Origin of the sequence: Anoxybacteroides voinovskiense, from assembly GCF_014196205.1 — a bacterium.
Classification (GTDB): Bacteria; Bacillota; Bacilli; order Bacillales; family Anoxybacillaceae; genus Anoxybacteroides; species Anoxybacteroides voinovskiense.
Window position 1 is genome coordinate 1 of record NZ_JACIDE010000022.1, and the last position, 45,786, is coordinate 45,786.

Here is a 45,786-nt window from a genome sequence, read left to right on the forward strand (position 1 = left end):
ATCCTTCATTCGTCTAGTGACGATAGCGGAGAGGACACACCCGTTCCCATCCCGAACACGGAAGTTAAGCTCTCCAGCGCCGATGGTAGTTGGGGTTAGCGCCCCTGCAAGAGTAGGACGTTGCTAGGCAGAAAGCATACCTTATAGGTATGCTTTTTTATTTTCCCTCATTTCAGCCTCCATTGTTGTTCCCCTTTGTACTCCTAAAGTTGAATTTTTTGTCTGTCATAAAAGGGTTTTTCTCCGTTGCTATCGAACAAATTAATAATTAAGTACGTTTATGTTTCATTCTTAGAAAAAAGGCAATAATACAGGTAGTTTGTTGCATTTTTTTTTCATTTGCTATATAGTAAAATTAAGGTCAAATATAGTCAAAGTCAACTACCTACACGGTAAGGAGGGGTAGGGTGCGAAATATTTCGGATATTATTGAACAGTACTTAAAACAAGTGTTGAACATGAGTGACCAAGAAATTGTAGAAATTAAACGGAGTGAAATTGCGGATAAGTTCCAATGCGTTCCGTCGCAAATCAATTATGTGATTAACACTCGTTTTACGTTAGAGCGAGGATATATCGTAGAAAGCAAACGCGGCGGTGGTGGGTATATTCGAATTATGAAAGTAAAAACAAAAAATGAAGGGCAGCTCATCGACCAATTATTATCACTTATCGATCACCGTATTAGTCAATCTAGTGCAGAAGGCATTATTCACCGTTTAGTAGAAGAAAAAGTCATTTCGCAACGTGAAGCAAATATTATGTTAAGCGTGATCGATCGTTCTGTTTTATATATTGATTTACCGCATCGTGACGAACTAAGAGCACGAATGTTAAAAGCGATGCTGCTCTCGTTAAAATATAAATAAAAGAAAGAGGTGAATCATTTGATATGTCAAGAATGTAAACAACGGCCGGCTACGATGCATTTCACGAAAATCATTAACGGGGAAAAAACAGAAATTCATCTTTGTGAACATTGTGCGCAAGAGCATGGAAATGTTTTTATGTTTCCGGAAAATTCGGGGTTTTCCATTCATAATTTATTATCTGGTTTATTGAATTTCGAATCCCCTATTAAAGAAACAAAACCAAATACCTTTCAAATGGAGCTTTTGCAGTGCGAACGTTGTAACATGACATATCATCAATTCACGAAAATCGGTCGGTTTGGTTGTTCTCATTGCTATGATGCTTTTGCTAAACAGTTGCAGCCGATATTGAAACGATTGCATAGCGGCAATACTATTCATGCTGGAAAAATTCCGAAACGAATTGGCGGTACCATTCATGTTCGCAAGCAAATCGAGCAGCTAAAGCAAAAACTTCAGGAGCTAATTGCAAGAGAAGAATTTGAAAAGGCAGCTGAAGTCCGTGATCAAATTCGCTCACTTGAGGCGCAGTTAAGCGAACATGGAGAGGGGGAGTGAGTGTGTCGTTGGAGAAATTTTTGAATCGGGCAGTAAGTTCGTGGATGAGTCAAGAAGGTCCGGACTCAGATATTGTGCTCAGCAGCCGTATTCGTTTGGCACGAAATATTGTTGATTATGAATTTCCGACCGTTTTTAGCAACGAAGAAGCGCAACAAATTGTTCGCATCTTTGAGCAATACTTTGCTAAACAATCTTACCGCTCACTTGGTCGGTTTGAATTATTGAAAATGAACGAACTTCAGCCGATCGAAAAAAGAGTATTGGTTGAAAAACATTTAATCAGCCCACATTTAGCGGAGGATTGCCCGTTTGGCGCATGTTTGCTTTCAGAGAATGAGGAAGTGAGCATTATGGTGAATGAAGAAGACCATATTCGTATTCAATGCTTGTTTCCAGGGTTCCAATTAACCGAAGCGTTAGAAATGGCAAATGAACTGGATGACTGGATGGAGTGGCACGTAAACTATGCTTTCGATGAAAGAAGAGGCTATTTAACGAGCTGCCCGACTAACGTTGGCACAGGGCTAAGGGCATCTGTTATGATGCATCTTCCGGCGCTTATTTTAACACAGCAAATGAACCGCATTATCCCCGCGATTAACCAGCTCGGCCTTGTTGTTAGGGGAACGTACGGGGAAGGAAGTGAGGCGCTAGGGAACATATTCCAAATTTCTAATCAAATTACGTTAGGTAAATCGGAAGAAGACATTGTGGAAGACTTAAAAAGTGTTGTCCAACAATTAATTGCACAGGAAAGAATGGCACGAGAGGCATTAGTCAAAACTTTAAACATACAATTAGAAGACAGAGTCTTTCGTTCCTACGGGATATTAGCGAATAGCCGTGTGATTGAATCAAAAGAAGCTGCTCAATGCTTATCAGATGTCCGTCTAGGAATTGATTTAGGATACATTAAAAATATTTCCCGAAACATTTTAAATGAGTTGATGATTTTGACACAACCAGGCTTTTTACAGCAATATGCTGGCGGAGCGTTGCGACCGAACGAGCGGGATGTTCTTCGTGCTAAACTGATTCGCGAACGGTTGAAAATGGAAGAGAAAAAAGCGATGGAGGGTGATGGAGTATGATGTTCGGTAGATTTACGGAGCGGGCACAAAAAGTATTGGCGCTGGCACAGGAAGAAGCGGTGCGCCTTGGTCATAATAATATTGGAACAGAACATATTTTGCTTGGACTTATTCGTGAAGGTGAAGGGATTGCGGCGAAAGCGTTAATTGCGCTAGGACTAGGGCCAGATAAAATTCAGAAAGAAGTGGAAGCGCTCATTGGGCGTGGGCATGAATCTTCGCAAACGATTCACTATACACCACGGGCGAAAAAAGTGATCGAGCTCTCGATGGATGAAGCAAGAAAGCTTGGTCATTCGTATGTAGGAACAGAGCATATTTTGCTCGGGCTTATTCGTGAAGGCGAAGGCGTAGCAGCTCGTGTGCTCAATAATTTAGGAGTAAGCTTGAATAAAGCGCGGCAACAAGTATTGCAGCTATTAGGGAGCAACGAATCCATTTCTGGTCATCAAGGCAATGCTTCGCATGTTAGCACTCCGACATTGGATAGTCTAGCTCGTGATTTAACGGCGATTGCTCGAGAAGGAAGCTTAGATCCGGTCATTGGAAGAAGCAAAGAAATTCAGAGGGTCATTGAAGTATTGAGCCGGAGAACGAAAAATAACCCTGTGTTAATCGGGGAGCCAGGTGTCGGAAAAACGGCGATTGCCGAAGGATTAGCGCAGCAAATTGTTAATAACGAGGTGCCGGAAACGCTTCGCGACAAACGGGTAATGACGCTTGATATGGGGACGGTAGTGGCAGGAACGAAGTACCGTGGAGAATTTGAGGATCGATTGAAAAAAGTGATGGATGAAATTCGTCAAGCAGGCAATATTATTTTATTCATTGACGAGCTTCACACGTTGATTGGTGCAGGGGGAGCGGAAGGAGCTATTGACGCTTCTAATATATTAAAACCTTCACTTGCTCGTGGAGAGCTGCAATGTATCGGAGCGACGACACTAGATGAATACCGAAAATATATTGAAAAAGACGCCGCATTAGAACGACGTTTCCAACCAATTTATGTAGATGAACCAACGGTCGAGGAATCGATTCAAATTTTAAAAGGACTTCGTGATCGATACGAAGCGCATCATCGCGTATCCATTTCCGATGAAGCGATTGTTCAGGCAGTGAAATTATCCGATCGATACATTACTGATCGTTTTCTTCCAGATAAAGCGATTGACTTAATTGATGAAGCGTGCTCGAAAGTTCGCCTTCGTTCTTTTACGACACCGCCAAACTTAAAAGAATTAGAACAAAAATTAGAAGAAGTTCGCAAAGAGAAAGACGCGGCCGTACAAAGCCAAGAGTTTGAAAAAGCAGCTTCTTTACGGGATACAGAACAGCGGTTACGCGAGCAGTTAGAGGAAACAAAACGGGCATGGAAGGAAAAACAAGGAAAAGAAAATTCGGAAGTAACGGTAGAAGATATTGCGATGGTTGTTTCTAGCTGGACGGGAATTCCGGTATCGAAGTTGGCGCAAACGGAAACGGAACGATTATTGAAACTGGAAGAAATATTACATTCACGCGTTATCGGGCAAGAAGAGGCAGTGAAAGCAGTAGCAAAAGCAGTTCGTCGAGCTCGTGCAGGGTTAAAAGATCCGAAACGTCCGATCGGTTCGTTTATTTTCCTAGGGCCAACTGGGGTCGGAAAAACAGAATTAGCGCGGGCGCTAGCAGAAGCGATGTTCGGTGATGAAGATGCGTTAATTCGCATCGATATGTCAGAATATATGGAGAAGCATTCCACTTCCCGACTTGTCGGTTCTCCTCCTGGGTATGTCGGATATGAAGAAGGTGGGCAGTTAACGGAGAAAGTACGTCGCAAACCGTATTCGGTTGTGTTATTAGATGAGATAGAGAAAGCACATCCTGACGTCTTCAATATTTTATTGCAAGTACTAGAGGATGGGCGTTTGACGGATTCGAAAGGAAGAACGGTTGATTTTCGCAATACGATTGTCATTATGACATCCAACGTTGGTGCAGATGCGTTGAAACGAAATAAATACGTCGGTTTTAACGTTCAAGATGAAAGCGAAAAATATAAAGATATGAAAGGGAAAGTGATGGAAGAATTGAAAAAAGCGTTCCGTCCAGAGTTTTTAAACCGGATCGACGAAATCATTGTCTTCCATGCACTTGAAAAACCACATTTAGCACAAATTGTAAATTTAATGGCAGAGCAGCTTGTGAAACGATTGAAAGAACAAGATATTGACCTCGAATTGACGCAAGCGGCGATTGAAAAAATTGCTGCGGAAGGATATGACCCAGAGTATGGAGCACGTCCATTGCGTCGCGCATTGCAAAAACATATTGAAGACCGGCTATCAGAAGAATTGCTAAAAGGTACAATTGCCAAAGGTCAAAAAGTAGTTGTTGACGTAAAAGACGGGGAGTTCGTCGTATTATCAGAGCAAACCGTTCAGTAAAATAAAGCAACAAGGTATGCGGCGGCTATTTAGGCGCATACCTTGTTTTTGCATTTGTTCGGAGAAAGGGACACGGGTTATGAGGAAAAAAACGAAATTTGTTTGCCAATCATGTGGATACGAATCGGCTAAATGGATGGGAAAATGTCCTGGATGCCAAGCGTGGAATACGATGGTAGAAGAAATGGAGCGGGGGAAACAGGCAGCAAGAGGAGTGTTTGTTCACTCTGCCGACACCGTTTCTAAACCGGTGTCCATTACAACCATTACGACAGCGCAAGAGCCGAGAATTACGACAAATCTTTCCGAGTTTAATCGAGTGTTAGGTGGCGGCATTGTGAAAGGGTCGCTTGTGTTAATCGGTGGAGACCCAGGGATTGGGAAATCGACGCTTCTTCTGCAAGTCTCCGCACAGTTGGCTGCTCAACATCATAAAGTACTATATATTTCTGGAGAAGAATCGGTAAAACAAACGAAATTACGAGCGGATCGCCTCGGTGTTTCCGCGCATGACTTATACGTTTTGGCAGAAACAGATTTAGAGTACATTCATCAAGCCATTGAAGAGATTCAGCCGCATTTTGTTGTCATTGATTCTATCCAAACGATCTATCGCGCGGAAATTGCCTCTGCACCAGGGAGCGTTTCCCAAGTAAGGGAGTGCACCGGGGAATTGATGAGAATTGCCAAAACGAAAGGTGTCGCTATTTTTATTGTTGGCCATGTGACGAAAGAAGGATCGATTGCTGGACCGAGAATTTTAGAGCATATGGTAGATACAGTTCTTTATTTTGAAGGAGAGAGGCATCATACGTACCGAATTTTACGAGCGGTGAAAAATCGGTTTGGTTCGACGAACGAAATCGGCATTTTTGAAATGAGGGAGTCTGGGCTATTGGAAGTAGAAAATCCGTCCGAAGTATTTTTAGAGGAGCGTTCTGGTGGTGTTGCGGGTTCGACGGTTGTTGCTTCTATGGAAGGAACGAGACCTGTACTCGTCGAAATTCAAGCATTAATTTCACCGACAAGCTTTGGAAATCCACGACGAATGGCGACTGGCATTGACCATAACCGCGTGTCGTTATTGATGGCAGTGCTTGAAAAGCGGGTCGGGCTACTTTTACAAAATCAAGATGCGTATTTAAAAGTAGCGGGTGGTGTGAAACTAGATGAGCCAGCCATTGATTTAGCAGTTGCGGTAAGCATTGCTTCGAGCTTTCGCGATCAGCCGACGAATCCATCGGACGTAATCATTGGCGAAGTAGGGCTAACAGGGGAAGTGCGTCGCGTTTCTCGCATTGAACAGCGCGTACAAGAAGCCGTGAAGCTCGGATTCCAGCGCATTATTTTACCAAAAAATAATCTTGGCGGCTGGAGTGCACCAAAAGGGGTGGACATTATCGGGGTATCGCATGTGTCAGAGGCATTGGAATATGCATTTTCTCGAAAATAGCGAGAACGTTACAAATATGTATCAAATTTTTTAAAAAGATTAAAAACTGTGTTATTATTGGTTTCAAACATTGGAAACTGTTTATAATGATAATTGAGGAGGTGAAAGAATGTTAAAAAGAATTGTTCAGCTATTTTTCTTAGTGGTTGGTGGAACGCTCGGGATTATGTTTCTTCCTGATTTGCTTGCGTTAATGAAGGTGGAGCATCTCTCTATTTTAAATAATCCATATATGTTGGCGATTGTTGGGGCACTTATTTTCTTTATTATGACTTTTTGGGCTGTAGATTACGTTGTCGATGTCATTCGCTGGATGGAAGAATCGCTTGTGAAAGCGCCTGTGACAGATATTTTGTTCGGTAGTTTAGGCCTTATTTTTGGTCTAGTTGTTGCTTTTTTAGTGGTCATGCCGCTCAAGGCTTTTCAGTTTCAAGTGGTGAACACGGTGCTGCCGGTCTTTTTGACGATTTTGCTTGGGTATTTAGGGTTCCAGGTTGGTTTCAAAAAGCGGCATGAATTAATGAGTTTATTTTCGATTTCCAATCGAATGGCAAAGAAAAAAGGGAATGAAGAAGAGAATGAAAGCCAAAAAGGTCGTGCGTTAAAAATTTTAGATACAAGTGTCATTATTGATGGGCGGATTGCGGACATTTGCCAGACGGGATTTTTAGAAGGAACGATTGTCATTCCGCGATTCGTACTAGAGGAACTGCAGCATATTGCCGATTCTTCCGATGTTTTAAAAAGAAATCGCGGTCGGCGTGGGTTAGATATTTTAAATCGTATTCAAAAAGAACTAGAAATGAAAGTGGAAATTTACGAAGGCGACTTCGATGATATCCAAGAAGTAGACAGCAAATTAGTAAAGTTGGCTAAATTAACATCAGGCGTTGTTGTCACTAACGATTTCAACTTAAACAAAGTATGCGAACTGCAAAATGTGCGAGTGCTCAATATTAACGATTTAGCTAATGCAGTAAAACCGGTCGTTCTTCCGGGGGAAGAATTGAATGTTCAAGTCATTAAAGACGGCAAAGAACATAATCAAGGTGTTGCTTACTTAGACGATGGGACGATGATTGTTGTCGAGGATGGCAAAGAATATATCGGCAAACGGGTTGACGTACTCGTCACCAGCGTGTTACAAACATCTGCAGGGAGAATGATTTTTGCGAAATTAAAACTTTTGCAAAAGGCGTTATAGTTAGGGGAATTTACAGATGAACTATCAAGTGGTCATTCCTGCAGCAGGGCAAGGAAAACGGATGAAGGCGGGCATTAATAAACAATTGCTCGAACTTGGCGGCCAGCCGGTAATCGTTCGTACGCTAAAAGTATTTGAGCAAGACGATTGGTGTGAAGGCATTATCGTTGTTGTGAGCGAAGCGGAACGGGAACGATTTCACGAGCTATTTCAAGCATTTCAACTAAAAAAAGTGAATGCGCTCGTGATCGGTGGTGCAGAGCGGCAGCATAGCGTTTATAATGGACTTAAAGCCGTAAGTAGCGAACTTGTGTTAATCCATGATGGTGCTCGCCCGTTCGTTACGATGGAAAAAATTCATGAATTAGTAAACGAAGCAAATGAGCACGGTGCAGCAGTTCCTGCTGTACCGATGAAAGACACCGTCAAACGTGCTCAGCAAGGATTTGTCGAGGAAACGGTGGAACGCTCTAGCTTGTGGGCAGTACAAACTCCACAAGCTTTTCGTGTTTCGCTTATTTTAACCGCCCATGAACGTGCCAAACAAGAAGGCTACATTGGCACAGACGATGCGAGCCTTGTAGAGCGCATCGGGCAAAAAGTGAAAATCATTGAAGGGGATTATCGCAACATTAAGCTAACAACCCCGGATGATTTATTATTTGCGGAAGCCATTTTATCGTCTAAAAGAGAAAGGTGACTACTGTATGTTTCGCATTGGACAAGGATTTGATGTTCATCAGTTCGTCGAAGGTCGTCCGTTGATTATTGGCGGCATTCATATTCCATATGAAAAAGGATTGCTCGGTCACTCGGATGCAGACGTCTTGTTGCATGCGGTGGCAGATGCTTGTTTAGGCGCAATTGGTGCCGGCGATATCGGGAAGCATTTCCCAGATACCGACCCACAATATAAAAATGCTGATTCGGCGCTGCTTTTGCAGCACGTATGGGCACTTGTGAAAAAACAAGGGTATCAGCTTGTGAACGTTGACTGCACGATTATTGCGCAGCGACCAAAAATGGCGCCGTATATCGAAACCATGAAAGAAAAAATTGCCCAACTATTGGAAAGCGACGTATCCCAAGTAAACGTGAAAGCAACGACGACGGAGCGTCTCGGGTTTACCGGTCGAGAAGAAGGCATTGCTGCTCAAGCAGTCGTATTGCTACAAAAGCAATAATCGTTTTGAACTTTATGACCGAATCATTTAAAATAACAAGTACACAGTATAAATTGATGGAGGTTATTGTATGTCACACGAAGTAAGGGTGCGTTATGCGCCGAGTCCGACCGGTCATTTACATATCGGTGGCGCTCGCACAGCGCTGTTTAACTACTTGTTTGCTCGCCATCATAACGGAAAATTTATTGTTCGCATTGAAGATACAGATATTGAACGGAATGTAGAAGGTGGCGAACAGTCTCAGCTAGAAAATTTAAAATGGCTTGGTATTGAATACGATGAATCGGTTGATAAAGACGGGGGATATGGCCCGTATCGCCAAACAGAGCGTCTTGAGATATACCGCCGATACACGAACGAGCTGTTGGAAAAAGGCTTTGCATATAAATGTTTTTGTACGCCAGAGGAATTAGAACAGGAACGTGAGGCGCAAAAAGCAGCGGGCATTGCGGCACCGCAATATAGCGGAAAATGCCGTCATTTAACACCAGAACAAGTCAACCAGCTTGAAGCGGAAGGAAAACCGTATACGATTCGCATCAAAGTACCGGAAGGAAAAGTATATGAATTCGAAGACATGGTACGCGGCCGCGTATCGTTTGAGTCAAAAGATATTGGCGATTGGGTCATTGTGAAAGCGAACGGCATCCCAACGTATAATTTTGCGGTCGTCATTGACGATCATTTAATGAAAATTACGCACGTATTTCGCGGGGAAGAACATCTATCCAATACGCCAAAGCAGCTAATGGTTTATGAATATTTCGGTTGGGAAGCGCCGCAATATGCACATTTGACGCTTATCGTCAACGAAAACCGGAAAAAATTATCGAAACGTGACGAGTCGATTATTCAGTTTGTATCGCAATACAAAGAGCTTGGGTATTTGCCAGAAGCGATGTTTAACTTCTTCGCTTTATTAGGATGGTCGCCAGAAGGGGAAGAAGAAATTTTTACAAAAGAAGAACTTATTCGTATTTTTGATGTTTCTCGCTTATCTAAATCTCCGTCGATGTTTGATAAACAAAAGTTAACATGGATGAATAACCAATACATTAAAAAGCTCGATTTAGACCGGCTTGTTGAATTATCGCTTCCACATTTAGTGAAGGCAGGGCGGTTGCCGGAAACAATGAGCGAGGAACAAAAAGAGTGGGCGCGCCATTTAATTGCGCTATATCAAGAGCAAATGAGTTATGGTGCTGAAATTGTCGAATTGTCCGAGTTGTTCTTTAAAGAAGAAGTTGAGTATAATGAGGAAGCAAGAGAAGTGCTTTCTGAAGAACAAGTTTCAGATGTGCTTCACGCCTTTTTAGAAGAAGTGAAAAAGCTTCCGTCGTTTATGGCAGATGACATTAAAGCAGCCATTAAATCTGTGCAAAAAACAACAGGACAAAAAGGGAAAAAGTTGTTTATGCCGATTCGAGTGGCGACAACCGGTCAAACGCACGGACCAGAGCTTCCGCTAGCGATTCAGCTGCTCGGCAAGGAAAAAGTTGTTCAACGTTTAGAAAAGGCGATTCATTCGATAAGTGAAAGCGTTGACGAGGAGAAGTAAAAAACATTGGCATGACAGAGAGGGTCACCTTGGCTGGAAGTGACTTATGTTCGATGTTTTTGAAATGCCCCTCGGAGCCTCCTTTCGAACCAGAGACGTTCTGTAGTAGAGTGGAGCGGATTCTCTTCCGTTATAAGAGCAAAGGGAGCTAACGTATTGGTTGGCTAAACAGAGTGGAACCGCGCAACGAAGCGTCTCTGTGTCATTGTACACAGCGGCGCTTTTCTTTTTGCAAGATAACAAAGGGGGGAACGATTGTGTTTAAAACATTAAAAGAAGACATTGAAGTTATTTTTGAGCAAGACCCAGCGGCTAGAAGCTATTTAGAAGTGATTTTAACGTACTCTGGGCTGCATGCGATTTGGGCGCATCGAATTGCCCATGCCTTTTATAAACGAAAATTTTATTTTATTGCGCGCTTAATTTCGCAAATTAGTCGGTTTTTCACCGGCATTGAAATCCATCCAGGTGCAAAAATCGGTCGACGCTTTTTCATCGATCATGGCATGGGGGTTGTCATTGGCGAAACGTGCGAAATCGGCGATAACGTCACCGTATACCAAGGCGTCACACTAGGAGGAACAGGAAAAGAAAAAGGGAAGCGCCACCCGACGATTAAAGACAACTGCTTAATCGCTACGGGGGCAAAAGTGCTAGGCTCCATTACGATTGGCGAAAACTCGAAAATTGGCGCAGGCTCGGTCGTATTAAAAGATGTTCCGCCAAACTCGACCGTTGTCGGCATTCCAGGAAAAGTCGTTGTGCGCAACGGAGTAAAAGTAAAAGATTTGAATCATACCGATTTACCAGACCCGATTGCCGATCGATTAAAGGAATTGGAAGAAGAACTAGCCAACTTACGAACAGAATTGCAACAATTAAAAGAAGGGAAGAAAAATCATGAGCATTCAGCTTTATAATACGCTCACGCGAAAAAAGGAACGATTTGAACCGCTTGAACCAAATAAAGTGAAAATGTATGTGTGTGGCCCAACGGTGTACAATTATATTCATATCGGCAACGCTCGTCCGGCCATTGTGTTTGACACGATTCGTCGCTATTTAGAATTTCGCGGCTATGACGTTCAGTACGTCTCTAACTTTACAGATGTAGACGATAAGCTTATTAGGGCAGCGCGGGAATTAGGCGAAGATGTTCCAACGATTGCGGAGCGATTTATTGCCGCGTATTTTGAAGATATTGCTGCATTAGGATGCAAAAGAGCGAACGTTCACCCGCGAGTTACAGAAAATATTGATATTATTATCGAGTTTATTGAGCAGCTTATCGAAAAAGGGTATGCGTACGAAGTAGATGGGGACGTATATTATAAAACGAGAAATTTTGCGGACTACGGAAAGCTATCGCATCAATCTATTGACGAACTGCGTGCTGGTGCGCGTATTGAAATTGGCGAAAAAAAGAAAGATCCGTTAGACTTTGCGCTATGGAAAGCAGCGAAAGAAGGAGAAATTGCGTGGGATAGTCCATGGGGCAAGGGGCGTCCAGGATGGCATATCGAATGCTCGGCAATGGCACGAAAATATTTAGGCGATACGATCGATATTCATGCGGGTGGTCAAGATTTAACCTTTCCACATCACGAAAACGAAATTGCGCAATCCGAAGCATTGACAGGAAAAACGTTCGCAAAATATTGGCTGCATAACGGGTACATTAATATTAACAACGAAAAAATGTCAAAATCGCTTGGCAACTTCGTTCTTGTGCACGATATTGTGAAGCAAATTGATCCACAAGTGTTGCGCTTTTTCATGCTATCGGTTCATTATCGCCATCCAATCAACTATAGCGAAGAACTATTAGAAAGCACGAAAAATGGGTTGGAGCGATTAAAAACAGCATATACGAATTTAAAACATCGCCTTGCCAGCAGCAGCAATTTAACGGATCACGACGAACAATGGCTAGCGAAAATAGAGGAATGTCGCGCTGTTTTTATCCGGGAAATGGATGATGATTTTAATACAGCAAATGCAATCGCTGCGCTATTTGAACTGGCAAAGCATGCGAATGTATATTTGCTGGAGAAAAATACAGCGGAAACGGTCATTCGCGCCTTTTTGCAGACGTTCGAACAGTTATTAGATGTATTAGGTATTTCTTTCAAAGAAGAGCTATTGCTTGATGAGGAAATCGAAGCGCTCATTCACCAGCGGAACGAAGCGAGAAAGAACCGGAACTTTGCCTTGGCTGACAAAATTCGCGATGAATTAAAAGCGAAAAACATTGTTTTAGAAGATACACCGCAAGGAACAAGATGGAAAAGAGGATAAATGCCGATGAATTTCTCGTCAGTTAAAGATGCCAAACAATTAAACGGTCTTGCGCTTGCTTACATCGGTGATGCCGTATATGAACTATACGTACGGCATCGCCTTCTTTCCAAAGGAAGTGTTAAGCCAAACGAGCTTCACCGTCAAGCAATTCGCTATGTTTCTGCAAAAGCGCAGGCACATATTGTATTAACATTATTAGAACGCGCCGTATTGACGGAAGAAGAGGAAGCCATTATTCGCCGCGGTCGCAACAGTAAGTCGATGACCGTACCGAAAAATACAGATGTGCAAACATACCGTTACAGTACGGCATTTGAAGCATTGCTCGGTTATCATTTCCTGGGAAATAATGAGGAACGAATGGAAGAGTTAATCGCCTATTCGTTTGACATTGTCGAAAGCCAAGAAAGGAAGTTGTAACAATGGACTTGATTATCGGAAAAAACCCTGTCATGGAAGCGTTGAAGGCAGAACGAGAAATAAACAAACTTTGGATTGCCGAAGGATCGCAACGAGGAGCGATGCAGGCAATTGTTCAGCTAGCAAAAGAGCAGAACGTGCTTATTCAATACGTCCCGAAACAAAAACTTGATCAGATGACGGATGGGAATCATCAAGGAGTAGTGGCGCAAGTAGCTGCTTATCGTTATTACGATATGGATGAATTGTTTCGTCGTGCAGCGGACAGAAATGAACATCCTTTTTTCTTATTGTTGGACGAGCTAGAAGACCCGCATAATTTAGGCTCCATTATGAGAACAGCTGATGCAGTAGGTGCACACGGTATTATTATTCCGAAACGCCGTTCCGTCGGTTTGACACAAACGGTAGCGAAAGCTTCGACAGGAGCGATTGAGCACGTTCCTGTTGTCCGCGTCACCAATTTGGCAAGAACGATTGACGAGTTGAAAGAAAGAGGCGTGTGGATTGTTGGGACAGATGCGAAAGCAAGCGATGACTATCGTCAACTGGATGGAACGATGCCATTAGCGCTCGTTGTTGGAAGCGAAGGAAAAGGAATTAGCCGATTGGTTTTAGAGAAATGTGATTTTTTAATTAAACTGCCAATGAGAGGGCATGTCACTTCTTTAAACGCTTCGGTTGCTGCGAGCTTATTAATGTATGAGGTGTATCGCAAACGGTATCCTTTAGGAGAATAAGGAAGATGGACATTTTAATAGTAGACGGATATAACATCATCGGCGCTTGGCCAGAGCTGCGCAAGCTAAAGGAGCACGACTTAGCAGCGGCGCGCGATATGTTAATCGAAAAAATGGCCGAATATCAAGGGTTCACCGGACATAAAGTTATTATCGTTTTCGATGCACACCTCGTACAAGGAATCGAGAAAAAGTATACAAACTATCAAGTGGATGTCATTTTTACAAAAGAACATGAAACAGCGGACGAGCGAATTGAAAAAATGGCCAAACAGCTAATTAACGTTCGAACGAAAGTGTATGTAGCAACATCTGATTATACGGAACAATGGACCATTTTTGGACAAGGAGCGTTGCGAAAGTCCGCGCGGGAACTGCTAATAGAGATGGAGGCAATTGAGCGAAGCATTGCAAAAAAAGTGGAAAGCATTCACGAGAAAAAACCGCAAGCTAAAATCCCGTTGACTGATGAAGTTGCAAAAATTTTCGAAAAATGGCGAAGAGGCGAAAAATGAGTGGTTGACGCTGTAAAAATTTGTGCTGTATAATAATTTTAGTGATTTGTGCGGTCGGGGGGATCGGCGTGGGCGAAGGCTTCAAAAGTGAGCACGACAGACAGTTAGAGCGATTGGAAGACGAAGAATTGGTAGAACGCGTTCATCAAGGGGACAGCGATGCGCTCGATTTTTTAATTCATAAGTATCAAAACTTCGTGCGAGCGAAAGCGCGTTCTTATTTTTTAGTAGGCGCAGACCGCGAAGATATCGTCCAAGAAGGCATGATTGGGCTGTATAAGGCGATTCGCGATTTTAAAGAGGACAAGCTAACGTCGTTTAAGGCGTTTGCTGAGTTGTGTATTACGCGACAAATGATTACAGCAATCAAAACGGCAACGCGACAAAAACACATCCCGCTCAATTCCTACGTTTCCCTTGACAAACCAATCTATGATGAAGAATCCGATCGGACATTAATGGATGTCCTCTCTGGGGCGAAACCAACCGATCCGGAAGAACTCATTATTAATCGCGAAGAAGTGGATGATATCGAAATAAAGATGGCCGAGCTATTGAGCGATTTAGAACGGAAAGTTCTTGTACTATACTTAGATGGCCGGTCGTACCAAGAAATTTCGGAAGAGCTCAACCGGCACGTAAAATCAATCGATAACGCTTTGCAGCGGGTAAAAAGAAAGTTAGAAAAGTATTTAGAACTTCGAGAGATTAGTTTGTAATGTATTGACAGCAAAATATTGGTGTGATAAATTTTTATGGACACTTTGTAGAACGGTGGGGCAACGATGCGTAAAAAAGTCATCCTAGCTTGTAGTCAATGCAATAGCCGAAACTATTCGACGATGAAAAATGTGGTGGGTGTGCAAGAACGATTAGAGATGAAGAAATTTTGTAAAGTATGCAATACCCATACCGTCCACCGTGAAACGAAATGAAATCGGGACAAGCATAAGCAGCTCGAAGTAGTTGGAGGTTACTATCATGCAACGAGTCGTAAAATTTTTTCAAGAAGTCGCACGCGAAATGAAGCGGGTCAGTTGGCCGAAACGAAAAGAACTAGTGAACTATACGCTCACTGTTTTGGCTACCGTCGCATTCATGACTGTCTTTTTCGCTGTGGTCGATTTAGGAATTTCATCTTTAATTCGTTTTGTGCTTGAATAACAATCGTTTTCGTATGGTATAATGGAAGATAATAAGGTAGACGATGAAAGCCCGGAAACGGGTTTTTGTTTTGTTTATAAAATGGTTTCTAGGGAGGGAAGGACGTTTACGTCCCAGCGAATGGAGAAAAACTGGTATGTCATTCATACGTATTCGGGTTATGAAAATAAAGTAAAAGCCAATTTAGAAAAGCGCGTCGAATCGATGGGGATGCAAGATAAAATTTTTCGCGTTGTTGTTCCAGAAGAAGAAGAAACAGATATGAAAAACGGAAAGAAAAAAGTAACGAAGCGAAAAGTATTCCCTGGATATGTATTAGTAGAAATGATTATGACAGATGATTCGTGGTATGTCGTACGAAATACCCCAGGAGTGACAGGGTTTGTCGGATCAAGTGGGGCAGGCTCAAAACCGACACCGCTGCTTGAAGAAGAGGTGCACACCATCTTGAAACGGATGGGGATGTCGCTTACTGAGGTAGATTTTGATTATGAATTAAAAGAAACTGTCCGCGTAAAAGAAGGTCCGTTCGCAAACTTTGCTGGTACGATTGAAGAGTTTGATTTAGATAAACGAAAAGTAAAAGTCCGCGTCAATATGTTTGGGCGTGAAACACCGGTAGAGTTAGATTTTTCTCAAATCGAAAAAATCTAAGATGAAATAACTTGCAATCAAAAAGGAAAAGTGATACTATTTTATAGTCAGTATACCTCGTGATAGAGGCTGATAACATTTAACCGTTTATAAATCGATAAATACAGTTTTCTATTCGCGTAGCAATGAACTTATGTCTTACTACCATAAGGGAGCTTCCGGAATAGAGAATCGCTCTCCTATGCAAGAAAATAGGAGGAAAGGGAGGTTACGCCCTTTTCGTAACCTAATCGAGTGGGAGGGAACGTCCCTAATACCACATCACGGACTTAAGGAGGTGTGTCTCGTGGCTAAAAAAGTAATCAAAGTCGTGAAGCTACAAATCCCTGCAGGTAAAGCGAACCCGGCACCACCAGTTGGTCCAGCGTTAGGTCAAGCTGGTGTTAACATCATGGGATTCTGTAAAGAATTCAATGCTCGTACAGCTGACCAAGCAGGTTTGATTATTCCTGTTGAAATTACGGTATACGAGGACCGTTCATTTACATTCATTACGAAAACTCCGCCTGCTGCTGTATTGCTTAAAAAAGCAGCTGGCATCGAGTCAGGTTCCGGTGAACCAAACCGTAATAAAGTAGCGACAGTCAAACGCGACAAAGTGCGTGAGATTGCTGAGACGAAAATGCCAGACTTAAATGCAGCGAGCATTGAGGCTGCAATGCGCATGGTTGAAGGTACAGCCCGCAGCATGGGCATTGTTATCGAAGACTAATGAGGCATAAGCTGGCTAGGGAAGGTTGCGACTACAAGGATTCATTCCTTTTCGCAACCTTTATTCGTGGGAGGTTATTCCGCTAAAACCACAATGAGGAGGAAATTCAAATGGCTAAAAGAGGAAAAAAATATGTCGAAGCGACGAAGTTAGTAGACCGCTTTAAAGCGTACGCTGTAACAGAAGCGATTGAACTTGTGAAAAAAACGAGCATTGCAAAATTTGATGCAACAGTAGAAGTAGCATTCCGTCTAGGGGTTGACCCGAAGAAAGCAGATCAGCAAATTCGCGGTGCGGTTGTATTGCCACATGGCACTGGTAAAGTGCAACGTGTGCTTGTGTTTGCCAAAGGTGAAAAAGCGAAAGAAGCAGAAGCTGCAGGTGCTGATTACGTTGGCGATACAGATTATATCAACAAAATCCAACAAGGTTGGTTTGACTTTGATGTAATCGTTGCTACTCCAGACATGATGGGTGAAGTTGGTAAATTAGGGCGTATTTTAGGTCCTAAAGGGCTAATGCCAAACCCAAAAACTGGTACAGTTACGTTCGACGTAGCGAAAGCGGTAAAAGAAATTAAAGCTGGTAAAGTGGAATATCGTGTAGATAAAGCAGGTAACATCCACGTGCCAATCGGAAAAATTTCGTTTGACAGCGAAAAGCTTGTCGACAACTTTACAACTATTTACGAAACGATCTTAAAAGTAAAACCAGCTGCAGCGAAAGGTACGTACGTGAAAAACGTAACCGTTACTTCAACGATGGGACCTGGTATTAAAGTAGATCCTTCCACATTCGTCGTTGCACGATAAACGGTTGACTTTTGAGACGCCGTTTAGTATCATATACATTGTTTGAAAAACAAAAATCATTTGTACCGTAGACAGTAGGTGCTCGAATAGAGCTTAATTTCCTACCGAGGTGTTCCTAGCATAGAAAAAGTGCTGTATTACGCACTTTTAAGGTACCTCCATGTCTACGTAGACATGGAGGTTTTTTGCGGTATAAGTGGTTCGGATTTATCTACAGGAGGTGTAAGGATGAGCAGCGCAATCGAACTCAAAAAGCAAGTGGTAGCGGAAATCGCTGATAAATTCCGCGCGAGCAAATCAACGATTATCGTCGACTATCGCGGCCTAAACGTAGCGGAAGTAACTGAGCTTCGTAAGCAGCTTCGTGAAGCGGGCATCGAGTTCAAAGTGTACAAAAACACGTTAACTCGCCGTGCGCTTGCAGAAGTTGGATTAGAAGGATTAGATGAAGTGCTTACAGGACCGAACGCGATCGCGTTCAGCAACGAGGATGTTGTTGCTCCTGCGAAAATTTTAAATGACTTCGCGAAAAAACACGAGGCATTAGAAATTAAAGCAGGTGTCATCGAAGGAAACGTTGCAACGTTGGAGGAAGTCAAAGCACTTGCAAACCTTCCTTCTCGCGAAGGCTTGCTTTCTATGTTGCTTAGCGTTCTTCAAGCACCAATCCGCAACTTCGCGCTTGTTACAAAAGCAGTTGCTGAGAAGAAAGAAGAACAAGGTGCATAAAGTTTCTGGATTTTAATAAATACGATTAAGGGAGGAACATTACAATGACTAAAGAACAAATCATTGAAGCGGTTAAAAATATGACTGTTTTAGAACTAAACGACTTAGTAAAAGCAATTGAGGAAGAGTTCGGTGTAACTGCTGCTGCTCCTGTAGTAGTTGCTGGCGGTGCTGCTGCTGGCGAAGCTGCTGAAGAAAAAACAGAATTCGACGTTATCCTTAAAGATGGCGGCGCGCAAAAAATCAAAGTTATCAAAGTTGTGCGCGAACTTACTGGTCTTGGTTTAAAAGAAGCGAAAGACTTAGTAGACAACACTCCAAAGCCAGTTAAAGAAGGCATCTCTAAAGAAGAAGCAGAAGAAATCAAAGCGAAACTTGAAGAAGCTGGCGCTGTTGTAGAAGTGAAGTAATCTCGTTTAAACGAAAAAAGCTCGCTAAATGATAGCGGGCTTTTTTACTATGGTGAAAAGAGGGAATACTAAAAGAAAAAAAGGTGATGTCATTGGAACATTATTATTCAAAAACCCCTTCTTCTTCGCACCACCTACAGACGTGGAATTTTACGTTGCGTGGGAATAAGTTGACATTTACAACGGATAGCGGCGTTTTTTCGAAACGGGAAGTCGATTTTGGTTCGCGGCTACTAATTGAAACATTTACAGAACCAGCAATCGACGGGGCTATTTTAGACGTTGGTTGCGGTTATGGGCCAATCGGATTGGCTGTCGCAAAGTCGTTTCCAACCCGTCGGGTAGAGATGATTGATATTAACGAACGGGCGCTTGAACTGGCAAACAAAAATAAGCAAATCAATCATGTTCATAACGCGGTTGTTTACGAGAGTGATTTGTTTGCGGGCGTTGGGGAGAAGACGTTTGCGGCCATTGTAACGAATCCACCAATCCGTGCCGGAAAAAAGATTGTTCACGCCATTTTTGAACAAAGCTCGCACCATCTTCTTCCGAAAGGGGAGCTGTGGGTTGTAATTCAGAAAAAGCAAGGTGCACCGTCTGCACTCGAGAAGTTACAAACATTATTTTCTCATGTAGAAGTGGTCACAAAGAAAAAAGGATATTATATCATAAAGGCAAAAAAAGATTGACAGTTTTTTTTACCTATGGTAGCATTATAAAATGCCAAATATGTAACCTTATTCGGTGATTGTATGTATAATTTTATTTCTGTTGGGAAAAATTATAAAATCAATAAATAGGTGAAAATGTGGTTTTCTTATATAGAAACCATTTTTCTTTTGTCTCTGATAGTAAGGCAAATATTTCTTGTTTAGAAAAGTTGCCTGCTATTTTCACTAATGCTTGAATTTGAGGGGTGAATCAGTTGACAGGTCAACTAGTTCAATATGGACGACACCGCCAACGAAGAAGTTACGCGCGTATCAGTGAAGTACTCGAGTTACCAAACCTTATCGAAATTCAGACCTCTTCTTATCAATGGTTCCTTGATGAAGGTCTGAGAGAAATGTTCAAAGAAATTTCCCCAATTGAAGACTTTTCCGGAAATCTTTCCCTTGAATTTGTTGATTATAGTCTAGGGGAACCGAAGTACTCGGTAGAGGAATCAAAAGAACGCGATGTGACCTACGCAGCACCGCTTCGCGTGAAAGTGCGCCTTATCAATAAAGAAACAGGCGAAGTGAAAGAACAAGATGTATTCATGGGGGATTTTCCTCTTATGACGGAGACGGGAACGTTCATCATTAACGGTGCAGAACGTGTCATCGTTTCTCAGCTTGTCCGCTCCCCAAGCGTATACTACAGCGGAAAAGTAGACAAAAACGGAAAGCGTGGATTTTCTGCGACAGTCATTCCAAACCGTGGCGCATGGCTAGAGTACGAAACCGATGCGAAAGATGTCGTATACGTTCGCATTGACCGCACTCGTAAATTGCCTGTCACCGTTCTTTTGCGTGCGCTTGGATTCGGCTCTGACCAAGAAATCATTGATTTAATTGGCGAGAACGAATATCTTCGCAACACGCTTGAAAAAGACAACACAGAAAGTACAGAAAAAGCGTTACTTGAAATTTATGAGCGGTTGCGCCCAGGCGAACCGCCGACAGTAGAAAACGCGAAAAGCTTATTGATTTCTCGTTTCTTCGACCCGAAACGCTACGATTTAGCAAGTGTTGGGCGTTATAAAATTAACAAAAAACTCCATATTAAAAATCGACTTTTCAATCAACGGCTCGCGGAAACGCTTGTCAACCATGAAACAGGTGAAATTATTGCGGAAAAAGGAACGGTCATTGACCGACGAACGTTAGATCGCATTTTACCTTACTTAGAAAATGGCATTGGCTTTCGTACGTATAAACAAGCTGGTGGCGTAGTAGAAGAAGAGTTTACGCTACAAGCGATTAAAATTTATGCGCCGAACGATTCGGAAGGCGAGCAAGTCATTCATGTCATTGGCAACGGATACATTGCAGAAGACGTTAAACATATTACGCCAAGTGACATCATCGCATCCATTAGCTATTTCTTTAATCTTCTTCACGGAGTCGGGGATACAGACGATATTGATCATCTAGGCAACCGTCGTCTTCGTTCTGTCGGAGAGCTATTGCAAAACCAATTCCGAATCGGATTATCGCGCATGGAACGTGTCGTTCGTGAGCGCATGTCCATTCAAGATACAAATACGATTACGCCGCAGCAATTAATTAATATTCGACCAGTGATTGCGGCAATTAAAGAATTTTTCGGCAGCTCGCAGCTTTCGCAGTTTATGGACCAAACGAACCCGCTTGCGGAGTTAACGCATAAACGCCGCCTTTCTGCATTAGGGCCTGGTGGTTTGACGCGGGAACGCGCTGGGTTTGAAGTTCGTGACGTTTACTACTCTCACTACGGGCGTATGTGTCCAATCGAAACGCCAGAAGGTCCAAACATCGGCTTGATTAACTCGTTATCGACATATGCAAAAGTCAATAAATTTGGTTTTATTGAAACGCCGTATCGCCGTGTTGACCCAGAAACAGGAAAAGTAACGAATCGTATTGATTATTTAACAGCTGATGAAGAAGACAACTATGTCGTTGCTCAAGCAAACGCACGAATTGCAGAAGACGGCACATTTTTAGACGAAGACATTGTGGCACGCTTCCGCGGGGAAAACATTGTCGTCAAGCGCGACCGTGTCGACTATATGGACGTATCACCAAAACAAGTCGTTTCTGCAGCGACAGCGTGTATCCCATTCTTAGAAAATGACGACTCAAACCGCGCATTGATGGGTGCAAACATGCAGCGTCAAGCAGTTCCGTTATTGCAACCGGAAGCGCCGATTGTCGGAACAGGGATGGAATATGTGTCGGCGAAAGACTCTGGAGCGGCTGTTATTTGTAAACATCGCGGAATTGTCGAACGAGTGGAAGCAAAAGAAATTTGGGTACGTCGCCTCATCGAAGTAGATGGCAAAGAAGTAAAAGGCGATTTAGACAAATACCGTCTGCTCAAATTTGTCCGTTCAAACCAAGGCACATGCTACAATCAACGCCCGATCGTGCAAAAAGGGGATATCGTCGAAAAAGGAGAAATTCTTGCTGACGGTCCGTCGATGGAAAAAGGGGAGTTAGCACTTGGTCGCAACGTACTCGTTGCCTTCATGACATGGGATGGTTACAACTACGAAGACGCGATTATTATGAGCGAACGGCTTGTAAAAGAAGACGTATATACGTCTATTCACATTGAAGAATATGAATCGGAATCGCGCGACACGAAGCTTGGTCCAGAAGAAATTACACGCGATATTCCAAACGTCGGAGAAGATGCACTCCGCAATTTGGATGAGCGTGGAATTGTACGTATCGGAGCGGAAGTGAAAGACGGAGACTTGCTTGTCGGGAAAGTGACACCAAAAGGCGTCACCGAGTTAACCGCAGAAGAACGTCTATTGCATGCTATCTTTGGGGAAAAAGCTCGTGAAGTACGGGATACATCACTTCGTGTACCGCATGGCGGCGGTGGAATCGTATTAGATGTCAAAGTATTTAACCGTGAAGACGGAGACGAACTTCCTCCTGGCGTGAATCAGCTTGTGCGCGTATACATTGTGCAAAAACGGAAAATTTCCGAAGGCGATAAAATGGCTGGTCGCCACGGAAATAAAGGGGTTATCTCAAGAATTCTTCCGGAAGAAGACATGCCGTTCTTGCCAGATGGCACACCAGTCGATATCATGTTAAACCCATTGGGCGTTCCGTCGCGGATGAACATCGGGCAAGTGCTTGAGTTGCACCTTGGAATGGCAGCGAGGAAGCTTGGTCTTCATGTCGCTTCGCCGGTATTCGATGGTGCGCGCGAAGAAGATGTATGGGCAATTTTAGAAGAAGCGGGAATGGCTCGCGATGCCAAAACGGTGCTATACGATGGGCGCACAGGGGAACCGTTTGATAACCGTGTATCTGTTGGAATCATGTATATGATTAAACTAGCACACATGGTAGACGACAAACTCCACGCTCGTTCGACTGGTCCGTACTCGCTCGTGACGCAGCAGCCGCTTGGTGGGAAAGCACAATTCGGCGGTCAGCGCTTCGGAGAGATGGAGGTATGGGCACTCGAGGCATACGGTGCAGCATATACGTTACAAGAAATTTTAACCGTCAAATCGGACGACGTCGTCGGTCGGGTGAAAACATACGAAGCAATTGTCAAAGGTGAAAACGTTCCAGAACCAGGCGTTCCAGAATCGTTTAAAGTATTGATTAAAGAACTACAAAGTTTAGGAATGGATGTTACGATTCTTTCAAGCGACGACAAAGAAATTAGCATGGAAAACTTCGATGACGATGACGATGTGCAACCAGCGGACGCGATGACCGTCGGCATCGTTCCAGAAAAGGAAGAAGAAACTGTCACAAAAGAATAAACGATGAGGCAATAAGGGTAAAACCTGGAGATTGAGAGGGAGGTAGGCCCCTTGCTAGACGTAAATAATTTCGAGTATATGAAAATTGGTCTTGCTTCGCCGGAGAAAATTCGTTCGTGGTCGTATGGCGAAGTGAAAAAACCAGAAACGATCAACTATCGGACGTTAAAACCGGAAAAAGACGGATTGTTCTGCGAGCGCATTTTCGGTCCAACAAAAGACTGGGAGTGCCATTGCGGAAAATATAAGCGCGTACGTTATAAAGGTGTTGTTTGCGACCGCTGCGGCGTGGAAGTAACCCGCGCCAAAGTGCGTCGCGAACGAATGGGGCATATTGAACTAGCTGCTCCTGTTTCACATATCTGGTATTTTAAAGGGATTCCAAGTCGCATGGGGCTTGTTTTAGACATGTCCCCACGCGCTTTAGAAGAAGTGATCTATTTTGCGTCGTACGTTGTCACTGACCCAGGCGATACGCCGCTAGAGAAAAAACAGCTTCTTTCGGAAAAAGAATACCGAGCGTATCGTGAAAAATACGGCAACTCGTTCCAAGCTTCGATGGGAGCAGAAGCGATCAAAAAGCTCCTACAAGATATTGACTTGGAAAAAGAAGTCGAATCGTTAAAAGAAGAGTTAAAAACGGCGCAAGGGCAACGTCGTGCACGGGCGATTAAACGGTTGGAAGTATTAGAGGCGTTCCGCAATTCGGGGAACGACCCTGCGTGGATGGTGTTGGATGTTCTTCCGGTTATTCCACCGGAATTGCGTCCGATGGTTCAATTAGACGGTGGTCGCTTTGCAACATCAGACTTAAACGATTTATATCGTCGAGTCATCAACCGTAACAATCGCTTAAAACGGTTGTTAGATCTCGGCGCTCCGAACATTATCGTGCAAAACGAAAAACGGATGCTTCAAGAAGCGGTTGACGCGCTTATTGATAATGGTCGACGCGGACGTCCAGTCACAGGTCCAGGCAACCGTCCGTTAAAATCGTTGTCGCATATGCTAAAAGGAAAACAAGGTCGTTTCCGGCAAAACTTGCTTGGAAAACGTGTCGACTACTCTGGTCGTTCGGTAATCGTTGTCGGTCCGAACTTGAAAATGTACCAATGCGGGCTACCGAAAGAAATGGCGCTTGAATTGTTTAAGCCATTCGTCATGAAAGAGCTAGTCGAGCGTGGATTAGCGCACAATATTAAAAGCGCAAAACGGAAAATTGAGCGTGTGCATCCGGAAGTATGGGACGTACTAGAATCGGTCATTAAAGAACATCCGGTACTTCTCAACCGTGCCCCGACGTTGCACCGTCTTGGCATTCAAGCGTTCGAGCCAACGCTTGTCGAAGGTCGTGCGATTCGTCTACATCCACTTGTATGTACGGCGTATAACGCAGACTTTGACGGCGACCAAATGGCAGTGCACGTTCCGTTATCGGCAGAAGCACAAGCAGAAGCGCGATTACTCATGCTTGCAGCGCAAAACATTTTGAACCCGAAAGACGGAAAACCAGTCGTTACTCCTTCGCAAGACATGGTATTAGGAAACTATTACTTAACGATGGAACGCGAAGGCGCAATTGGGGAAGGCATGGTTTTCAAAGATACGGATGAAGCGTTGCTTGCTTACCATAGCGGATACGTCCATCTGCATACACGGATTGCTATTCATGCCGGCTCATTGAAAAACGAAACGTTTACGGAAGAGCAAAACAATAAGCTGCTCATCACTACTGTCGGGAAATTGATTTTCAACGAAATTTTACCGAAATCATTCCCGTACATTAACGAGCCGACGCAAGAAAATATTGAGGAAAGAACACCAGATAAATATTTCCTTGACAAAGGCGTGAATGTTAAAGAAGAAATTCGCAGACGTGAACTTGTTCCGCCATTCAAAAAGAAAATACTTGGAAATATTATCGCGGAAGTATTTAAACGTTTCAAAATTACGGAAACGTCGAAAATGCTCGACCGTATGAAAGACCTTGGCTTTAAATATTCGACGAAAGCCGGAATTACAATCGGTGTAGCTGATATCGTCGTCTTGCCGGAAAAACAAGAAATTTTGCAAGAAGCGCAAACAAAAGTCGATACGGTCTTAAAGCAGTTTAGACGCGGATTAATTACCGATGAAGAACGTTATGAACGTGTCATCTCCATTTGGAGTGCAGCGAAAGATAAAATTCAAAGCAAGTTGATGGAATCGCTCGATAAACGTAACCCAATTTTTATGATGAGCGACTCTGGTGCCCGCGGTAACGCTTCGAACTTTACGCAGCTAGCCGGTATGCGCGGGTTGATGGCCAACCCAGCTGGACGCATTATCGAGTTGCCAATTAAATCGTCGTTCCGGGAAGGACTCACCGTATTGGAATACTTTATTTCCACACACGGTGCGCGTAAAGGATTGGCAGATACAGCATTGAAAACAGCTGACTCTGGATATTTAACACGTCGTCTTGTTGACGTTGCCCAAGACGTTATCGTTCGCGAAGACGATTGCGGAACAGACCGCGGCATGCTTGTAAGAGCATTGACGGACGGAACAGAAGTCATCGTCAAATTGGAAGAACGGTTAGTTGGACGCTATGCAAGAAAGACGATCAAACATCCGGAAACAGGCGAAATTATCGTTCGTGAAAACGAAATGATTACCGAAGATACTGCCAATGCAATTATTAAAGCAGGCATCGATAAAGTATGGATTCGTTCAGCATTTACATGTAACACGCGCCACGGTGTATGTAAAAAATGTTACGGACGCAACCTTGCTACTGGTTCGGAAGTAGAAGTGGGTGAGGCAGTCGGGATTATCGCTGCCCAATCAATCGGTGAACCTGGTACGCAGTTGACGATGCGTACGTTCCATACCGGTGGGGTTGCAGGCGATGACATTACTCAAGGTTTGCCGCGTGTTCAAGAGTTGTTTGAAGCGCGCAATCCGAAAGGGCAAGCTGTTATTTCTGAAATTGACGGAATCGTCGTTTCGATTACCGAAACTCGTGATCATCAACAAGAAATCGTCGTAAAAGGCGATGTCGAAACACGCACGTATACCGCGCCATATAACGCAAGACTAAAAGTACAAGAAGGCCAACATGTCGAACGCGGTCAAGAATTAACGGAAGGCTCGATTGACCCGAAAGAATTGCTAAAAGTAAAAGACATTACCGCCGTACAAGAGTACTTGCTTCGTGAAGTACAAAAAGTATACCGAATGCAAGGGGTAGAAATTAGCGACAAACATATTGAAGTTATGGTTCGTCAAATGCTTCGGAAAGTACGCGTAATCGACGCAGGAGATACAGATGTACTTCCAGGCACGTTGCTCGATATTCATCAGTTTACCGATGCGAACGCGAAAGTATTGCTAGAAGGTAAACGTCCAGCAACTGCTCGCCCAGTATTGCTTGGAATTACAAAAGCATCGCTTGAGACGGATTCGTTCTTATCAGCAGCGTCATTCCAAGAAACGACCCGCGTCCTAACCGATGCAGCCATTAAAGGAAAACGCGACGAACTGCTTGGTTTGAAAGAAAACGTCATTATCGGAAAGCTCGTCCCTGCTGGAACAGGAATGGCACGTTATCGAAAAATCAAACCTGTCGTGAAAAAACAAGAACAAGTACCAACCCCATAAATTCTTTGCCGGCAAGTTTTTGCTTGCCGGCAAAGAAAATAATAGTTGACAATGCCGTAGGAAAATGTTAATGTAATAAAGGTGTTCCAAAAACCTGGTACTTTGGAGGATATTTTAGGATGTCTTATGAAAAAGTATTGCAGGCTCAAGAAGTAGTTGTCGGAACAAAGCAAACAGTGCGTGCTCTGAAAGAAGGAAACGTGCGGGAAGTAGTGATAGCAGAAGATGCTGATAAAGCGATTACTGATAAAATCGTTGAAGCAGCAAAAGAAGCGAACGTTCCTGTGATGAAAGTAGACTCGATGAAAAAGCTCGGGAAAGCGTGCAAAATCCAAGTGGGAGCAGCGGCTGTTGCGATTATTCGTTAAAACTGTTTTTGTGGTTTCACTACAAAAACTTTGTTTTTGCATAAATAATGAGCCACCTGGATGTGTGGGCTTGAACTTACGTGTGAAGGGAGGAAATTTATCATGCCTACAATTAATCAGCTAGTACGCAAAGGCCGTACGAAAAAAGTGGTAAAATCTAAATCCCCTGCTTTAAATAAAGGGTACAACAGCTTCAAAAAAGTACAAACAAACGTTGCATCTCCGCAAAAACGTGGTGTGTGCACACGTGTAGGTACAATGACGCCGAAGAAGCCAAACTCAGCGCTTCGTAAATACGCTCGTGTACGTTTGTCGAACGGTATCGAGGTAACAGCATACATCCCTGGTATCGGGCATAACTTACAAGAACACAGCGTCGTATTAATTCGTGGCGGACGTGTAAAAGACTTGCCAGGGGTACGCTATCACATCGTTCGTGGTGCGCTTGACACTGCTGGGGTAGCAAACCGTATGCAAGGCCGTTCGAAGTATGGTGCGAAAAAACCAAAAGCAGCGAAAAAATAATCTGTTGCTCAAAGTAAAAAAATAGGATTTTTTTCTTGAAGGGAGGAAAAACTATGCCACGTAAAGGTCCGGTTCCAAAACGAGATGTGCTACCAGATCCGATTTACAATTCTAAACTTGTTACACGCCTGATCAACAAAATTATGATCGATGGCAAAAAAGGAAAAGCGCAAAAAATTCTTTACACAGCATTTGATATTATCCGTGAACGCACTGGCAAAGATCCAATGGAAGTATTCGAACAAGCATTGAAAAACGTTATGCCTGTTCTTGAAGTACGCGCTCGTCGCGTCGGTGGTGCGAACTACCAAGTTCCAGTAGAAGTTCGTCCAGATCGTCGTACAACATTAGGTCTTCGCTGGTTAGTTAACTACGCTCGTCTTCGTGGGGAAAAAACGATGGAAGAGCGTCTAGCAAACGAAATTTTAGATGCAGCAAACAACACAGGTGCATCGGTGAAAAAACGCGAAGATACGCACAAAATGGCAGAAGCGAACAAAGCGTTTGCGCACTATCGTTGGTAATCATTTTTTCACAATTAAGCCATTCATTTGTATTGTATAATAGGAATAGGTGAAGGTAGCAAGAGAGCTCCTCACCTATATTCCTATATTTGCAACTTTTTATCACACGATATTTACTTAAAGGAAGGAGAAAAAACCAAGATGGCAAGAGAGTTCTCCTTAGAAAACACTCGCAATATTGGTATCATGGCTCACATCGATGCCGGTAAAACAACAACGACAGAGCGTATCCTTTTCTACACAGGACGCGTTCATAAAATCGGGGAAGTCCATGAAGGCGCAGCAACGATGGACTGGATGGAACAAGAACAAGAGCGCGGAATTACGATTACGTCTGCCGCAACAACTGCGCAATGGAAAGGTCATCGCATTAACATCATCGACACACCAGGGCACGTAGACTTCACAGTGGAAGTAGAACGTTCATTGCGTGTATTAGATGGTGCGGTAGCGGTACTTGACGCGCAATCCGGGGTAGAGCCGCAAACGGAAACAGTATGGCGCCAAGCGACTACATACGGCGTTCCACGTATCGTGTTCGTTAACAAAATGGACAAGATTGGTGCGGATTTCCTATACTCGGTGAAAACGCTTCATGATCGTTTACAAGCAAATGCGCACCCTGTTCAATTACCAATTGGTGCAGAAGATCAATTCTCTGGCATCATTGACCTTGTTGAAATGTGTGCGTACCACTATCATGATGAGTTAGGAAAAAACATTGAACGCATCGAAATCCCAGAAGATTATCGCGATATGGCGGAAGAATATCGCGGGAAATTAATCGAAGCGGTGGCAGAGCTTGATGAAGAATTAATGATGAAATATTTAGAAGGGGAAGAAATTACGAAAGAAGAATTGAAAGCAGCAATTCGTAAAGCGACAGTTTCTGTTGAATTCTTCCCTGTATTCTGCGGTTCTGCATTTAAAAACAAAGGCGTTCAGTTAATGCTTGACGGTGTCGTCGATTACTTACCTTCTCCAGTGGATATCCCTGCGATTAAAGGGGTTGTTCCTGATACAGAGGAAGAAACAGTACGTGAATCTCGCGATGATGCACCGTTTGCTGCATTAGCGTTCAAAATTATGACAGACCCTTATGTTGGGAAATTGACATTCTTCCGTGTGTACTCTGGTACATTAGATTCTGGTTCTTACGTATTGAACTCAACAAAGCGTAAACGCGAGCGTATCGGCCGTATTCTACAAATGCACGCGAACCATCGCCAAGAAATTTCAAAAGTTTACGCAGGCGATATCGCTGCAGCGGTCGGTTTAAAAGATACAACAACTGGCGACACGTTGTGCGATGAAAAAGCACCTGTCATCCTTGAATCGATGACATTCCCAGAGCCAGTGATCCAAATCGCAATTGAGCCGAAATCGAAAGCAGACCAAGACAAAATGAGTACAGCGTTGCAAAAACTTCAAGAAGAAGACCCAACATTCCGCGCATGGACAGACCAAGAAACAGGTCAAACAATCATCGCGGGGATGGGTGAGCTTCACCTTGACATTATCGTCGACCGTATGCGTCGCGAATTCAAAGTTGAAGCAAACGTCGGTGCTCCACAAGTTGCATACCGCGAAACATTCCGTAAATCGGCGCAAGTCGAAGGAAAATTCGTGCGTCAGTCTGGTGGTCGCGGTCAATACGGTCACGTTTGGATCGAATTCTCGCCAAATGAAGAAGGAAAAGGATTCGAATTTGAAAACGCGATCGTCGGTGGGGTTGTTCCGAGAGAATACATCCCAGCAATTCAAGCGGGTCTTGAAGATGCAATGCAAAATGGGGTGCTTGCTGGATATCCAGTTGTCGACATTAAAGCGAAACTATTCGACGGTTCTTACCACGATGTCGACTCCAGTGAAATGGCGTTCAAAATTGCTGCTTCACTTGCGTTGAAAAATGCGGCAACAAAATGTGATCCAGTATTGCTTGAACCGATTATGAGAGTTGAAGTCATCGTCCCTGAAGAATATTTAGGAGACATCATGGGTGACATCACATCTCGTCGCGGCCGCGTAGAAGGTATGGAAGCGCGCGGAAACGCTCAAGTCGTTCGCGCAATGGTTCCACTATCTGAAATGTTCGGCTACGCAACGTCATTGCGTTCTAACACGCAAGGTCGCGGAACATTCACGATGGTATTCGACCACTATGAAGAAGTTCCGAAGAGCATCGCTGAGGAAATCATCAAAAAAAATAAAGGTGAATAATTGATTTTCCAGCGCTGTTCAAGTATAAATACTTATGTAAGACTTGGAAGCGGACATGCTTGCATGTTCGTTTCCAAGCATCCTATATACTTAAACTCTAATATGAAATCTATATTTAAGGAGGATATTTCTAATGGCTAAAGCGAAATTCGAACGCACGAAACCACACGTTAACATTGGTACAATCGGCCACGTTGACCATGGAAAAACAACTTTAACTGCAGCAATCACAACAGTTCTTGCAAAACAAGGAAAAGCGGAAGCGCGCGCTTATGACCAAATCGACGCTGCTCCAGAAGAGCGTGAGCGCGGAATCACAATCTCAACTGCACACGTTGAGTATGAAACTGACAACCGTCACTATGCACACGTTGACTGCCCAGGCCACGCTGACTACGTGAAAAACATGATCACTGGTGCAGCACAAATGGACGGTGCAATCCTTGTTGTATCTGCAGCTGACGGTCCAATGCCACAAACTCGCGAGCACATTCTTCTTTCTCGCCAAGTAGGCGTACCGTACATCGTCGTATTCTTAAACAAATGCGACATGGTAGACGACGAAGAACTATTAGAGCTTGTTGAAATGGAAGTTCGTGACCTATTATCTGAATACGACTTCCCAGGCGATGAAATCCCAGTAATCAAAGGTTCTGCATTGAAAGCACTTGAAGGCGATGCGGAATGGGAAGCAAAAATCATCGAACTTATGAACGCGGTTGACGAGTATATCCCAACTCCACAACGCGAAGTTGACAAACCATTCATGATGCCAGTTGAGGACGTATTCTCAATCACTGGTCGTGGAACAGTTGCTACTGGTCGTGTTGAGCGCGGTATCTTAAAAGTTGGTGATCAAGTAGAAATCATCGGTCTTTCTGAAGAGCCAAAAGCAACAACGGTTACAGGTGTAGAAATGTTCCGTAAGCTTCTTGACCAAGCAGAAGCTGGTGACAACATTGGTGCACTTCTTCGCGGGGTATCTCGTGACGAAGTACAACGTGGTCAAGTACTTGCAAAACCAGGTACAATCACACCACATACAAAATTCAAAGCGCAAGTTTACGTATTGTCAAAAGAAGAAGGTGGACGCCATACTCCATTCTTCTCTAACTACCGTCCACAATTCTACTTCCGTACAACGGACGTAACAGGTATCATCCAACTTCCAGAAGGCGTTGAGATGGTTATGCCTGGCGACAACATCGAAATGACAGTAGAATTAATCGCACCAATCGCGATCGAAGAAGGTACAAAATTCTCGATCCGTGAAGGTGGCCGTACAGTAGGCGCAGGTTCTGTATCTGAAATCATCGAGTAATAAATGAAAGCAGGTTTGCCTTTAAGCAAGCCTGCTTTTTTACTGCCTAGCGTTAAGTTGAAAATGCTTGGATGGATGTGTATAATAAAAGAAGTGTGCAAGTATCCGATATTTTACTTGCATTTTGCTTTTTCAATCTGTATAATGTTTAATGTTGGTCTTTGACTGCGATGAAGTGGAAGGTTGCTGACACACCCGGCCGCTTTGCCATGGCGAGTGTGAGGAAATTTCCACGGAGAATGTCTATTTTGAAAATAGGCGAAGAAGGAGGGAAAATAATGGCAAAAGAAAAAATTCGTATTCGTTTAAAAGCTTACGATCATCGAATCCTTGATCAATCTGCTGAAAAAATCGTAGAAACAGCAAAACGTTCTGGTGCAAAAGTATCTGGACCGATTCCACTACCAACGGAAAGAACTGTTTATACGATTTTGCGCGCTGTTCACAAGTACAAAGATTCTCGTGAACAATTCGAAATGCGTACACATAAACGCTTGATCGATATCGTAAACCCAACTCCGCAAACAGTCGATTCGCTTATGCGTCTTGATTTGCCATCTGGTGTCGATATTGAAATTAAGCTTTAATTGTCAAAATGAATTTATAGGAGGTGTGACGAATGACCAAAGGAATCTTAGGTAGAAAAATCGGGATGACGCAAGTATTCGCGGAAAACGGTGACTTAATTCCTGTAACAGTAATTGAAGCGACTCCAAACGTCGTGCTTCAAAAGAAAACAGTTGAAAACGACGGCTATGAGGCGATTCAATTAGGTTTTGAAGACAAACGGGAAAAATTAGCGAACAAACCGGAAAAAGGACATGCAGCGAAAGCGAATACTGCTCCTAAGCGCTTCATTCGTGAAATCCGCGGCGCAAACGTAGCGGAATATGAAGTTGGTCAGGAAGTCAAAGTAGATATTTTCGCTGAAGGCGATGTCGTAGATGTAACAGGAGTTTCGAAAGGGAAAGGGTTCCAAGGTGCAATTAAGCGCCATGGTCAATCTCGTGGACCAATGGCACACGGTTCTCGTTACCATCGTCGTCCTGGTTCGATGGGTCCTATCGCGCCAAACCGCGTATTCAAATCGAAAGAATTGCCAGGTCGTATGGGTGGCGAACGTGTGACGGTACAAAACTTAAAAATCGTAAAAGTTGATACAGAACGCAACTTGCTTCTTATCAAAGGAAACGTACCAGGTCCAAATAAAGGACTTGTAGTTATTAAAAGTGCGGTTAAAGCGAAAGTGAAATAACTTTGTTAAGAAAGGAGGAACTATCCAATGCCAAAAGTAGCATTGTACAACCAAAACGGAGCAACTGTTGGAGAAATCGAGTTGAATGATTCCGTATTTGGTATTGAGCCAAACAAACATGTGTTATTTGAAGCAGTAATTATGCAACGTGCTTCTTTGCGTCAAGGAACGCATAAAACGAAAAATCGCGCGGAAGTAAGCGGCGGTGGTCGCAAACCATGGCGTCAAAAAGGTACTGGTCGTGCACGTCAAGGGTCGATTCGCTCTCCACAATGGCGTGGTGGTGGTACGGTATTTGGTCCGGTTCCGCGCAGCTACAGCTACAAATTACCGAAAAAAGTACGCCGTTTAGCAATCAAATCGGCATTATCTTCTAAAGTGTTGGAAAACAACATCGTTGTATTAGACAACTTAGCGCTTGAAGCGCCAAAAACGAAAGAAATGGTGAAAATTTTAAGCAACCTTTCTGTTGATCGTAAAGCGCTAATTGTAACAGCAGATTTTAACGAAAATGTCTTATTATCTGCGCGCAACATTCCGGGGGTAACTGTCGTTACAGCAAGCGGAATCAACGTTCTTGATGTACTCAACCACGACAAGCTTGTCATCACAAAAGCTGCCGTGGAAAAAGTAGAGGAGGTGCTTGCATAATGAAAGATCCTCGCGATATTATTAAGCGCCCCGTTATCACTGAAAACTCGATGAATTTAGTGGCACAAAAAAAATATACGTTTGAAGTTGACGTAAAAGCAAACAAAACAGAAGTAAAAGATGCAGTAGAAGCGATTTTCGGTGTAAAAGTAGAAAAGGTCAACATTATGAACTACAAAGGGAAATTCAAACGTGTTGGCCGCTATAGCGGACTTACAAACCGTCGTCGCAAAGCAATTGTGACATTAACGCCTGACAGCAAAGAGATCGAGCTATTTGAAGCATAAGTTTAAAAGTGAAGGAGGGAAACCGACATGGCGATTAAAAAGTATAAACCAACGTCAAACGGTCGCCGTGGCATGACAGTTCTTGATTTCTCAGAAATCACAACTGACAAGCCAGAGAAATCATTGCTTGCGCCTTTAAAGAAAAAAGGTGGTCGTAACAACCAAGGTAAATTGACTGTTCGTCACCAAGGTGGCGGTCATAAGCGTCAATATCGGATCATCGATTTCAAACGCGACAAAGATGGCATTCCAGGACGCGTTGCTACAATCGAGTACGATCCAAACCGTTCTGCGAACATCGCATTAATCCATTATGCGGACGGGGAAAAACGTTACATTATCGCTCCGAAAAACCTAGAAGTAGGTATGGAAATCATGTCAGGTCCGGATGCGGACATTAAAGTAGGGAACGCGCTACCACTTGCGAACATCCCAGTCGGTACGCTAGTACACAACATCGAATTAAAACCAGGCAAAGGTGGACAACTTGTTCGTTCTGCAGGGACATCTGCACAAGTGCTTGGTAAAGAAGGGAAATACGTGCTTGTTCGTTTAGCTTCCGGTGAAGTTCGCATGATTTTAGCAACTTGCCGTGCAACGGTCGGTCAAGTTGGTAACGAGCAACACGAACTTGTAAACATCGGAAAAGCAGGACGCGCTCGCTGGTTAGGTATTCGTCCAACGGTTCGCGGTTCAGTTATGAACCCAGTCGATCACCCACATGGTGGTGGTGAAGGTAAAGCACCGATCGGACGTAAGTCGCCAATGACTCCATGGGGCAAACCAACACTTGGATTCAAAACGCGCAAAAAGAAAAACAAATCGGATAAATTTATCGTACGTCGTCGTAAAAAATAACGGGGTTGAACTACGGTTCTTAAGAACCGTAGAACAATCACGAAGGGAGGTTCATTTATGGGTCGCAGCTTAAAAAAAGGTCCTTTCTGTGATGATCATTTAATGAAAAAAATCGAAAAATTAAATGAGACAGGACAAAAACAAGTAATTAAAACATGGTCTCGTCGTTCAACCATTTTCCCACAATTCATCGGACATACAATCGCCGTGTACGATGGACGCAAACATGTGCCAGTGTACATCACAGAGGATATGGTAGGACATAAGCTTGGCGAATTCGCGCCAACTCGCACATACAAAGGCCATGCTGCTGATGACAAGAAGACAAGACGTTAATATGAGAGGAGGCTTTCATTATGCAAGCTAAAGCTGTTGCTAGAACGGTTCGTATTGCTCCTCGTAAAGCGCGCTTAGTGATTGATTTAATTCGAGGAAAGCAAGTAGGTGAAGCAGTAGCCATTCTTCGCCACACACCAAAAGCTGCTTCTCCAATTATCGAGAAGGTATTAAAATCAGCCGTTGCAAACGCAGAACATAACTACGATATGGATGTTAACAATTTAGTGATTACAGAAGCATATGTGGACGAAGGTCCGACATTGAAACGTTTCCGTCCGCGCGCAATGGGACGTGCAAGCGCGATTAACAAACGCACAAGCCATATTACAATCGTTGTTTCAGAAAAGAAGGAGGGATAATCAGTGGGTCAAAAGGTAAATCCAGTCGGTCTCCGCATTGGTATTATCCGTGATTGGGAATCAAGATGGTATGCGGAAAAAGATTACGCAGACCTTTTACATGAAGACCTTAAAGTACGTGAGTACATTACGAAACGCTTAAGCGATGCAGCGGTTTCACGCGTAGAAATCGAACGTGCAGCAAATCGCGTGAACATCACGATTCATACTGCAAAACCAGGAATGGTTATCGGTAAAGGCGGTACAGAAGTTGAAGCGCTTCGTAAAGCTCTTAGCCAATTAACTGGAAAACGCGTACACATCAACATTTTAGAAATTAAAAAACCAGACTTAGACGCAAAATTAGTTGCCGAAAACATCGCGCGTCAAATTGAAAACCGCGTATCGTTCCGTCGTGCGCAAAAACAAGCGATTCAACGCACAATGCGCGCAGGAGCAAAAGGAATTAAAACGATGGTGTCTGGTCGTCTAGGCGGTGCGGACATCGCTCGCTCTGAACATTATAGTGAAGGAACAGTTCCACTCCACACTCTTCGCGCTGACATCGATTATGCAACTGCAGAAGCAGACACAACATATGGAAAAATCGGTGTGAAAGTATGGATTTATCGTGGAGAGGTCCTTCCGACAAAAAAGAAAACTGAGGAAGGAGGAAATTAATCATGTTAATGCCAAAACGCGTAAAATTCCGTCGTGAACACCGCGGACGCATGAAAGGTCGTGCAAAAGGCGGTACGGAAGTACATTTTGGTGAATACGGATTACAAGCATTAGAATCTGCTTGGATCACGAACCGCCAAATCGAGGCTGCTCGTCGTGCAATGACTCGTTATATGAGACGTGGCGGTAAAGTATGGATTAAAATCTTCCCTTCAAAACCTTACACGGCGAAACCGCTAGAAGTGCGGATGGGTTCCGGTAAAGGGGCGCCAGAAGGTTGGGTAGCAGTCGTTAAGCCTGGCAAAGTTATGTTTGAAATCGCGGGTGTTTCTGAAGAAGTAGCACGTGAAGCGTTGCGTCTTGCTTCTCACAAACTTCCGATCAAATGTAAGTTCGTAAAACGTGAAGAAATTGGTGGTGAATCTAATGAAAGCTAAAGAAATCCGTGACCTTACCACTGCCGAGATTGAACAAAAAATTAAATCGTTGAAAGAAGAGTTGTTTAACCTTCGTTTCCAATTAGCAACAGGCCAATTGGAAAATACAGCGCGCATTCGTGAAGTGCGCAAAGCAATTGCACGCATGAAAACGATCATCCGCGAAAGAGAGATCGCTGCTAATAAATAAAGGCTTGAGAGGAGGTTCGCGAAATGAGTGAACGCAATCAACGCAAAGTATACGTTGGCCGTGTTGTTTCTGACAAAATGGACAAAACAATCACGGTTCTTGTCGAAACTTACAAAAAGCATCCGCTTTATGGAAAGCGTGTAAAATACTCAAAAAAATACAAAGCGCATGACGAAAACAACGTAGCAAAAGTTGGCGACATCGTAAAGATCATGGAAACCCGCCCACTTTCTGCAACAAAGCGTTTCCGTCTTGTCGAAGTAGTCGAAAAAGCGGTTATTCTTTAATATGTTCGGATCGGTGATACAATTCCGAAGGGAGGTCTCGTAAATGATTCAACAAGAAACTCGTATGAAAGTTGCTGACAACTCTGGTGCGCGCGAAGTGCTTGTCATCAAAGTACTAGGTGGTTCTGGTCGTCGTTATGCGAACATCGGTGACGTTGTCGTCGTGACAGTTAAGGACGCAACACCAGGTGGCGTTGTTAAAAAGGGTCAAGTCGTGAAAGCGGTCGTTGTCCGCACAAAACGCGGCGTACGTCGTTCGGACGGTTCTTACATCCGCTTTGATGAGAACGCATGCGTTATTATCCGTGACGATAAGAGCCCACGCGGAACACGTATTTTCGGACCTGTTGCGCGTGAATTGCGCGAAAAAGATTTCATGAAAATCGTTTCTTTAGCTCCAGAAGTAATTTAATGAAAAGGGAAAGCCTTTCAAGGAGGTGCGAACTGCGATGCATGTAAAAAAAGGTGATAAAGTACAAGTAATCTCTGGAAAAGACAAAGGGAAACAAGGCGTAATCCTTGCAGCGTTCCCGAAACAAAACCGAGTGCTTGTCGAAGGAGTAAACATCGTTAAAAAACACGCAAAACCATCTCAAGCAAATCCTCAAGGCGGTATTATTAGCAAAGAGGCACCAATTCACGTTTCTAACGTAATGCCTCTAGATCCTAAAACAGGAACGCCAACTCGCGTAGGATATAAAGTAGTAGATGGGAAAAAAGTACGTTACGCGAAAAAATCTGGTGAAATTTTAGATAAATAATCGTGATGTGAGAAAGGAGGTACTTACATGAACCGCCTAAAAGAAAAATATATGAAAGAAGTTACTCCTGCTCTCATGAGCAAGTTTAACTATAAATCTGTAATGCAAGTTCCAAAAATCGAAAAAATCGTTATTAACATGGGTGTCGGTGATGCGGTGCAAAACGCCAAAGCACTAGACAGCGCTGTGGAAGAATTAGCGCTAATCTCTGGTCAAAAGCCAGTTGTAACTCGTGCGAAAAAATCAATCGCTGGCTTCCGCCTTCGTGAAGGAATGCCAATCGGAGCGAAAGTAACATTACGTGGCGAGCGTATGTATGAGTTTTTAGATAAATTAATCTCTGTTTCGCTTCCACGCGTACGTGACTTCCGTGGTGTATCGAAAAAAGCATTTGACGGACGTGGAAACTATACGCTAGGGATTAAAGAACAATTAATTTTCCCTGAGATTGATTACGATAAAGTCAACAAAGTTCGTGGGATGGACATTGTCATCGTTACTACTGCGAACACAGACGAAGAAGCTCGTGAGTTATTAACATTGCTCGGTATGCCGTTCCAAAAATAATGATCCCATTCGTAAAAAGAGGGAGGCGAAAACGTGGCTAAGAAATCAATGATCGCGAAACAAAAACGCACGCCAAAGTTTAAAGTGCAAGCGTACACTCGTTGTGAGCGTTGCGGACGCCCGCACTCTGTGTATCGCAAATTTAAACTTTGCCGTATTTGTTTCCGTGAATTAGCGTATAAAGGTCAAATTCCTGGTGTGAAAAAAGCAAGCTGGTAATCAACCCGTGAATTGGGAAGGAGGTAAAACATAATGGTGATGACAGATCCAATTGCAGATATGCTAACTCGCATTCGTAATGCGAACATGGTACGTCACGAGAAACTAGAAGTTCCGGCTTCGAAAATGAAAAGAGAAATCGCAGAAATTTTAAAACGTGAAGGTTTCATTCGTGATGTCGAATACATTGAAGACAACAAACAAGGGATTCTCCGTATCTTCTTAAAATACGGCCCGAATAATGAACGTGTAATTACAGGGCTTAAACGTATTAGCAAACCTGGATTGCGCGTATATGCGAAAGCAAATGAAGTACCACGCGTACTGAACGGTTTAGGTATTGCAATTCTTTCTACGTCTCAAGGAATTTTAACAGACAAAGAAGCGCGTCAAAAAGGTACTGGCGGCGAAGTGTTAGCATACATTTGGTAATTAGTCTTTTCAAGAATGGAGGTGTCAAGTATGTCACGTGTTGGTAAAAAACCAATTGAAATTCCGGCTGGTGTCACAGTCACAATCAACGGCAACACAGTTACAGTAAAAGGACCGAAAGGCGAATTGACTCGCACTTTCCATCCGGATATGACGATTACGTTAGAAGGTAACACTTTAACGGTTACTCGCCCAAGCGATGAAAAAGCGCATCGTACACTTCACGGTACGACTCGCAGCTTGCTTGCAAACATGGTGGAAGGTGTTTCGAAAGGATATGAGAGAGGGCTTGAATTAGTAGGGGTCGGTTACCGTGCTTCCAAACAAGGCAAAAAACTTGTGCTTAGCGTCGGTTACTCTCATCCTGTCGAAATCGAGCCAGAAGAAGGACTTGAAATCGAAGTTCCTTCACAAACAAAAATCATTGTTAAAGGTGCGGACAAACAACGCGTTGGTGAATTAGCAGCGAATATTCGTGCGGTACGTTCGCCAGAACCATATAAAGGAAAAGGAATTCGTTACGAAGGCGAAGTTGTACGTCGCAAAGAGGGTAAAACAGGTAAAAAATAATGCTGCTTAGGTAAATGAAAGGAGTGACGGAAATGATCACTAAGCTTGATAAAAACGCAGTTCGGAAAAAAAGACACGCTCGTGTTCGTCGCAAAGTAGTTGGAACTGCTGAACGTCCACGCTTAAATGTGTTCCGTTCGAACAAGCACATTTACGCGCAAATTATTGATGATGTCAAAGCAGTAACGATTGTTAGTGCGTCAACATTAGATAAAGAATTCAACTTAGAATCAACTGGAAACGTAGAAGCAGCTCAAAAAGTGGGCGAACTAGTTGCAAAACGTGCACTAGAAAAAGGAATTAAAAGCGTCGTATTTGACCGCGGCGGTTACTTATATCATGGACGTGTAAAAGCACTTGCAGACGCTGCTCGTGAAGCTGGTCTAGAATTCTAATTATAAAGGAGGGACAAAGATGCGTCGCATTGATCCAAACAAACTTGAACTTGAAGAACGCGTTGTTGCCGTTAACCGCGTAGCAAAAGTAGTAAAAGGTGGACGTCGATTCCGTTTCGCTGCTCTAGTCGTTGTCGGAGATAAAAACGGTCATGTCGGATTTGGAACAGGGAAAGCTCAAGAAGTTCCAGATGCGATTCGCAAAGCAATTGAAGATGCTAAGAAAAACTTAATTACTGTACCAATCGTTGGCACAACAATCCCTCACGAAGTGATCGGACACTTCGGCGCAGGCGAAATCATCTTAAAGCCAGCTTCTGAAGGTACAGGGGTTATCGCCGGTGGTCCTGCTCGTGCCGTATTAGAGTTGGCAGGCGTTAGCGACATTTTATCAAAATCGATCGGTTCGAACACACCAATCAACATGGTGCGCGCAACAATCGACGGCTTAAAGCAATTGAAACGTGCTGAAGACGTAGCAAAATTGCGCGGTAAAACAGTTGAGGAACTGTTAGGATAAGGAGGGAAATACAATGGCGAAAAAATTAGCGATTACCCTCACTCGCAGCGTGATTGGTCGTCCGGAAGATCAACGCGTCACGGTTAAAACATTAGGATTACGAAAATTGCATCAAACAGTTGTGCATAACGACAATCCAGCCATTCGCGGAATGATTAATAAAGTGTCTCATCTTGTAAAAGTTCAAGAATTAGAACAATAATGAACATAAGGAGGTGCCTCGCGATGAAACTTCATGAACTACAACCAGCACCAGGTTCTCGCAAAGAACGTAACCGTGTAGGTCGCGGGATTGGTTCTGGTAACGGGAAAACGTCTGGCAAAGGTCATAAAGGTCAAAACGCTCGTTCTGGTGGCGGTGTAAGACTTGGTTTTGAAGGTGGTCAAACTCCGCTATTCCGTCGTTTACCAAAACGCGGCTTTACAAACATTCATCGTAAAGAATATGCGATCGTCAACCTTGATGCGTTAAACCGTTTTGAAGACGGTACAGAAGTTACACCTGAACTTTTATTAGAAACAGGCGTTGTCAGCAAACTAAAAGCAGGTGTGAAAATTCTTGGGAACGGTCAACTTGAGAAAAAATTGACAGTAAAAGCACATAAATTCTCCTCTGCTGCGAAAGAAGCGATTGAAGCTGTTGGCGGTAAAACTGAGGTGATTTAATGTTTCGAACAATCTCCAACTTTATGCGCGTGGGTGACATAAGAAAGAAAATCTTATTTACTCTCCTTATGCTGATCGTATTTCGCATCGGAACGTTCATTCCGGTGCCAAATGTGAACGCAGATGTATTGAAAGTGCAAGACCAGTTAAATGTGTTTGGCGTTCTCAATACATTTGGAGGAGGGGCATTAAAAAATTTCTCCATTTTTGCTATGGGCGTGATGCCGTACATTACAGCATCCATCATTGTGCAATTGTTGCAGATGGATGTTGTTCCAAAATTTACGGAATGGTCGAAACAAGGAGAAGTTGGGCGACGTAAATTAGCTCAGTTTACCCGCTATTTTACGATTGTACTCGGTTTTATCGAAGGATTTGGGATGTCATACGGGTTCAATAACATGACCGGTGGAGTGCTAATTAAAAATCCTGGAATCCCAACTTACTTGCTAATCGCGACAGTATTAACAGCTGGGACGGCGTTTTTAATGTGGTTAGGGGAACAAATTACCGCAAAAGGTGTCGGCAACGGCATTTCTATCATTATCTTTGCCGGTATCGTTTCTGGAATCCCGTCCACATTGAATCAAATTTATGCCCAGCAGTTTGAAGATGCAGGCGACCAATTGTTTTTACGAATTGTAACGGTTCTTCTAATTGCGTTAGCGGTTGTTGCGGTCATTGTTGGGGTTATTTACATCCAACAAGCGTTCCGTAAAATTCCGATTCAATATGCGAAACGTCTAGAAGGACGTAGCCCAGTAGGTGGACATTCAACCCATTTGCCGTTGAAAGTAAATCCGGCAGGGGTAATCCCTGTTATTTTTGCGGTGTCGTTTATTGTTGCTCCACCAACAATTGCATCGTTTTTCGGCTCGAATGATGTGACAAATTGGATTAAGAAAACGTTTGATTATACACAACCAGTTGGTATGATTATATACGTGGCATTAATCATTGCCTTTACGTATTTCTATGCGTTTGTTCAAGTAAATCCTGAACAAATGGCAGACAATCTCAAAAAACAAGGCGGTTATATCCCAGGCATTCGCCCAGGAAGAAACACACAAGAGTATGTTACAAAAATTCTTTATCGACTTACGTTCGTCGGGTCAATATTCTTAGCAGTAATCGCTGTTCTTCCTGTCTTCTTTGTGAAATTTGCTGATTTGCCGGCGTCCGCTCGAATTGGTGGAACGAGTTTGCTCATTGTCGTTGGCGTTGCGTTAGAAACGATGAAGCAGCTCGAAAGCCAGTTAGTCAAACGGCATTACAAAGGCTTTATTAAGTAGAGAGGTTGGCGGGGAAGTTTTATTCCCTCTACCTCATCTAGCAATGAGGGGGAACAATTATGAACTTAGTTTTAATGGGGTTGCCGGGTGCCGGAAAAGGTACTCAAGCCGAAAAAATTGTGCAAGAATACGGGATTCCTCATATTTCGACAGGTGATATGTTCCGCGCGGCCATCAAAGAAGGAACAGCGTTAGGATTACAAGCTAAGGCATATATGGATCGCGGCGATCTTGTACCAGACGAAGTGACAATTGGCATTGTTCGTGAACGCTTAAGCAAAGACGACTGCGAGAAAGGATTTTTGCTTGATGGGTTCCCACGAACAGTTGCTCAAGCCGAAGCGTTAGAAGCAATGTTGGCTGAGCTTGGTCGATCGATTGATTACGTCATTAACATTGAAGTCGATAAAGCTCTTTTAATGGAACGGTTAACAGGAAGACGTATTTGTAAAGAATGCGGCGCCACGTACCATCTCGTTTTTAATCCGCCAGTGAAACTAGGTGTTTGCGATAAATGTGGCGGTGAATTATACCAACGTGCTGACGATAACGAAGAAACGGTCGCGAACCGTTTGGAAGTTAACATGAAACAAACGCAACCGTTGCTCGATTTTTATCGCACGAAAGGGTATTTGCGCAACATTAACGGGCAACAAGAAATCGAGCAAGTCTTTGCCGATATTTGTGAATTGCTTGGGGGCTTAAAATAATGATCATTTGCAAAACCCCGCGTGAAATTGACATTATGCGTGAAGCTGGGCGAATCGTCGCTTTGACTCACAAAGAGTTGCAAAAACATATTAAGCCAGGAATTACAACAAAAGAGTTGGATCATATCGCTGAAACGGTGATTCGTCAGCATGGGGCAATTCCTTCTTTTAAAGGGTACAACGGCTTTCCAGGCAGCATTTGTGCGTCGGTGAATGAGCAGTTAGTTCATGGCATCCCTGGAGATCGGGTGTTAAAAGAAGGCGATATTATTAGCATTGACATCGGTGCCCAATACAACGGATATCACGGCGATTCCGCTTGGACGTATCCAGTCGGCGAAATTGATGAAGAAACGAAAAAATTACTTGAAGTAACGGAACAATCGTTATATAAAGGAATACAGGAAGCAAAACCAGGCGCCCGCTTATCGAACATCTCTCACGCGATTCAAACGTTTGTCGAATCATACAATTTTTCGATTGTACGTGAGTATGTCGGGCATGGAATTGGTCAAAACTTACATGAAGACCCGCAAATTCCACATTATGGCCCGCCAAACAAGGGGCCGCGTTTAAAACCAGGCATGGTGTTATGCATTGAACCGATGGTCAACGCGGGGAGCCGTTATGTAAGGACTCTTGAGGATGACTGGACCGTGGTGACGGTCGACGGGAAAATGTGCGCTCACTTTGAGCATACGATCGCCATTACAGAGACCGGCTATGAAATTTTAACTACCCTTTAAATCAGGTCATTGCATACTGGCTCACCATGTCCAATCGGACAGATTGTGTCATCACACATGGTTGTGAAGCAGAACAATATGCTGTCGTTGTTGGATGTTTACAGACGAAAGCAAACGTCAGGCGTTTCGTCGCATGTTGCTTTCTATTTCCGAAAAGACAAAACAGCATTATTGAAACTGGTCGTGTGACAAACGGCATTAGGCGTGAAATTTGCCACCAAAACGTTACTGATTCGAAGAAGGGAGAGCCGATCTATGGCGAAGGACGATGTAATTGAAGTGGAAGGAACGGTCGTTGAAACGTTGCCAAACGCAATGTTCCGCGTCGAACTAGAAAATGGTCATACGGTGTTAGCACACGTTTCAGGTAAAATTCGTATGCATTTTATCCGCATTTTACCTGGAGATAAAGTTACGGTAGAATTATCTCCGTACGACTTAACTCGTGGCAGAATTACGTATCGTTATAAATAATGAGTACTCCGCACGAATAAGGAGGTAAAGATCATGAAAGTCAGACCATCAGTGAAGCCGATCTGCGAAAAATGCAAAGTTATTCGCAGACGCGGAAAAGTTATGGTTATTTGTGAAAATCCAAAACATAAACAAAAACAAGGGTAATTTTTAAGGAGGTGTACAACTTATGGCACGTATTGCAGGTGTAGATATTCCTCGTGACAAGCGTGTAGTTATTTCTTTAACATACATTTACGGTATCGGTAAACCAACTGCACAAAAAATCTTAGCGGAAGCAGGTGTGTCAGAAGACACTCGCGTTCGTGATTTAACAGAAGAAGAATTAGGAAAAATCCGTGAAATCGTTGACCGTTTGAAAGTAGAAGGTGACCTTCGCCGTGAAGTATCGCTAAACATCAAACGTTTAATGGAAATTGGCTGCTACCGTGGTCTTCGCCATCGTCGTGGATTGCCAGTTCGCGGTCAAAATACGAAAAACAATGCTCGCACGCGTAAAGGTCCACGCCGTACAGTAGCGAACAAGAAAAAATAATTAAGCAAAGGAGGTACTTGAACGAATGGCACGTAAAACAAATACGCGTAAACGCCGCGTAAAAAAGAATATTGAATCCGGAATCGCTCATATTCGTTCTACATTCAACAACACAATCGTGACAATTACAGATGCTCATGGTAATGCAATCTCTTGGTCAAGTGCTGGTGCGTTAGGTTTTAAAGGTTCTCGTAAATCTACACCATTTGCAGCACAAATGGCTGCGGAAGCAGCAGCAAAAGCTTCAATGGAGCATGGCATGAAAACTGTTGAAGTAAATGTAAAAGGTCCAGGCGCTGGTCGTGAGGCTGCAATTCGCGCGCTTCAAGCGGCAGGATTGGAAATTACAGCAATTAAAGACGTTACTCCTGTTCCACATAATGGATGCCGTCCGCCAAAACGTCGCCGTGTTTAATTTCTCTGTATAGATTTCGTATCCTTGTCAATAATGGGATATGATATCATTTTTGGCAGAGAAATTTTGCTCAGCTACTGCGCACATTCGGGAACTGATTCATGGGGGAATTTCGATTAGGCGTGTACCGTTTGATCGGGGTTTCGACGTTTTGAAGGAGGGTATATATCATGATCGAAATCGAAAAGCCAAAAATCGAGACGGTTGAAATCAGCGAAGATGCCAAGTACGGCAAATTCGTCGTTGAACCACTTGAGCGTGGA

General features: G+C 43.4%; 59 protein-coding genes, 1 rRNA gene and 2 other annotated features. All 60 genes read left to right on the forward strand.

All coding sequences use genetic code 11. The features are described from left to right. Positions 1-12: 12 nt before the first annotated feature. Positions 13-129, forward strand: a 5S ribosomal RNA gene (rrf, locus tag GGR02_RS13105). A 278-nt stretch (positions 130-407) separates the two neighbouring features. Further along, positions 408-869, forward strand: a complete 462-nt coding sequence (locus GGR02_RS13110; protein ID WP_183185480.1) for a CtsR family transcriptional regulator — start codon at positions 408-410, stop codon at positions 867-869. Between the two features lie 18 nt (positions 870-887). Next, on the forward strand, positions 888-1,430 hold the full coding sequence (locus GGR02_RS13115; RefSeq protein ID WP_183185481.1) for a UvrB/UvrC motif-containing protein: 543 nt from the start codon (positions 888-890) through the stop codon (positions 1,428-1,430). Between the two features lie 2 nt (positions 1,431-1,432). Further along, positions 1,433-2,524 carry a protein arginine kinase gene (locus tag GGR02_RS13120; RefSeq protein WP_183185482.1) on the forward strand — a complete coding sequence of 364 codons (1,092 nt, stop codon included), beginning with the start codon at positions 1,433-1,435 and terminating at the stop codon, positions 2,522-2,524. Next, complete coding sequence (clpC, locus tag GGR02_RS13125) at positions 2,521-4,953, forward strand: ATP-dependent protease ATP-binding subunit ClpC (RefSeq protein ID WP_183185483.1); 2,433 nt, start codon at positions 2,521-2,523, stop codon at positions 4,951-4,953. Before GGR02_RS13120 ends, clpC begins: the two co-directional genes overlap by 4 nt. A gap of 79 nt (positions 4,954-5,032) precedes the next feature. Further along, positions 5,033-6,406, forward strand: coding sequence for a DNA repair protein RadA (gene radA / locus GGR02_RS13130; RefSeq protein WP_229706222.1), 1,374 nt, complete (start codon positions 5,033-5,035; stop codon positions 6,404-6,406). A gap of 109 nt (positions 6,407-6,515) precedes the next feature. Next, a complete protein-coding gene (locus tag GGR02_RS13135) occupies positions 6,516-7,610 on the forward strand; it encodes a PIN/TRAM domain-containing protein (RefSeq protein WP_066322113.1) in 1,095 nt (364 codons plus the stop codon). A 16-nt stretch (positions 7,611-7,626) separates the two neighbouring features. Next, positions 7,627-8,310, forward strand: coding sequence for a 2-C-methyl-D-erythritol 4-phosphate cytidylyltransferase (gene ispD, locus GGR02_RS13140; RefSeq protein ID WP_183185485.1), 684 nt, complete (start codon positions 7,627-7,629; stop codon positions 8,308-8,310). Positions 8,311-8,317: 7 nt separating this feature from the next. Next, positions 8,318-8,794, forward strand: a complete 477-nt coding sequence (ispF, locus tag GGR02_RS13145) for a 2-C-methyl-D-erythritol 2,4-cyclodiphosphate synthase (protein ID WP_183185486.1) — start codon at positions 8,318-8,320, stop codon at positions 8,792-8,794. Between the two features lie 70 nt (positions 8,795-8,864). Next, positions 8,865-10,355: a glutamate--tRNA ligase gene (gene gltX / locus GGR02_RS13150; RefSeq protein ID WP_183185487.1), complete on the forward strand. Its 1,491-nt coding sequence runs from the start codon at positions 8,865-8,867 to the stop codon at positions 10,353-10,355. Continuing rightward, positions 10,330-10,557, forward strand: a binding site (T-box leader). It overlaps the preceding gene by 26 nt. Positions 10,558-10,612: 55 nt before the next feature. Beyond that, positions 10,613-11,275, forward strand: coding sequence for a serine O-acetyltransferase (cysE, locus tag GGR02_RS13155; RefSeq protein ID WP_183185488.1), 663 nt, complete (start codon positions 10,613-10,615; stop codon positions 11,273-11,275). Next, positions 11,256-12,653 (forward strand): cysteine--tRNA ligase, encoded by a 1,398-nt coding sequence (gene cysS / locus GGR02_RS13160; protein WP_183185489.1) that lies wholly within the window; start codon positions 11,256-11,258, stop codon positions 12,651-12,653. The genes cysE and cysS overlap by 20 nt, the downstream gene beginning before the upstream one ends. A gap of 6 nt (positions 12,654-12,659) precedes the next feature. Beyond that, positions 12,660-13,076, forward strand: a complete 417-nt coding sequence (locus tag GGR02_RS13165; RefSeq protein WP_183185490.1) for a Mini-ribonuclease 3 — start codon at positions 12,660-12,662, stop codon at positions 13,074-13,076. A gap of 2 nt (positions 13,077-13,078) precedes the next feature. Further along, positions 13,079-13,816, forward strand: coding sequence for a 23S rRNA (guanosine(2251)-2'-O)-methyltransferase RlmB (rlmB, locus tag GGR02_RS13170; RefSeq protein WP_183185491.1), 738 nt, complete (start codon positions 13,079-13,081; stop codon positions 13,814-13,816). A gap of 5 nt (positions 13,817-13,821) precedes the next feature. After that, positions 13,822-14,331: an NYN domain-containing protein gene (locus tag GGR02_RS13175; protein ID WP_183185492.1), complete on the forward strand. Its 510-nt coding sequence runs from the start codon at positions 13,822-13,824 to the stop codon at positions 14,329-14,331. Between the two features lie 68 nt (positions 14,332-14,399). Further along, positions 14,400-15,050: an RNA polymerase sporulation sigma factor SigH gene (gene sigH, locus GGR02_RS13180; protein WP_183185493.1), complete on the forward strand. Its 651-nt coding sequence runs from the start codon at positions 14,400-14,402 to the stop codon at positions 15,048-15,050. Positions 15,051-15,116: 66 nt separating this feature from the next. Then, on the forward strand, positions 15,117-15,266 hold the full coding sequence (rpmG, locus tag GGR02_RS13185) for a 50S ribosomal protein L33 (protein WP_183185494.1): 150 nt from the start codon (positions 15,117-15,119) through the stop codon (positions 15,264-15,266). Between the two features lie 46 nt (positions 15,267-15,312). Then, on the forward strand, positions 15,313-15,495 hold the full coding sequence (secE, locus tag GGR02_RS13190; RefSeq protein WP_183185495.1) for a preprotein translocase subunit SecE: 183 nt from the start codon (positions 15,313-15,315) through the stop codon (positions 15,493-15,495). Positions 15,496-15,615: 120 nt separating this feature from the next. Next, a complete protein-coding gene (gene nusG / locus GGR02_RS13195; protein WP_183185525.1) occupies positions 15,616-16,149 on the forward strand; it encodes a transcription termination/antitermination protein NusG in 534 nt (177 codons plus the stop codon). Positions 16,150-16,435: 286 nt separating this feature from the next. After that, positions 16,436-16,861 (forward strand): 50S ribosomal protein L11, encoded by a 426-nt coding sequence (gene rplK, locus GGR02_RS13200; protein ID WP_183185496.1) that lies wholly within the window; start codon positions 16,436-16,438, stop codon positions 16,859-16,861. 110 nt (positions 16,862-16,971) lie between these two features. Further along, on the forward strand, positions 16,972-17,673 hold the full coding sequence (rplA, locus tag GGR02_RS13205; protein WP_183185497.1) for a 50S ribosomal protein L1: 702 nt from the start codon (positions 16,972-16,974) through the stop codon (positions 17,671-17,673). 47 nt (positions 17,674-17,720) lie between these two features. Then, positions 17,721-17,869: a sequence feature (ribosomal protein L10 leader region), on the forward strand. 32 nt (positions 17,870-17,901) lie between these two features. After that, the gene (gene rplJ / locus GGR02_RS13210) at positions 17,902-18,402 is read left to right on the forward strand and encodes a 50S ribosomal protein L10 (protein WP_183185498.1); all 501 of its coding nucleotides are present in this window, start codon (positions 17,902-17,904) and stop codon (positions 18,400-18,402) included. A 44-nt stretch (positions 18,403-18,446) separates the two neighbouring features. Then, positions 18,447-18,812 carry a 50S ribosomal protein L7/L12 gene (gene rplL / locus GGR02_RS13215; RefSeq protein ID WP_183185499.1) on the forward strand — a complete coding sequence of 122 codons (366 nt, stop codon included), beginning with the start codon at positions 18,447-18,449 and terminating at the stop codon, positions 18,810-18,812. Between the two features lie 86 nt (positions 18,813-18,898). Further along, on the forward strand, positions 18,899-19,504 hold the full coding sequence (locus GGR02_RS13220) for a class I SAM-dependent methyltransferase (RefSeq protein WP_183185500.1): 606 nt from the start codon (positions 18,899-18,901) through the stop codon (positions 19,502-19,504). Between the two features lie 236 nt (positions 19,505-19,740). After that, positions 19,741-23,298 carry a DNA-directed RNA polymerase subunit beta gene (rpoB, locus tag GGR02_RS13225; protein WP_183185501.1) on the forward strand — a complete coding sequence of 1,186 codons (3,558 nt, stop codon included), beginning with the start codon at positions 19,741-19,743 and terminating at the stop codon, positions 23,296-23,298. Positions 23,299-23,349: 51 nt separating this feature from the next. After that, on the forward strand, positions 23,350-26,940 hold the full coding sequence (gene rpoC, locus GGR02_RS13230; RefSeq protein ID WP_183185502.1) for a DNA-directed RNA polymerase subunit beta': 3,591 nt from the start codon (positions 23,350-23,352) through the stop codon (positions 26,938-26,940). Between the two features lie 119 nt (positions 26,941-27,059). Next, positions 27,060-27,308 (forward strand): 50S ribosomal protein L7ae-like protein, encoded by a 249-nt coding sequence (locus GGR02_RS13235; protein ID WP_183185503.1) that lies wholly within the window; start codon positions 27,060-27,062, stop codon positions 27,306-27,308. A gap of 102 nt (positions 27,309-27,410) precedes the next feature. Further along, a complete protein-coding gene (rpsL, locus tag GGR02_RS13240) occupies positions 27,411-27,833 on the forward strand; it encodes a 30S ribosomal protein S12 (protein ID WP_044744068.1) in 423 nt (140 codons plus the stop codon). 53 nt (positions 27,834-27,886) lie between these two features. Next, the gene (gene rpsG, locus GGR02_RS13245; RefSeq protein ID WP_066322074.1) at positions 27,887-28,357 is read left to right on the forward strand and encodes a 30S ribosomal protein S7; all 471 of its coding nucleotides are present in this window, start codon (positions 27,887-27,889) and stop codon (positions 28,355-28,357) included. A 141-nt stretch (positions 28,358-28,498) separates the two neighbouring features. After that, positions 28,499-30,577 carry an elongation factor G gene (gene fusA, locus GGR02_RS13250; RefSeq protein ID WP_183185504.1) on the forward strand — a complete coding sequence of 693 codons (2,079 nt, stop codon included), beginning with the start codon at positions 28,499-28,501 and terminating at the stop codon, positions 30,575-30,577. Positions 30,578-30,710: 133 nt separating this feature from the next. Beyond that, entirely contained in the window at positions 30,711-31,898 is a 1,188-nt protein-coding gene (gene tuf, locus GGR02_RS13255; protein WP_183185505.1) for an elongation factor Tu, read from the forward strand. Between the two features lie 278 nt (positions 31,899-32,176). After that, positions 32,177-32,485 (forward strand): 30S ribosomal protein S10, encoded by a 309-nt coding sequence (rpsJ, locus tag GGR02_RS13260; protein WP_003247558.1) that lies wholly within the window; start codon positions 32,177-32,179, stop codon positions 32,483-32,485. Between the two features lie 32 nt (positions 32,486-32,517). Next, positions 32,518-33,153 (forward strand): 50S ribosomal protein L3, encoded by a 636-nt coding sequence (rplC, locus tag GGR02_RS13265; protein WP_183185506.1) that lies wholly within the window; start codon positions 32,518-32,520, stop codon positions 33,151-33,153. Between the two features lie 27 nt (positions 33,154-33,180). Continuing rightward, positions 33,181-33,804, forward strand: a complete 624-nt coding sequence (gene rplD / locus GGR02_RS13270; RefSeq protein ID WP_066322069.1) for a 50S ribosomal protein L4 — start codon at positions 33,181-33,183, stop codon at positions 33,802-33,804. After that, positions 33,804-34,091, forward strand: a complete 288-nt coding sequence (gene rplW / locus GGR02_RS13275; RefSeq protein ID WP_183185507.1) for a 50S ribosomal protein L23 — start codon at positions 33,804-33,806, stop codon at positions 34,089-34,091. The genes rplD and rplW overlap by 1 nt, the downstream gene beginning before the upstream one ends. A gap of 27 nt (positions 34,092-34,118) precedes the next feature. Then, on the forward strand, positions 34,119-34,949 hold the full coding sequence (gene rplB, locus GGR02_RS13280; protein WP_183185508.1) for a 50S ribosomal protein L2: 831 nt from the start codon (positions 34,119-34,121) through the stop codon (positions 34,947-34,949). A gap of 57 nt (positions 34,950-35,006) precedes the next feature. Next, on the forward strand, positions 35,007-35,285 hold the full coding sequence (gene rpsS, locus GGR02_RS13285) for a 30S ribosomal protein S19 (RefSeq protein WP_003397663.1): 279 nt from the start codon (positions 35,007-35,009) through the stop codon (positions 35,283-35,285). A 20-nt stretch (positions 35,286-35,305) separates the two neighbouring features. After that, on the forward strand, positions 35,306-35,647 hold the full coding sequence (gene rplV / locus GGR02_RS13290; protein WP_066322065.1) for a 50S ribosomal protein L22: 342 nt from the start codon (positions 35,306-35,308) through the stop codon (positions 35,645-35,647). 3 nt (positions 35,648-35,650) lie between these two features. After that, a complete protein-coding gene (gene rpsC / locus GGR02_RS13295) occupies positions 35,651-36,307 on the forward strand; it encodes a 30S ribosomal protein S3 (protein ID WP_066322063.1) in 657 nt (218 codons plus the stop codon). 2 nt (positions 36,308-36,309) lie between these two features. Then, complete coding sequence (gene rplP, locus GGR02_RS13300) at positions 36,310-36,744, forward strand: 50S ribosomal protein L16 (protein WP_066322060.1); 435 nt, start codon at positions 36,310-36,312, stop codon at positions 36,742-36,744. Beyond that, a complete protein-coding gene (gene rpmC / locus GGR02_RS13305; RefSeq protein ID WP_066322059.1) occupies positions 36,734-36,934 on the forward strand; it encodes a 50S ribosomal protein L29 in 201 nt (66 codons plus the stop codon). The genes rplP and rpmC overlap by 11 nt, the downstream gene beginning before the upstream one ends. Positions 36,935-36,957: 23 nt before the next feature. Next, on the forward strand, positions 36,958-37,221 hold the full coding sequence (gene rpsQ / locus GGR02_RS13310; RefSeq protein WP_027410243.1) for a 30S ribosomal protein S17: 264 nt from the start codon (positions 36,958-36,960) through the stop codon (positions 37,219-37,221). A 43-nt stretch (positions 37,222-37,264) separates the two neighbouring features. After that, on the forward strand, positions 37,265-37,633 hold the full coding sequence (gene rplN, locus GGR02_RS13315; RefSeq protein WP_066322058.1) for a 50S ribosomal protein L14: 369 nt from the start codon (positions 37,265-37,267) through the stop codon (positions 37,631-37,633). 37 nt (positions 37,634-37,670) lie between these two features. Further along, positions 37,671-37,982: a 50S ribosomal protein L24 gene (gene rplX, locus GGR02_RS13320; protein ID WP_066322055.1), complete on the forward strand. Its 312-nt coding sequence runs from the start codon at positions 37,671-37,673 to the stop codon at positions 37,980-37,982. Between the two features lie 27 nt (positions 37,983-38,009). Beyond that, positions 38,010-38,549: a 50S ribosomal protein L5 gene (rplE, locus tag GGR02_RS13325; RefSeq protein WP_066322053.1), complete on the forward strand. Its 540-nt coding sequence runs from the start codon at positions 38,010-38,012 to the stop codon at positions 38,547-38,549. A 33-nt stretch (positions 38,550-38,582) separates the two neighbouring features. Next, positions 38,583-38,768: a 30S ribosomal protein S14 gene (rpsN, locus tag GGR02_RS13330; protein ID WP_003397678.1), complete on the forward strand. Its 186-nt coding sequence runs from the start codon at positions 38,583-38,585 to the stop codon at positions 38,766-38,768. Positions 38,769-38,801: 33 nt separating this feature from the next. Beyond that, positions 38,802-39,200: a 30S ribosomal protein S8 gene (gene rpsH / locus GGR02_RS13335; protein ID WP_066322051.1), complete on the forward strand. Its 399-nt coding sequence runs from the start codon at positions 38,802-38,804 to the stop codon at positions 39,198-39,200. 30 nt (positions 39,201-39,230) lie between these two features. Further along, positions 39,231-39,770: a 50S ribosomal protein L6 gene (gene rplF / locus GGR02_RS13340; protein ID WP_066322050.1), complete on the forward strand. Its 540-nt coding sequence runs from the start codon at positions 39,231-39,233 to the stop codon at positions 39,768-39,770. Positions 39,771-39,802: 32 nt separating this feature from the next. Continuing rightward, positions 39,803-40,165: a 50S ribosomal protein L18 gene (gene rplR / locus GGR02_RS13345; protein WP_183185509.1), complete on the forward strand. Its 363-nt coding sequence runs from the start codon at positions 39,803-39,805 to the stop codon at positions 40,163-40,165. A gap of 19 nt (positions 40,166-40,184) precedes the next feature. Next, positions 40,185-40,685: a 30S ribosomal protein S5 gene (gene rpsE, locus GGR02_RS13350; protein ID WP_066322042.1), complete on the forward strand. Its 501-nt coding sequence runs from the start codon at positions 40,185-40,187 to the stop codon at positions 40,683-40,685. Positions 40,686-40,698: 13 nt separating this feature from the next. Continuing rightward, positions 40,699-40,887 (forward strand): 50S ribosomal protein L30, encoded by a 189-nt coding sequence (gene rpmD / locus GGR02_RS13355; RefSeq protein WP_044744047.1) that lies wholly within the window; start codon positions 40,699-40,701, stop codon positions 40,885-40,887. Between the two features lie 23 nt (positions 40,888-40,910). Further along, positions 40,911-41,351: a 50S ribosomal protein L15 gene (gene rplO / locus GGR02_RS13360; protein ID WP_183185510.1), complete on the forward strand. Its 441-nt coding sequence runs from the start codon at positions 40,911-40,913 to the stop codon at positions 41,349-41,351. Continuing rightward, positions 41,351-42,643 (forward strand): preprotein translocase subunit SecY, encoded by a 1,293-nt coding sequence (gene secY, locus GGR02_RS13365; protein ID WP_183185511.1) that lies wholly within the window; start codon positions 41,351-41,353, stop codon positions 42,641-42,643. Before rplO ends, secY begins: the two co-directional genes overlap by 1 nt. A gap of 59 nt (positions 42,644-42,702) precedes the next feature. Then, on the forward strand, positions 42,703-43,353 hold the full coding sequence (locus GGR02_RS13370) for an adenylate kinase (RefSeq protein WP_183185512.1): 651 nt from the start codon (positions 42,703-42,705) through the stop codon (positions 43,351-43,353). Then, on the forward strand, positions 43,353-44,099 hold the full coding sequence (gene map / locus GGR02_RS13375; RefSeq protein WP_183185513.1) for a type I methionyl aminopeptidase: 747 nt from the start codon (positions 43,353-43,355) through the stop codon (positions 44,097-44,099). Before GGR02_RS13370 ends, map begins: the two co-directional genes overlap by 1 nt. A gap of 255 nt (positions 44,100-44,354) precedes the next feature. After that, positions 44,355-44,573, forward strand: coding sequence for a translation initiation factor IF-1 (gene infA, locus GGR02_RS13380; protein ID WP_003247618.1), 219 nt, complete (start codon positions 44,355-44,357; stop codon positions 44,571-44,573). Positions 44,574-44,606: 33 nt separating this feature from the next. Then, positions 44,607-44,720: a 50S ribosomal protein L36 gene (gene rpmJ, locus GGR02_RS13385; protein WP_000868344.1), complete on the forward strand. Its 114-nt coding sequence runs from the start codon at positions 44,607-44,609 to the stop codon at positions 44,718-44,720. A 22-nt stretch (positions 44,721-44,742) separates the two neighbouring features. After that, the gene (gene rpsM, locus GGR02_RS13390) at positions 44,743-45,108 is read left to right on the forward strand and encodes a 30S ribosomal protein S13 (RefSeq protein ID WP_044895215.1); all 366 of its coding nucleotides are present in this window, start codon (positions 44,743-44,745) and stop codon (positions 45,106-45,108) included. Positions 45,109-45,133: 25 nt separating this feature from the next. After that, entirely contained in the window at positions 45,134-45,523 is a 390-nt protein-coding gene (rpsK, locus tag GGR02_RS13395) for a 30S ribosomal protein S11 (protein WP_004888704.1), read from the forward strand. A 170-nt stretch (positions 45,524-45,693) separates the two neighbouring features. Continuing rightward, a partial coding sequence (locus tag GGR02_RS17640; protein ID WP_260175132.1) for a hypothetical protein occupies positions 45,694-45,786 on the forward strand: 93 nt, incomplete at its 3' end.

Excerpts from the sequence above, each read along its gene's own strand:
- clpC (WP_183185483.1), top strand. The coding sequence starts at position 2,521 with ATGATGTTCGGTAGATTTACGGAGCGGGCACAAAAAGTATTGGCGCTG.
- radA (WP_229706222.1), top strand. The coding sequence starts at position 5,033 with ATGAGGAAAAAAACGAAATTTGTTTGCCAATCATGTGGATACGAATCG.
- GGR02_RS13135 (WP_066322113.1), top strand. The coding sequence starts at position 6,516 with ATGTTAAAAAGAATTGTTCAGCTATTTTTCTTAGTGGTTGGTGGAACG.
- ispD (WP_183185485.1), top strand. The coding sequence starts at position 7,627 with ATGAACTATCAAGTGGTCATTCCTGCAGCAGGGCAAGGAAAACGGATG.
- ispF (WP_183185486.1), top strand. The coding sequence starts at position 8,318 with ATGTTTCGCATTGGACAAGGATTTGATGTTCATCAGTTCGTCGAAGGT.
- gltX (WP_183185487.1), top strand. The coding sequence starts at position 8,865 with ATGTCACACGAAGTAAGGGTGCGTTATGCGCCGAGTCCGACCGGTCAT.
- cysS (WP_183185489.1), top strand. The coding sequence starts at position 11,256 with ATGAGCATTCAGCTTTATAATACGCTCACGCGAAAAAAGGAACGATTT.
- GGR02_RS13165 (WP_183185490.1), top strand. The coding sequence starts at position 12,660 with ATGAATTTCTCGTCAGTTAAAGATGCCAAACAATTAAACGGTCTTGCG.
- rlmB (WP_183185491.1), top strand. The coding sequence starts at position 13,079 with ATGGACTTGATTATCGGAAAAAACCCTGTCATGGAAGCGTTGAAGGCA.
- GGR02_RS13175 (WP_183185492.1), top strand. The coding sequence starts at position 13,822 with ATGGACATTTTAATAGTAGACGGATATAACATCATCGGCGCTTGGCCA.
- rpmG (WP_183185494.1), top strand. The coding sequence starts at position 15,117 with ATGCGTAAAAAAGTCATCCTAGCTTGTAGTCAATGCAATAGCCGAAAC.
- secE (WP_183185495.1), top strand. The coding sequence starts at position 15,313 with ATGCAACGAGTCGTAAAATTTTTTCAAGAAGTCGCACGCGAAATGAAG.
- nusG (WP_183185525.1), top strand. The coding sequence starts at position 15,616 with ATGGAGAAAAACTGGTATGTCATTCATACGTATTCGGGTTATGAAAAT.
- rplA (WP_183185497.1), top strand. The coding sequence starts at position 16,972 with ATGGCTAAAAGAGGAAAAAAATATGTCGAAGCGACGAAGTTAGTAGAC.
- rplJ (WP_183185498.1), top strand. The coding sequence starts at position 17,902 with ATGAGCAGCGCAATCGAACTCAAAAAGCAAGTGGTAGCGGAAATCGCT.
- rplL (WP_183185499.1), top strand. The coding sequence starts at position 18,447 with ATGACTAAAGAACAAATCATTGAAGCGGTTAAAAATATGACTGTTTTA.
- GGR02_RS13220 (WP_183185500.1), top strand. The coding sequence starts at position 18,899 with ATGTCATTGGAACATTATTATTCAAAAACCCCTTCTTCTTCGCACCAC.
- GGR02_RS13235 (WP_183185503.1), top strand. The coding sequence starts at position 27,060 with ATGTCTTATGAAAAAGTATTGCAGGCTCAAGAAGTAGTTGTCGGAACA.
- rpsL (WP_044744068.1), top strand. The coding sequence starts at position 27,411 with ATGCCTACAATTAATCAGCTAGTACGCAAAGGCCGTACGAAAAAAGTG.
- rpsG (WP_066322074.1), top strand. The coding sequence starts at position 27,887 with ATGCCACGTAAAGGTCCGGTTCCAAAACGAGATGTGCTACCAGATCCG.
- fusA (WP_183185504.1), top strand. The coding sequence starts at position 28,499 with ATGGCAAGAGAGTTCTCCTTAGAAAACACTCGCAATATTGGTATCATG.
- tuf (WP_183185505.1), top strand. The coding sequence starts at position 30,711 with ATGGCTAAAGCGAAATTCGAACGCACGAAACCACACGTTAACATTGGT.
- rpsJ (WP_003247558.1), top strand. The coding sequence starts at position 32,177 with ATGGCAAAAGAAAAAATTCGTATTCGTTTAAAAGCTTACGATCATCGA.
- rplC (WP_183185506.1), top strand. The coding sequence starts at position 32,518 with ATGACCAAAGGAATCTTAGGTAGAAAAATCGGGATGACGCAAGTATTC.
- rplD (WP_066322069.1), top strand. The coding sequence starts at position 33,181 with ATGCCAAAAGTAGCATTGTACAACCAAAACGGAGCAACTGTTGGAGAA.
- rplW (WP_183185507.1), top strand. The coding sequence starts at position 33,804 with ATGAAAGATCCTCGCGATATTATTAAGCGCCCCGTTATCACTGAAAAC.
- rplB (WP_183185508.1), top strand. The coding sequence starts at position 34,119 with ATGGCGATTAAAAAGTATAAACCAACGTCAAACGGTCGCCGTGGCATG.
- rpsS (WP_003397663.1), top strand. The coding sequence starts at position 35,007 with ATGGGTCGCAGCTTAAAAAAAGGTCCTTTCTGTGATGATCATTTAATG.
- rplV (WP_066322065.1), top strand. The coding sequence starts at position 35,306 with ATGCAAGCTAAAGCTGTTGCTAGAACGGTTCGTATTGCTCCTCGTAAA.
- rplP (WP_066322060.1), top strand. The coding sequence starts at position 36,310 with ATGTTAATGCCAAAACGCGTAAAATTCCGTCGTGAACACCGCGGACGC.
- rpmC (WP_066322059.1), top strand. The coding sequence starts at position 36,734 with ATGAAAGCTAAAGAAATCCGTGACCTTACCACTGCCGAGATTGAACAA.
- rpsQ (WP_027410243.1), top strand. The coding sequence starts at position 36,958 with ATGAGTGAACGCAATCAACGCAAAGTATACGTTGGCCGTGTTGTTTCT.
- rplN (WP_066322058.1), top strand. The coding sequence starts at position 37,265 with ATGATTCAACAAGAAACTCGTATGAAAGTTGCTGACAACTCTGGTGCG.
- rplX (WP_066322055.1), top strand. The coding sequence starts at position 37,671 with ATGCATGTAAAAAAAGGTGATAAAGTACAAGTAATCTCTGGAAAAGAC.
- rplE (WP_066322053.1), top strand. The coding sequence starts at position 38,010 with ATGAACCGCCTAAAAGAAAAATATATGAAAGAAGTTACTCCTGCTCTC.
- rpsH (WP_066322051.1), top strand. The coding sequence starts at position 38,802 with ATGGTGATGACAGATCCAATTGCAGATATGCTAACTCGCATTCGTAAT.
- rplF (WP_066322050.1), top strand. The coding sequence starts at position 39,231 with ATGTCACGTGTTGGTAAAAAACCAATTGAAATTCCGGCTGGTGTCACA.
- rplR (WP_183185509.1), top strand. The coding sequence starts at position 39,803 with ATGATCACTAAGCTTGATAAAAACGCAGTTCGGAAAAAAAGACACGCT.
- rpsE (WP_066322042.1), top strand. The coding sequence starts at position 40,185 with ATGCGTCGCATTGATCCAAACAAACTTGAACTTGAAGAACGCGTTGTT.
- rpmD (WP_044744047.1), top strand. The coding sequence starts at position 40,699 with ATGGCGAAAAAATTAGCGATTACCCTCACTCGCAGCGTGATTGGTCGT.
- rplO (WP_183185510.1), top strand. The coding sequence starts at position 40,911 with ATGAAACTTCATGAACTACAACCAGCACCAGGTTCTCGCAAAGAACGT.
- secY (WP_183185511.1), top strand. The coding sequence starts at position 41,351 with ATGTTTCGAACAATCTCCAACTTTATGCGCGTGGGTGACATAAGAAAG.
- GGR02_RS13370 (WP_183185512.1), top strand. The coding sequence starts at position 42,703 with ATGAACTTAGTTTTAATGGGGTTGCCGGGTGCCGGAAAAGGTACTCAA.
- map (WP_183185513.1), top strand. The coding sequence starts at position 43,353 with ATGATCATTTGCAAAACCCCGCGTGAAATTGACATTATGCGTGAAGCT.
- infA (WP_003247618.1), top strand. The coding sequence starts at position 44,355 with ATGGCGAAGGACGATGTAATTGAAGTGGAAGGAACGGTCGTTGAAACG.
- rpmJ (WP_000868344.1), top strand. The coding sequence starts at position 44,607 with ATGAAAGTCAGACCATCAGTGAAGCCGATCTGCGAAAAATGCAAAGTT.
- rpsM (WP_044895215.1), top strand. The coding sequence starts at position 44,743 with ATGGCACGTATTGCAGGTGTAGATATTCCTCGTGACAAGCGTGTAGTT.
- rpsK (WP_004888704.1), top strand. The coding sequence starts at position 45,134 with ATGGCACGTAAAACAAATACGCGTAAACGCCGCGTAAAAAAGAATATT.